General features: G+C 66.2%; 65 protein-coding genes and 1 tRNA gene (1 of these 66 running past the window's edge). 22 read left to right on the top strand and 44 right to left on the bottom strand.

The window, feature by feature from the left end; genetic code table 11:
- Positions 1-502, top strand: the final stretch of a protein-coding gene (locus ACOMG5_RS12290) for a linear amide C-N hydrolase (protein WP_420344094.1). Its footprint begins 548 nt before the window's first position; only the last 502 of its 1050 coding nucleotides appear in the window; its start codon lies beyond the left edge, outside the window; its stop codon occupies positions 500-502.
- A 114-nt stretch (positions 503-616) separates the two neighbouring features.
- Here the strand turns inward: ACOMG5_RS12290 and ACOMG5_RS12285 are convergent, their stop codons facing one another.
- The 4 genes from ACOMG5_RS12285 to ACOMG5_RS12270 are packed head-to-tail and all read right to left on the bottom strand — an operon-like array spanning position 617 to position 4807.
- On the bottom strand, positions 617-1342 hold the full coding sequence (locus ACOMG5_RS12285; RefSeq protein ID WP_420344093.1) for a FadR/GntR family transcriptional regulator: 726 nt from the start codon (positions 1340-1342) through the stop codon (positions 617-619).
- Complete coding sequence (yjfF, locus tag ACOMG5_RS12280) at positions 1339-2331, bottom strand: galactofuranose ABC transporter, permease protein YjfF (protein ID WP_420344092.1); 993 nt, start codon at positions 2329-2331, stop codon at positions 1339-1341. The genes ACOMG5_RS12285 and yjfF overlap by 4 nt, the downstream gene beginning before the upstream one ends.
- The gene (locus ACOMG5_RS12275) at positions 2328-3386 is read right to left on the bottom strand and encodes an ABC transporter permease (protein WP_420344091.1); all 1059 of its coding nucleotides are present in this window, start codon (positions 3384-3386) and stop codon (positions 2328-2330) included. The genes yjfF and ACOMG5_RS12275 overlap by 4 nt, the downstream gene beginning before the upstream one ends.
- Positions 3383-4807: a sugar ABC transporter ATP-binding protein gene (locus ACOMG5_RS12270; protein ID WP_420344090.1), complete on the bottom strand. Its 1425-nt coding sequence runs from the start codon at positions 4805-4807 to the stop codon at positions 3383-3385. The genes ACOMG5_RS12275 and ACOMG5_RS12270 overlap by 4 nt, the downstream gene beginning before the upstream one ends.
- Between ACOMG5_RS12270 and ACOMG5_RS12265 the strand changes: the two genes are divergently transcribed.
- Positions 4787-5170 (top strand): hypothetical protein, encoded by a 384-nt coding sequence (locus tag ACOMG5_RS12265; protein ID WP_420344089.1) that lies wholly within the window; start codon positions 4787-4789, stop codon positions 5168-5170. The genes ACOMG5_RS12270 and ACOMG5_RS12265 overlap by 21 nt on opposite strands.
- Positions 5171-5234: 64 nt before the next feature.
- Here ACOMG5_RS12265 and ACOMG5_RS12260 read toward each other — a convergent pair whose 3' ends face one another.
- From ACOMG5_RS12260 to ACOMG5_RS12140, 25 genes are all read right to left on the bottom strand, one after another.
- Complete coding sequence (locus ACOMG5_RS12260; protein ID WP_420344088.1) at positions 5235-5492, bottom strand: DUF6525 family protein; 258 nt, start codon at positions 5490-5492, stop codon at positions 5235-5237.
- On the bottom strand, positions 5489-6559 hold the full coding sequence (locus ACOMG5_RS12255; protein ID WP_420344087.1) for a head-tail adaptor protein: 1071 nt from the start codon (positions 6557-6559) through the stop codon (positions 5489-5491). Before ACOMG5_RS12255 ends, ACOMG5_RS12260 begins: the two co-directional genes overlap by 4 nt.
- Positions 6556-6972 carry a DUF3168 domain-containing protein gene (locus ACOMG5_RS12250; RefSeq protein WP_420344086.1) on the bottom strand — a complete coding sequence of 139 codons (417 nt, stop codon included), beginning with the start codon at positions 6970-6972 and terminating at the stop codon, positions 6556-6558. The genes ACOMG5_RS12255 and ACOMG5_RS12250 overlap by 4 nt, the downstream gene beginning before the upstream one ends.
- Complete coding sequence (locus ACOMG5_RS12245) at positions 6969-7454, bottom strand: HK97-gp10 family putative phage morphogenesis protein (protein ID WP_420344085.1); 486 nt, start codon at positions 7452-7454, stop codon at positions 6969-6971. The genes ACOMG5_RS12250 and ACOMG5_RS12245 overlap by 4 nt, the downstream gene beginning before the upstream one ends.
- Complete coding sequence (locus ACOMG5_RS12240) at positions 7454-7765, bottom strand: head-tail connector protein (protein WP_420344084.1); 312 nt, start codon at positions 7763-7765, stop codon at positions 7454-7456. The genes ACOMG5_RS12245 and ACOMG5_RS12240 overlap by 1 nt, the downstream gene beginning before the upstream one ends.
- Positions 7766-7767: 2 nt before the next feature.
- Positions 7768-8220: a hypothetical protein gene (locus ACOMG5_RS12235; RefSeq protein ID WP_420344083.1), complete on the bottom strand. Its 453-nt coding sequence runs from the start codon at positions 8218-8220 to the stop codon at positions 7768-7770.
- Positions 8221-8229: 9 nt separating this feature from the next.
- Positions 8230-8709, bottom strand: a complete 480-nt coding sequence (locus ACOMG5_RS12230) for a hypothetical protein (protein WP_420344082.1) — start codon at positions 8707-8709, stop codon at positions 8230-8232.
- Positions 8706-9065, bottom strand: a complete 360-nt coding sequence (locus ACOMG5_RS12225; protein WP_420344081.1) for an HNH endonuclease signature motif containing protein — start codon at positions 9063-9065, stop codon at positions 8706-8708. The genes ACOMG5_RS12230 and ACOMG5_RS12225 overlap by 4 nt, the downstream gene beginning before the upstream one ends.
- A gap of 103 nt (positions 9066-9168) precedes the next feature.
- Positions 9169-10095, bottom strand: a complete 927-nt coding sequence (locus ACOMG5_RS12220; protein WP_420344080.1) for a phage portal protein — start codon at positions 10093-10095, stop codon at positions 9169-9171.
- Positions 10096-10190: 95 nt separating this feature from the next.
- Entirely contained in the window at positions 10191-10427 is a 237-nt protein-coding gene (locus tag ACOMG5_RS12215; RefSeq protein ID WP_420344079.1) for a helix-turn-helix domain-containing protein, read from the bottom strand.
- 256 nt (positions 10428-10683) lie between these two features.
- A complete protein-coding gene (locus ACOMG5_RS12210) occupies positions 10684-11691 on the bottom strand; it encodes a phage/plasmid primase, P4 family (RefSeq protein ID WP_420344078.1) in 1008 nt (335 codons plus the stop codon).
- Positions 11692-11738: 47 nt separating this feature from the next.
- Positions 11739-12131, bottom strand: coding sequence for a hypothetical protein (locus ACOMG5_RS12205; RefSeq protein ID WP_420344077.1), 393 nt, complete (start codon positions 12129-12131; stop codon positions 11739-11741).
- Positions 12124-12471, bottom strand: coding sequence for a hypothetical protein (locus ACOMG5_RS12200; RefSeq protein WP_420344076.1), 348 nt, complete (start codon positions 12469-12471; stop codon positions 12124-12126). The genes ACOMG5_RS12205 and ACOMG5_RS12200 overlap by 8 nt, the downstream gene beginning before the upstream one ends.
- A gap of 98 nt (positions 12472-12569) precedes the next feature.
- A tRNA-Arg gene (locus tag ACOMG5_RS12195) sits at positions 12570-12646 on the bottom strand.
- 53 nt (positions 12647-12699) lie between these two features.
- Complete coding sequence (locus tag ACOMG5_RS12190) at positions 12700-13920, bottom strand: cysteine desulfurase (RefSeq protein WP_420344075.1); 1221 nt, start codon at positions 13918-13920, stop codon at positions 12700-12702.
- A gap of 12 nt (positions 13921-13932) precedes the next feature.
- Positions 13933-14520: a YIP1 family protein gene (locus ACOMG5_RS12185; protein ID WP_420344074.1), complete on the bottom strand. Its 588-nt coding sequence runs from the start codon at positions 14518-14520 to the stop codon at positions 13933-13935.
- Entirely contained in the window at positions 14520-15002 is a 483-nt protein-coding gene (locus ACOMG5_RS12180) for a YIP1 family protein (RefSeq protein WP_420344073.1), read from the bottom strand. The genes ACOMG5_RS12185 and ACOMG5_RS12180 overlap by 1 nt, the downstream gene beginning before the upstream one ends.
- A 6-nt stretch (positions 15003-15008) precedes the next feature.
- Positions 15009-16277 carry a SufB/SufD family protein gene (locus ACOMG5_RS12175; RefSeq protein ID WP_420344072.1) on the bottom strand — a complete coding sequence of 423 codons (1269 nt, stop codon included), beginning with the start codon at positions 16275-16277 and terminating at the stop codon, positions 15009-15011.
- Positions 16277-17047, bottom strand: a complete 771-nt coding sequence (gene sufC / locus ACOMG5_RS12170) for a Fe-S cluster assembly ATPase SufC (protein WP_420344071.1) — start codon at positions 17045-17047, stop codon at positions 16277-16279. The genes ACOMG5_RS12175 and sufC overlap by 1 nt, the downstream gene beginning before the upstream one ends.
- A gap of 20 nt (positions 17048-17067) precedes the next feature.
- Positions 17068-17658 carry a hypothetical protein gene (locus tag ACOMG5_RS12165; RefSeq protein ID WP_420344070.1) on the bottom strand — a complete coding sequence of 197 codons (591 nt, stop codon included), beginning with the start codon at positions 17656-17658 and terminating at the stop codon, positions 17068-17070.
- Positions 17658-17978: a heavy metal-binding domain-containing protein gene (locus ACOMG5_RS12160; protein WP_420344069.1), complete on the bottom strand. Its 321-nt coding sequence runs from the start codon at positions 17976-17978 to the stop codon at positions 17658-17660. The genes ACOMG5_RS12165 and ACOMG5_RS12160 overlap by 1 nt, the downstream gene beginning before the upstream one ends.
- Position 17979: 1 nt before the next feature.
- Positions 17980-18207, bottom strand: a complete 228-nt coding sequence (locus ACOMG5_RS12155) for an HTH-like domain-containing protein (protein WP_420344097.1) — start codon at positions 18205-18207, stop codon at positions 17980-17982.
- Entirely contained in the window at positions 18207-19715 is a 1509-nt protein-coding gene (gene sufB, locus ACOMG5_RS12150; RefSeq protein WP_420344068.1) for a Fe-S cluster assembly protein SufB, read from the bottom strand. The genes ACOMG5_RS12155 and sufB overlap by 1 nt, the downstream gene beginning before the upstream one ends.
- Positions 19716-19727: 12 nt before the next feature.
- On the bottom strand, positions 19728-20801 hold the full coding sequence (locus ACOMG5_RS12145; RefSeq protein WP_420344067.1) for a cysteine desulfurase family protein: 1074 nt from the start codon (positions 20799-20801) through the stop codon (positions 19728-19730).
- Positions 20802-20888: 87 nt separating this feature from the next.
- The gene (locus ACOMG5_RS12140; RefSeq protein ID WP_420344066.1) at positions 20889-21347 is read right to left on the bottom strand and encodes an Rrf2 family transcriptional regulator; all 459 of its coding nucleotides are present in this window, start codon (positions 21345-21347) and stop codon (positions 20889-20891) included.
- Positions 21348-21568: 221 nt separating this feature from the next.
- Here ACOMG5_RS12140 and ACOMG5_RS12135 point away from each other — a divergent pair, with 221 nt between their 5' ends.
- The 10 genes from ACOMG5_RS12135 (at position 21569) to ACOMG5_RS12090 (ending at position 30914) form a co-directional block, all read left to right on the top strand.
- Positions 21569-22228 (top strand): alpha/beta hydrolase, encoded by a 660-nt coding sequence (locus ACOMG5_RS12135; protein ID WP_420344065.1) that lies wholly within the window; start codon positions 21569-21571, stop codon positions 22226-22228.
- A 67-nt stretch (positions 22229-22295) separates the two neighbouring features.
- Positions 22296-22898, top strand: a complete 603-nt coding sequence (locus ACOMG5_RS12130) for an HD domain-containing protein (protein ID WP_420344064.1) — start codon at positions 22296-22298, stop codon at positions 22896-22898.
- Between the two features lie 105 nt (positions 22899-23003).
- A complete protein-coding gene (locus tag ACOMG5_RS12125; RefSeq protein ID WP_420344063.1) occupies positions 23004-24215 on the top strand; it encodes an NADP-dependent isocitrate dehydrogenase in 1212 nt (403 codons plus the stop codon).
- A gap of 163 nt (positions 24216-24378) precedes the next feature.
- Positions 24379-25242: a hypothetical protein gene (locus tag ACOMG5_RS12120; protein WP_420344062.1), complete on the top strand. Its 864-nt coding sequence runs from the start codon at positions 24379-24381 to the stop codon at positions 25240-25242.
- Positions 25243-25667: 425 nt separating this feature from the next.
- Positions 25668-26270, top strand: a complete 603-nt coding sequence (locus tag ACOMG5_RS12115) for a YitT family protein (RefSeq protein WP_420344061.1) — start codon at positions 25668-25670, stop codon at positions 26268-26270.
- Positions 26271-26332: 62 nt separating this feature from the next.
- Entirely contained in the window at positions 26333-26947 is a 615-nt protein-coding gene (locus tag ACOMG5_RS12110; protein WP_420344060.1) for a YitT family protein, read from the top strand.
- Positions 26947-27279 carry a DMT family transporter gene (locus ACOMG5_RS12105; protein WP_420344059.1) on the top strand — a complete coding sequence of 111 codons (333 nt, stop codon included), beginning with the start codon at positions 26947-26949 and terminating at the stop codon, positions 27277-27279. The genes ACOMG5_RS12110 and ACOMG5_RS12105 overlap by 1 nt, the downstream gene beginning before the upstream one ends.
- Positions 27280-27339: 60 nt before the next feature.
- Entirely contained in the window at positions 27340-29160 is a 1821-nt protein-coding gene (gene typA, locus ACOMG5_RS12100) for a translational GTPase TypA (RefSeq protein WP_420344058.1), read from the top strand.
- A 67-nt stretch (positions 29161-29227) separates the two neighbouring features.
- On the top strand, positions 29228-29869 hold the full coding sequence (locus ACOMG5_RS12095) for a LysE family translocator (protein ID WP_420344057.1): 642 nt from the start codon (positions 29228-29230) through the stop codon (positions 29867-29869).
- Between the two features lie 121 nt (positions 29870-29990).
- Positions 29991-30914: an MYG1 family protein gene (locus tag ACOMG5_RS12090; protein WP_420344056.1), complete on the top strand. Its 924-nt coding sequence runs from the start codon at positions 29991-29993 to the stop codon at positions 30912-30914.
- Positions 30915-30971: 57 nt separating this feature from the next.
- Here the strand turns inward: ACOMG5_RS12090 and ACOMG5_RS12085 are convergent, their stop codons facing one another.
- Both ACOMG5_RS12085 and ACOMG5_RS12080 read right to left on the bottom strand, forming a co-directional pair.
- The gene (locus ACOMG5_RS12085) at positions 30972-31181 is read right to left on the bottom strand and encodes a hypothetical protein (protein WP_420344055.1); all 210 of its coding nucleotides are present in this window, start codon (positions 31179-31181) and stop codon (positions 30972-30974) included.
- A gap of 4 nt (positions 31182-31185) precedes the next feature.
- Positions 31186-31704, bottom strand: a complete 519-nt coding sequence (locus ACOMG5_RS12080; protein WP_420344054.1) for a glycoside hydrolase family 108 protein — start codon at positions 31702-31704, stop codon at positions 31186-31188.
- 137 nt (positions 31705-31841) lie between these two features.
- Between ACOMG5_RS12080 and ACOMG5_RS12075 the strand changes: the two genes are divergently transcribed.
- Positions 31842-32243 carry an NUDIX hydrolase gene (locus ACOMG5_RS12075; protein WP_420344053.1) on the top strand — a complete coding sequence of 134 codons (402 nt, stop codon included), beginning with the start codon at positions 31842-31844 and terminating at the stop codon, positions 32241-32243.
- 52 nt (positions 32244-32295) lie between these two features.
- Entirely contained in the window at positions 32296-33132 is an 837-nt protein-coding gene (gene pdxY, locus ACOMG5_RS12070) for a pyridoxal kinase (RefSeq protein WP_420344096.1), read from the top strand.
- Here pdxY and lipA read toward each other — a convergent pair.
- On the bottom strand, positions 33129-34079 hold the full coding sequence (lipA, locus tag ACOMG5_RS12065; RefSeq protein WP_420344052.1) for a lipoyl synthase: 951 nt from the start codon (positions 34077-34079) through the stop codon (positions 33129-33131). The genes pdxY and lipA overlap by 4 nt on opposite strands.
- 145 nt (positions 34080-34224) lie before the next feature.
- On the opposite strand from lipA, the gene ACOMG5_RS12060 reads away from it, so the two are divergent.
- Positions 34225-34905, top strand: coding sequence for an aquaporin (locus tag ACOMG5_RS12060; RefSeq protein ID WP_420344051.1), 681 nt, complete (start codon positions 34225-34227; stop codon positions 34903-34905).
- A 66-nt stretch (positions 34906-34971) separates the two neighbouring features.
- On the opposite strand, the gene ACOMG5_RS12055 is transcribed toward ACOMG5_RS12060, so the two are convergent.
- A complete protein-coding gene (locus ACOMG5_RS12055; protein WP_420344050.1) occupies positions 34972-36075 on the bottom strand; it encodes a DUF6456 domain-containing protein in 1104 nt (367 codons plus the stop codon).
- 215 nt (positions 36076-36290) lie between these two features.
- On the opposite strand from ACOMG5_RS12055, the gene ACOMG5_RS12050 reads away from it, so the two are divergent.
- The gene (locus ACOMG5_RS12050; protein ID WP_420344049.1) at positions 36291-36593 is read left to right on the top strand and encodes a DUF6477 family protein; all 303 of its coding nucleotides are present in this window, start codon (positions 36291-36293) and stop codon (positions 36591-36593) included.
- Here the strand turns inward: ACOMG5_RS12050 and ACOMG5_RS12045 are convergent.
- Both ACOMG5_RS12045 and ACOMG5_RS12040 read right to left on the bottom strand, forming a co-directional pair.
- Positions 36590-38131: a helicase HerA-like domain-containing protein gene (locus ACOMG5_RS12045; RefSeq protein ID WP_420344048.1), complete on the bottom strand. Its 1542-nt coding sequence runs from the start codon at positions 38129-38131 to the stop codon at positions 36590-36592. The genes ACOMG5_RS12050 and ACOMG5_RS12045 overlap by 4 nt on opposite strands.
- Positions 38132-38431: 300 nt before the next feature.
- On the bottom strand, positions 38432-39136 hold the full coding sequence (locus ACOMG5_RS12040; protein WP_420344047.1) for a DUF1698 domain-containing protein: 705 nt from the start codon (positions 39134-39136) through the stop codon (positions 38432-38434).
- A 70-nt stretch (positions 39137-39206) separates the two neighbouring features.
- On the opposite strand from ACOMG5_RS12040, the gene aat reads away from it, so the two are divergent.
- A complete protein-coding gene (gene aat, locus ACOMG5_RS12035; protein WP_420344046.1) occupies positions 39207-39845 on the top strand; it encodes a leucyl/phenylalanyl-tRNA--protein transferase in 639 nt (212 codons plus the stop codon).
- On the opposite strand, the gene ACOMG5_RS12030 is transcribed toward aat, so the two are convergent.
- The 7 genes from ACOMG5_RS12030 to uraH all read right to left on the bottom strand — a co-directional run bounded on the left by ACOMG5_RS12030 (position 39809) and on the right by uraH (position 45103).
- Positions 39809-40165, bottom strand: a complete 357-nt coding sequence (locus ACOMG5_RS12030; protein WP_420344045.1) for a DUF2155 domain-containing protein — start codon at positions 40163-40165, stop codon at positions 39809-39811. The two genes, aat and ACOMG5_RS12030, sit on opposite strands and share 37 nt — an antisense overlap.
- Positions 40162-40647 (bottom strand): outer membrane lipid asymmetry maintenance protein MlaD, encoded by a 486-nt coding sequence (gene mlaD / locus ACOMG5_RS12025; protein ID WP_420344044.1) that lies wholly within the window; start codon positions 40645-40647, stop codon positions 40162-40164. Before mlaD ends, ACOMG5_RS12030 begins: the two co-directional genes overlap by 4 nt.
- Positions 40648-40701: 54 nt before the next feature.
- Positions 40702-41079, bottom strand: coding sequence for an NADH:ubiquinone oxidoreductase subunit NDUFA12 (locus ACOMG5_RS12020; RefSeq protein ID WP_420344043.1), 378 nt, complete (start codon positions 41077-41079; stop codon positions 40702-40704).
- 98 nt (positions 41080-41177) lie between these two features.
- Positions 41178-42443: an ATP-dependent Clp protease ATP-binding subunit ClpX gene (gene clpX, locus ACOMG5_RS12015; protein WP_420344042.1), complete on the bottom strand. Its 1266-nt coding sequence runs from the start codon at positions 42441-42443 to the stop codon at positions 41178-41180.
- Between the two features lie 106 nt (positions 42444-42549).
- Positions 42550-43179, bottom strand: coding sequence for an ATP-dependent Clp protease proteolytic subunit (locus ACOMG5_RS12010; RefSeq protein ID WP_420344041.1), 630 nt, complete (start codon positions 43177-43179; stop codon positions 42550-42552).
- 195 nt (positions 43180-43374) lie between these two features.
- On the bottom strand, positions 43375-44610 hold the full coding sequence (locus ACOMG5_RS12005) for a urate hydroxylase PuuD (RefSeq protein WP_420344040.1): 1236 nt from the start codon (positions 44608-44610) through the stop codon (positions 43375-43377).
- A gap of 136 nt (positions 44611-44746) precedes the next feature.
- Positions 44747-45103, bottom strand: coding sequence for a hydroxyisourate hydrolase (uraH, locus tag ACOMG5_RS12000; protein ID WP_420344039.1), 357 nt, complete (start codon positions 45101-45103; stop codon positions 44747-44749).
- 114 nt (positions 45104-45217) lie between these two features.
- Here uraH and puuE point away from each other — a divergent pair, with 114 nt between their 5' ends.
- Genes puuE through ACOMG5_RS11985 form a run of 3 tightly spaced genes read left to right on the top strand, consistent with a single transcriptional unit; the run spans position 45218 to position 47939 of the window.
- Positions 45218-46630 carry an allantoinase PuuE gene (gene puuE, locus ACOMG5_RS11995; RefSeq protein WP_420344038.1) on the top strand — a complete coding sequence of 471 codons (1413 nt, stop codon included), beginning with the start codon at positions 45218-45220 and terminating at the stop codon, positions 46628-46630.
- Positions 46630-47460 (top strand): bifunctional allantoicase/(S)-ureidoglycine aminohydrolase, encoded by an 831-nt coding sequence (locus ACOMG5_RS11990; RefSeq protein ID WP_420344037.1) that lies wholly within the window; start codon positions 46630-46632, stop codon positions 47458-47460. Before puuE ends, ACOMG5_RS11990 begins: the two co-directional genes overlap by 1 nt.
- On the top strand, positions 47457-47939 hold the full coding sequence (locus tag ACOMG5_RS11985) for an ureidoglycolate lyase (protein ID WP_420344036.1): 483 nt from the start codon (positions 47457-47459) through the stop codon (positions 47937-47939). The genes ACOMG5_RS11990 and ACOMG5_RS11985 overlap by 4 nt, the downstream gene beginning before the upstream one ends.
- Before the next feature lie 65 nt (positions 47940-48004).
- Here the strand turns inward: ACOMG5_RS11985 and ACOMG5_RS11980 are convergent, their stop codons facing one another.
- The gene (locus tag ACOMG5_RS11980; RefSeq protein WP_420344035.1) at positions 48005-49579 is read right to left on the bottom strand and encodes a bifunctional metallophosphatase/5'-nucleotidase; all 1575 of its coding nucleotides are present in this window, start codon (positions 49577-49579) and stop codon (positions 48005-48007) included.
- 117 nt (positions 49580-49696) lie between these two features.
- Between ACOMG5_RS11980 and ACOMG5_RS11975 the strand changes: the two genes are divergently transcribed.
- Together ACOMG5_RS11975 and ACOMG5_RS11970 are read left to right on the top strand one after the other, a co-directional pair.
- Positions 49697-50035 carry a DUF952 domain-containing protein gene (locus ACOMG5_RS11975; protein WP_420344034.1) on the top strand — a complete coding sequence of 113 codons (339 nt, stop codon included), beginning with the start codon at positions 49697-49699 and terminating at the stop codon, positions 50033-50035.
- The gene (locus tag ACOMG5_RS11970) at positions 50032-51090 is read left to right on the top strand and encodes a quinone-dependent dihydroorotate dehydrogenase (RefSeq protein WP_420344033.1); all 1059 of its coding nucleotides are present in this window, start codon (positions 50032-50034) and stop codon (positions 51088-51090) included. The genes ACOMG5_RS11975 and ACOMG5_RS11970 overlap by 4 nt, the downstream gene beginning before the upstream one ends.
- 286 nt (positions 51091-51376) lie before the next feature.
- Here the strand turns inward: ACOMG5_RS11970 and ACOMG5_RS11965 are convergent, their stop codons facing one another.
- Complete coding sequence (locus tag ACOMG5_RS11965; RefSeq protein WP_420344032.1) at positions 51377-53164, bottom strand: MFS transporter; 1788 nt, start codon at positions 53162-53164, stop codon at positions 51377-51379.
- Positions 53165-53267 lie beyond the last annotated feature (103 nt).

Below are 53267 nucleotides of genomic sequence, written 5' to 3'. Positions count from 1 at the left end.
GCTGCAGATCCATCACGGGCCGGAATTTAAGGTGATGACCAACGACCCGCCCTATGACGAACAGCTGGCGCTCACCGCCTACTGGCAGGGCATCAACCCGCGCGAAATGCTGCCCGGCACCACCCGCGCTGCGGACCGCTTCGTGCGGGCGCGCACCTATGTGGATATGGTGGTGCAATCCGACGATCCGCGCGAGGCCGCCGCCGCGGCCTTCAGCGTGATCCGCAATGCCTCCGTGCCCTATGGCATCAGCACGGCGGATGCGCCGAACCTCTCCACCACGCGCTGGCGGGTGGTGGCGGATCAGAAGGACCGGCTGTTCTATGTGGAATCCGCGATTTCCCCGAACGTGTTCTGGGTGGATCTGAAGAAGCTCGATTTCGCCGCGGGCGGCGGGGCGCGCATGCTCGATCTCGGTGTGGATATGCAGAGCATCCGCTCAGGCGAAGTTTCCGCCGAGTTCGTCCCGGCTCCGCCGTTCCAGTTCGAACCCGGCGAGTGAGGCGCTGGCCCCGGCTGCGCGTTTGAAGGCCGCCGGCGCCGCTCCCGCCCTTTGGGCGCAGGGGGCCGCCGGATCCGCGCCGCCCGCGCGGCGGCGGCAAACCGCCCCGGTGCGCTAGCGGCGGCTGAAGAGCGCGCCGCGGGCGGTTTCGATCACGGCGCGCATCGTATCGGCCGCGGCCTCGGGGTCGGCTGCGGCAATGGCCGCGACGATGGCGCGGTGGCTGTCCACCACATTGCGCAGCTCTTCGGGGCTGCGGGGCGCATCGGAGGCCTCCGCCATCAGCATCGAATAGAGCGCCGTCTGCGCCAGATTGCCGAGAGAGCCGAGGAAGCGATTCCCCGACAGCGCCAGGATCCGGTGATGGAGCGCCAGATCGGCCACCGCGAAATCGCTGCGCGATCCGGCCGCGGCCAGATCGTCGCACAGAAGGCCCAGGGCCGCGGCATCCTCCGGCCGCGCCCGCGCCGCCACCCGCGCCGCCGCCGCGGGCTCGACGATCAGCCGGATCTCGAACAGCTCGCGCAGGAAGGCCTCGGGCACCTGCCCCATCATGTGCCAGCGCAGCACATCCGGATCGAACATGTTCCAGTCCGCAGGCGGCAGCACCCGGGTTCCGACCTTCGCCTTCGAGGTGAGCATCCCCTTCGCGATCAGCATCTTCTTCGCCTCGCGGATGACCGTGCGCGAAACGCCGAACATTTCCTCGAGATCGGGATCGAGCGGGATCATCGTATTGGCCGGATATTCCCCGACCACGATCGCCCGCCCGATCTCGTCGACGACATGGGCGGTATGGTTGAAGGCACGTTCGGCCAGACCGCCCGGGGCAAGGCTCACGACCGCCCGGCGGAGAAGCTCGCCAGCCGTATCTTTGCGTTCGTCGCCCACCCCAATCCCTTCTGAAGCATGATGAAGGCGAACAGCAGCGCCCCGATCACGATCTTCGTCCACCAGCTCGACAACGTGCCGTCGAACACGATGTATGTCTGTATCAAGCCCATGATCAGAATGCCAAAGAATGTTCCGGCGACGAAACCCGCGCCGCCCGACAGCAGCGTGCCGCCAATGACCACCGCGGCAATCGCATCGAGTTCGGCGCCCACGGTAGCCAGCGAATAGCCCGCCGAGGTGTAGAGCGAATAGACGATGCCCGCGAGGCCCGCGAGCCCGCCCGAGACCGCATAGATACCGATGGTCGTGCGCGCGCGCGGCACCCCCATCAGCTGCGCGGTCTGCAGGCTGCCGCCCATCGCATAGATGTTCTGCCCGAAGCGGGTACGGTGCAGCACCAGCATCGCCACCGCAAAGGTGCCCAGCATGAGAAAGCCCGTGACCCGGAACATCCCCCCGCCCGGCGCCTTCCAGGACAGCGCCTGCAGCCAGTCGTAGAACGGCGCCTCGATCGGCACGGATTCGGTGGTAATCACATAGGCCATGCCCCGCATCAGGAACATGCCCGCCAGCGTCACGATGAAGGGCGGCATCTCCAGATAATGGATGATCGCCCCCATGGCCGCGCCGAAAGCCGTGGTGATCAGCAGCGCCAGCGCGAAGGCCAGCAGCGGATGGATCTGCGTATCGCGCAGGATCACGGCGAGAAACACCCCGGTGAAGGCGATGACGGAGCCCACCGAGAGATCGATCCCGCCCGACAGGATCACGAAGGTCATGCCCACCGCAACGATGCCAAGGAAGGCGTTGTCCGTCAGCAGGTTCGCGATCACGCGGGTGGAGAGCATATTGGGGTATTGCGCCACACAGAGCCCGAAGGCGATCAGGAAGGTCGCGATGGTGATATAGAGCGGCAGGCGCGCCGAATGTCTCATGGCCGGCTCTCCCCGGAGCTGTGGCGCACGGCGCTCCCGGCGCCGGGCGGGATCTGTGCGGCCGCGTCGCGAGGGGCGCCGGCGCGCAGCAGGTACAGGCTGTGCTTCACCTTGGGCGACTGGATCATCAGGATCATGATGATGAGCAGCGCCTTGATCACCAGGTTGAACTCGACCGGCATGCCCGAGAGCAGGATGGCGGAATTGATCGACTGGATGATCAGCGCCCCGATCACCGAAGCGGTGATGGAGAAGCGCCCGCCGAGGAGCGAATTGCCGCCCAGGACCACCGCGAGGATCACGTCGAGCTCCATCCACAGCCCGGCATTATTGGCATCGGCGCCCTTGATATCGCCGGCGACGATGACGCCTGCAAGCGCCGCGCAGAGCCCGGTGACCAGATAGGCCGCGACGATCAGCACCCGCGCATTGATCCCCGCAAGCCGCGCAGAGCGTTCATTGACCCCAACGGCCTCGATCAGGAGCCCAAGCGCGGTGCGCCGCGCGGTGATGCCCACCGCCAGTGCCGCCGCGCCCCAGATCCAGACCGGGGTCGGCACCGTGAGGAACGTGCCCGAGCCGATGCGCGAGAGGCCCGGATCGTTGAAGGTGAGGATCGCGCCTTCGGTCAGGAGCTGCGCGACCCCGCGCCCCGCCACCATGAGCACCAGCGTCGCCACGATCGGCTGCACGCGCAGCACCGCGACGAGAACCCCATTCCACAGCCCGCACAGGAGTCCGACGGCCAGCGCCGCGCCGAGGGCCGCGTACCACGGCAGGCCCGAGGTGACGCACAGCGCCGCCACCGCCCCCGCGATCGCCATCACCGCACCGACCGAGAGATCGATGCCGCGCGTGGCGATCACCAGTGTCATGCCGGTGGCCAGAAGGGCGGCCGGTGCGCCACGGTTCAGGATATCGATCACGCCACCGTAAAGGCGCCCGTTCTTCAGGCTCAGCTCGAAGAAGCCGGGGAACACCAGAACGTTCAGCGCGAGCAAAAGCGCAAGGATGATCAGCTGCGGGCGCACCCGCCGGAGCGTCGCCCGGATCATGGCGCGGCCCCCCCTGCGATCGCATGCACGATGGCGGCGGCATTGACCTCGGGCCCGGCCAGCTCCCGGACCTGCTGGCGGTCGCGCAGCACGATGACGCGCGAGGCATAGGCCACCAGCTCCTCCATTTCCGATGACGCGACCAGCAGCGCCATGCCGCCCGCGCGCAGGCGCTCGATCAGCGCGATGATTTCCGCATGCGCGCCGACGTCGATCCCGCGTGTGGGCTCGTCGAGGATGAGCAGGTCGGGCTGCATCGCCAGCCAGCGCGCCAGCAGCGCCTTTTGCTGATTGCCCCCGGAAAGCAGCCGGATTGGCATATCGAGATGGGCGAGCCGGATATCCAGCGCCTTGACATAGCTCTCCGCGATCTCCGCGATCCGCGCGCGCGAGAGCGGCCTGGCCCAGCCCTGCCGCGCCTGCAGCGCGAGGATGATGTTCTCGCGCACCGACAGATCGCCGACGATGCCGCAGGTCTTGCGGTCCTCGGGGCAGAAGCCGAATTTGAGCGCAATCGCCTCGCGCGGCCCGGAGAGGCGCACGGCCCGCCCCGCCATGAGTGCCTGGCCGCGGTCGGCCGGGGTTTCGCCGAAGATGGTGTTGCAGGTCTCACTGCGCCCCGAGCCCAGAAGCCCGGCCAGCCCGACCACCTCGCCCCGGTGCAGCGTCAGATCGAACGGCGCAATCACGCCGCGCCGGCCATATCCGCGCAGCTCGAGCAGCGGCGCGCCGGGCACGGGCGCCTCCTGCCGCGCGCTCGCCGCCTCCAAAGCGCGCCCGAGCATCAGCGTGACCACCTCATGCCGGCTCACCTCGCGCAAAAGCCGCGTCGCGACCACACGCCCGTTGCGCAGGATCGTGGCGCGGTCGCACAGGGCAAAGACCTGATCGAAGAAATGGGTGATGAACACGACCGCAAGGCCGCGCCGGGTCAGCCCGCGCACGACCGAGAACATCAGCGCGACCTCATCGCGGTCGAGGCTGGCGGTCGGCTCATCCAGGATCAGCACCTTGCCCGACATTTCCACCGCGCGGGCGATGGCGACGATCTGCTGGATCGCAATGGAATAGTCCGACAGGCTGCACGCCGGATCGATCTCCAGCCCATAGCCGCGCAGCACCTGCCCGGCTTCGCGGTTCATCCGCCGCCGGTCAATCATCCCCCACCGCATAGGCTGCCGCCCGAGATAGAGGTTCTCCGCCACGGTCAGGTTCGGCAGCAGATTGACCTCCTGATACACCGTGCCGATGCCGGCGCGCTGGCTGTCGAGCGGGTCGCGCGGGTCGATCTCGGCGCCATCGAGCATGATCTTGCCGCCGTCGCGCTGATAGGCGCCGGTCAGGCATTTGATCAGCGTGGATTTGCCCGCGCCATTCTCGCCCAGAAGCGCGTGAACCTCATGCGCTTCACGCCCGCGCAATGCAGCGCGCTGAAGGAGATCGAGGGCGGCGTCGCCACCCGTTCGGCGGCCGATATCGAGAAGATCGGGGCCGCGATGGAGGCCAACAAGAACGCGGATCCGGCAGAGGTTGCGCGGATCTCGGGCCTCTCGGTCCCGACGGTCTCGACGCTGGGCTCCCTGAACCAGCAAGACGGCATGGCCTTCTCGCTGGTCTTCGGCTCCATGCTGCGGCACTATCATCCGGATCTGTTGATGAAGGTGCTGCGCGAGCGCGGCCCGCTCGGTCAGGTGCCCGATGTTGCCGGCAATCCGCTGGGAATGGGCCTGCTGGATGGCATGCTGAACACCGCACAACAGCGCTACCTGACGCAATGCTCCTGACGCGCTGGCCGGCCTGCGGCAGGCGCATCCAGCAGAGCCGGGGTGCCAGGCCCCCTGCCCGCCGCTAGACCGCGACCGGCCCGAAGCCCGCGCGATCGCGCGCGAGCGCCCGCGCCTCGGCCGCATCCAGCCGCGCCAGCGCCACCTTTTCGCAGCCGGTTTCACGCAGCGCCCGCGCCCAGATCCGCGCCACGGACGCGGCCGACCAGGGCAGCGCCGCCTGCGCGACCCAGGCGCGGGCACGCGGCGGCAGCCGGTCATGCGCCGCCATCGGGTTGCTCCGGCCGCGGGTGCGCAGCCTGGTCGCGAGGTTGCGCCTCATGCCGCGCGCCCCCAGCGGGGGAAGGGATCGGCGAGCCCGGCCCAGGCTTCGGGGGCGAACCGGGCCTCCGGCACGAGGCAGCGCTCCGGCATGGCCTCGATCCGGGCGCGGTTCATCTGCCCCAGCATCCCGATGAAGACCAGCTCCTGCCGCCGGTCGCCGAACTCCTGCGCGACCTTCTCGGCCATGCGCGCGCGCTCGGTCTCGGGCCAGCGGTCCTGCGGCACCGCAGACCACCACAGCCCGAGCCCCCGCACCTCCAGCATCGGCCCGGCCAGCGAGAATTCCCCGACCCAGTCCGGCCGCGTGGCCAGCCAGAAATGCCCCTTGGCGCGGATCACCCCCGGCAGCGGCGTTTCGAAGAACTCCGCCAGCTTCGCAGGCTCGAACGGGCGCTCAGCGCGGAACACGAAGGAGGTGATCCCGTATTCCGCATCTTCGGGCCGGTGCTCGGCATAGCCATAGAGCTCCTGCGCCCAGGTCGGGTGGCGATGCGCCGCCTCGAAGGAAAACAGGCCGGTCCCGAGGATCTCCTGCGGGGCGACCCTGCCATAATCGGTCTCGACGATCCTTGCATCGGCATTGAGTGCACGGATGATCGCGCGCGCCGTCGCACGCGCCTCTGAGCTGGCCGAGCCGATCTTGTTGAGCACCACGACATCGGCAAATTCGATCTGCTCGGTCAGGAGCTGCACCAGGCTGCGCTCATCCTCCGGCCCGAGCTCGACGCCGCGATCCGCGAGGAAATCCTGCGCCGAGAAATCCCGCGTGAGGTTCACCGCATCGACCACGGTCACCATCGTGTCGAACCGGGCGATATCGTCGAGCGCGGCGCCCGCCTCATCGCGAAACTCGAAGCTCGCGGCGACGGGGAACCGCGCTCGCAGGGTGACGGTTGCGGTGTCGCTCGCGCCGTAGCCCTCGATCGTCTCGGCCGTGCTCGGATCGACCCGCTCGGCACGGAGCGTGGCGAGCGCGGCCCAGGTCTGTTCCGGCGTGCCTGCATCGTTCACCGTACTGGTGGCGCGCTGGATCTCGATCACCTCGGTGAGCCGCCCGGCCTTCATGCCGCCACCTCCACCGCCAGAACCTCGACCACGACGACGCCATGCGCGTGCTCGCCATCCGGATCGCGCAGGAACCGCATCGAGGACACCAGCACATCGGCGCAGGCGAGCCCGGCCGGGAAGCTGAGCCGCCCCGAGTGCAGCGCCGTGCGGATCTCGCCGCAGATCTGCTTCGAGGTTTCGAGCGAGGGTTCCCGGGTCCAGACATGCAGCGTGTGATAGACCCGCGTATGCGCCCGGCGCAGGCTGGTGCCCTCATCCGTCGCCTGGCTGTCGCCGAGGATGATCGAGGGCACCGGGTTTGGCCGCTGGTTCGTGTCGAGCATGTTCTCCGCGGGGACAAGCGCCAGCACCTCCCAAGTGCTCACCAGCCGCGCCCGGATCGCCTTTTGCACTTCGAGATCGACGTTCATCGCTTCTCCTTCACAGCTTTGCCGATCGCCCGCTTGATACGGTTCATGGCGCGCTTCTTCCCGAGGCGATAAGCTGGGAAGAAGAATGGTTGCGCCGCCGCGCCAGGGTGCATTGTGCCATGCTGGCGCCGCCGCCTGCCGCCGGTGCCATGAAGATCGGACCCCTTGCCAAGCGCATGCGCGGCGGTGCCAAACTCGACCCACCGGGCATAGAATGCCGCATCGTTTCCGGCGTAGACCGTGATGATCTCTGCTGCGCCGTCACCCACAGCGCCGAGCGAAATGCTCCCCGCCGGCGGCGCGCCCCACGTCCAGCCGATCGAGGCCTTCAGGGCCCCGTCATCGACAGGGCACAGGCCCCGGGCAATATCGCATATCTCCTCGGCCGAGCGTTCCATGGCCGGGCGCACGGCATCCCGCACCGCCTGCGGTATCGCCCGCATGCGCCGCTGAAAGCTGGACAGGCCCCCGTCATCCGCCATCAGAACGACCACTCCCGATATTCGTTGACGATATCGTCGACGCCGAAGGGCAAGGCCCGGCTGATGTCGGTCGCGGCCTCGCGGTTTTCGAACCACCAGGACGCGAGCTGCATCACTGCTTCCTTGAGGGCGGGCGGAACCGGGTCCTGTTCCGCGCCACCGAAGGCCGATTCGATCCGGTAACCTAGCAGGCGCTCGATATAGTTCTGCGCCGCCGCGACTTTGCGCTCGACGAGGGCAAGATCATCGAGAGGCGCATTAGCGGTCAGGCCCAGTTGAGCGAGCATGTCTTCAGGCGGGACAATCGGCATGATCACATTTCCTCACTACGCCAGACCTTCGAATTCTGGACAATATTTACCTGAAGTTTCATGATGTTATTGGCTGTGTCGAAAACCTCTGCCAGAGATGTGACCAAGCCGAGCCAGTTTCGACACGGATCTCCACCAGGGAAAACCAATTGAAACGGGTAGGCCCTCAAAGAACGGAACGCTGTCCACAAGAGTGCCGGCCCGGGATCGTTCGGGTCGTTTCCCAAAACGATCTGAAGGGGAGAACGGCGAAGGGTATCCTTCAGAAAGCTGGTGACCGGGATACCATCTTGGTCGGTTTGTCCGATCAGGCTCCGCTCTTCGGTGGCCCATTCTCCGCCGATCGTGCCGAGGGCCTCGACTTCCCCGATTTCAATCCACGCGTGCGTGTGAAACTCGATGTCGTCAGGCGCACTGGCAATAAGCAGGTGTGATCCGGAGACGGGATACAGCATGCGACGGCCTTATCCCGCGTTAACCTTGACCACGTTACTGTTGACCCAGAGCGTGGCGTTCAGCTTCATGACGTTGTTTGCGGTGTCGAGCGCCTCCGAGGCGCTGCCGACAGCCGCCACGAAATACCGTTCGGACGGGCTTCCAGCCGGAGGGGCATCGTTCAGCACGAGCTTGAACGCATAATCGAAGATGGTCTTCTCGGCCGCAAGAAGCGCGACCTGACCTGCATCCGCGTAATCGACGCCGCATACCACTTCCATGGTCCCGGCGTTGCGCGTGCCCTTCAGGCGGCGCGTGCGATTGGAGCCAATGCCGTCGAAGCTGATTTCGGCGGCCGTGTCCCCGATCGAACCGAGCCCTTCGGTCTCTCCTATCTCCACCCAGTTCGATGACTGACTGGCAAAGTCGCTGACATCGAAGTCCGTCGATTTCGCGGAAAGCACGCCGCCGATGAACAGCTTGGCGCCATTGGTTGCATAGATGGTCATTTCTGATCCTCATGAAGATTGCGGCGCTCCTGACGTTGCTTCGCGCCGGAATGGCAGGGGGTGCAAAGGGGTTGCCAATTGTTCTTGTCCCAGAACAGTTCGCGGTTCCCTTTGTGCGGGGCCTTGTGGTCAACGAGAACCGCACGGCCCCCGCAGATCGCACAACGCGGGTGACGCTTGAGGAAGGCCGCTTTGGCCTTGTCCCAAGCGCCAGTGTATCCGCGTTGGCTGCTGTTAGGTCTGGTCTGGTCGAACCGGGCCTTGCGCTCGGAATCTTGCTTTTGCTCGCAGCGGCATCGGACTCCGAAAGGAACCCGATGACCACAATTGCAGATGCGGGGTGCGCGAACCGGCATGCGTCACCTCCCCGAAATCGTGCCCTGGCGCTGACGCCCGTGCAGGTAGCCCCGCACCGTCACATCAGAGACATGAAGGGTTCTGGCGATCTCCGCGACGGTTTTACCCTCGTGATGCAAACATCCAGCGATCCAACTCGCGCCCCTTCTGTTCGCTGTTGCTCCAGGTGGCGCGGTCCAGATCGCCGACCATCGGGCCCGGAATGTTGAAGGCCCGCGCGATCTCGCGGATCTGGTGCAGGCGGTTCTCCAGGAACTGACTGTCGGTCGAGGTGAAGGTGAAGGGCTGGAAGGTCGTGCCGTCATAAAGGATCGCGGTTCGGCCGCCGGTATCCTCGCCTTCATGGGTCGCCCGCCAGGCGGCGCGCGCCTTCTTCACAGCCTCCTCGCCCATGCCCTTCGGGAACATCAGCGCGCCGGAGGGGCGCGCCCCGCGGGTGAACAGACGCCCGGCATGGCGGTCGAGCGCAACCGCGATGCCGATCGCCTCCATGGCCAGGGTGAGCGGCGCACGGCCGAGGGGCGGCAGCAGGTGAATGACGTCGCGCGGATTGATCGGCCGGTTATGGAGCCGGTAGCGGCGCTCGCCGGTATCGGTGTCCAGGTCGAAAGTGATCGCTCCGGTGCGGTAGCGGATCAGCTCCCGCGGATCGCCACCAACCCGGTTGACCCAGACCATGCCGCCAGCATCTGAGGTGAGGGCATCGACCACGATCTGGCGGATCAGCTCGAAGCCCGTGGTCCAGTCGTTTGCCTCATCGCGCAGCAGGCCGATGACAGGGTGATCGGAAACGTCGATCTCCGCGGTGCCCTCGCGGCGCTTCACCGTGACGTCGAGCGAGGCCACCGCTTCGCTGATCAGCTGGACCGCGTTCGCAACCACCGGCACGCGCAGCGCCTCCGCGGTGCTGACGGCGATCCCGGTCGCCGTGGGCGTCAGCCCGAAGATCGCCTCAATCGCCGCATCGGGTGAGACGAGGGACTTTTGTTCCGGCGCAGAGGCCGTGCGGGAGAAGGGCCAGAGTTTCATATCCCAGTTTATGCGGGACGCAGGCCCTTGCCCGTAAGGGTTCAAAACGGCTCAAAACGGCTCAAAACGGCTCACCCCCCCATGGCCGCACCCGGTTATCGTCGCTGCCAGGCGAGCAACTCGCCCCTGTCGGCGAACCAGCGCCCCATCGGTTTACTGATCGGGATCCCGCTTTTCGGATTGTTCACCCAGCGTTTGACGGTCGGGACAGAGACGCCCAGGCATCGCGCGATCGCTTTCATGCCAAAAATGCCGTTCTCCGGCTCAAGCAGGTCGTCGGCTCGCCAGCGATCAAGGGGTGGGCGGTCGTCAATTCTATGCTTCATTTCCATTCCACCCCCGTAAGACATTCTGTTAAGCCATTGAAAATCCCTATTTCCGGCAAATCTCGCGCTTTCCTCCCCGCGCCGGTCCCCATGATCACCCCAAAGTTCAGGACCACCCCCGGGCCTGTTTTCCGGAACGGGCCGAGGAGTCTGGTAACCGATGTAACCGATGGTTTGCGGACTTTCCCATGTGCGCGCGCATGCATCCGCGCGTGGAAACTTACACAAACCATCGGTTACATCGGTTACCTCCGATATTTCGTCAGCCATAGAGACCGCCTTCAGAGCGCAGCATGATGCCCTGCCAGATGCGCACAGCCTTGCCGCTGATCTTCTTCAAGGAACGTTCATGGCCGCGCTCTCTCAACAGATCCCCGAAGGCTTTCATGGTCCCGGCGTTGTCGGCGCGCGCTTCGGCATAGGCCTTCCAACTGTGGAAGAGATCGACCGCGACCGACCAGCAATTCTTATTCCGGGGATCGAGGATGCAGCATTCGTCGATCCATTGGCTGAACGTGTCCTGCACCTCGAAGTATTCCTCGGTTGATGCCCGCACTACCTGAGGCCGCACAAGTCCGGCGCTTTGCCAGTCGAGGCATCCCCGGATCATCCATTGCAGGATCGCGGGCCATTCTGCCTTCAGCTTCTCGGCAAGCTGAAGATCGGGCGTTTCGGGCTTGCGGGAGAAAGGAACGAAGTTCATCCGCGTTCGCATGGCGTCGTTCACGTTGCGCAGCTCCGGTTTGTGGTTGCCGACGATGATGATCTTGAACTCGGGCCGGTATTCGAACTCATCCTGACGCATGAACCGCGCGCGCAGAACGTCACCGCCGGTCATCTGGGCGAGGCGCGTCTCATTCCAACCCACCCCTTGCGGCACTTCGGAGACGGCCACGAGGCGCGCACCACGCATAGCGGCGAGGTCTGTGGAGTGCCGTTCGAACTTCGAGGCCGCAAAGGTATCCATGCTCGCGAACTGGGCATAATCGCCCATGATGCCCGCAATCGTATTCAGAAACAGGGACTTGCCGTTTCCTCCCGGGCCGAAGAAGAAGAGGAGCTGATGTTCGTTGGTCAGGCCCGTCAGCGTGTAGCCGCAGAAGGCCTGTAAAAAACGTTCCAGATCTTCATCGCCTTGCGTGACAAAGCTGATGAACGATCGCCATATAGGGCAATCAGCACTCGGATCCGGGGCAACCGCTGTCCGTCGCGTGATCATGTCCTCGGGCCGCGGCTCGCATCGCTCGCCCGTCCTCAGGTCGATCGTCACACCCGGGCACCCCAGAAGCATTCGATCAGGGTCCCACACATCATGGGTTACCGCATGGAGGGGTCCATCCGGCAAAAGACCTCAACACCAGAGACAAACCCCTTCCGCTGCACCCGTTCCAGAACCTTCGCTGCACGCCCTTCACTGGCCGCCCGAGCGAGGGCGCGGCACCAGTAACCGGCCAACTGGCGCTTGTCCCATTGCCAGAACCTCTCCTCGGCGTCCCAGATCGCCCACCGCCCGATTTCATGGTCATACCGGGCGCTTGCGCCATATTCGCGCGTGAACGTCAGGGCGATTGCGTCTTCGGTGATGACATCGACCGCCATGACGCGAGACGGACCACGGGGCTTGCGCTTTCGCTTTTCGACGGAAGGAGCGGCGCCATTATCGGCCACAACAGCAAGGCGAGGGGCCTTGTCGAACGGATCGTCAGCCATGTTGCCTCCGGATCACCATGCCCTCTGGGTCGATCCGCCGCGCGAATCGGAGCCGGTCATCTTCGGACATACTTTCGAACAGGGTGACCAGAAGCTTCTTGCGCGTGTTCAGCCCGAGGGGCGTTTGCCCCAATCTCGCCAGCGCCGCCGTACCGTAGGCCACCAGCCCGTGCGGCGGCGCGACGTCCGCCCAGAACTGAGCGGTCGAAGCCGTCGCCTCGAAAAGAGGGGCCAATTCTGGTCCCCCGGTCGATTGATCTTCCAGAAACGCGGTGCAGATCGCCAGGGCGTCTTCCCGGTCACAAGCGAACAGCGCATCGCAAAGAAACTGCGTCCGCATCGCTCGAATCGAACCACAGAAATCGCCATTCTGTGGTTCACCACAGATACATAGGGTATCCGCGGGCTTGGAACTTAGCTCGAAGTCATTGATGTTATTGGTGCACCCGACAGGATTCGAACCTGTGACCTCTGCCTTCGGAGGGCAGCGCTCTATCCAGCTGAGCTACGGGTGCAGCGCTTCTGCTGCATAGCCGATAGGGATCGGCACTGCAACGGGCAATCGACCTCAGGCGAGCAACTCGTGGCAGAGCTCCAGCGCATCGACCAGAGCATCCACCTCGGCCTCGGTATTGTAGAGCCCGAAGGAGGCCCGCGCCGTTGCGCCGAGGCCGTAATGGGCCAGAAGCGGCATTGCGCAATGGGTGCCCGCGCGCACCGCGACCCCGCGCCGATCGAGGATCGTCGAGATGTCGTGGGCGTGGCCCGGGCCAGTGATCGTCATCGAGAAGATCGCCCCCTTGTCCGGCGCATTGCCCTGAATATTCAGCCAGTTGAGCCCCGAAAACCGCGCCTGGGCATAGTCGCGCAGCCGTGCCTCATGCGCCGCGACCGCCTCCATCCCGAGCCCCATCAGGTAGTCGAGCGCGACGCCCAGGCCCACCTGCTGCACGATCCCGGGCGTACCCGCCTCGAACCGCATCGGGGGCTTGGCATAAGTGACGGCATCGCGGGTCACGGTGTCGATCATGTCGCCGCCCCCCAGGAACGGGCGCATCTCCGCCATCCGTTCACGCCGGATCCAGATCGCACCGGAGCCCGATGGCCCATAGAGCTTGTGCCCGGTGATCGCGTAGAAATCCACATCCAGATCGCGCAGATCGACCGGCGCATGCACCGCGCCCTGCGAGCCATCCACCAGCACCGGCACGCCCAGGGCATGCGCCCCGGCCGCAATCGCCTTCACATCCACCCGCGTGCCCAGCACGTTCGACATATGGGTGACGGCCACCAGCTTCGTGCGCGGCCCGATGGCAGCAATGACCCGCTCCGGGTCCAGGCTGCCGTCCGCCTCGGGCTCGACCCATTTCAGCACCACGCCCTGCCGCTCGCGCAGGAAATGCCAGGGCACGATATTGGCGTGATGCTCCATCACGCTGAGCACGATCTCGTCGCCCGCCTGCAGCCGCGGCGCGGCCCAGGCATAGCTGACCAGGTTGATCCCCTCGGTCGAGCCGGTGGTGAAGACGATCTCCTCCGGATCGGGCGCATTCAGGAACCGCGCGACGATCTCGCGCACGCCCTCATAGCGCGCCGTCGCCACCGTGGAGAGGTGGTGCAGGCCGCGGTGAACGTTGGCGTACTCCTCCTCGTAGAAGCGCGTCATCGCGTCGATCACCACGCGCGGCTTCTGCGCCGAGGCGCCATTGTCCAGATAAACGAGCGGCCGGCCGTTCACCTTCTGGCTCAGGATCGGGAAATCCGCGCGGATGCGCTCCACGTCATACATCGTTCTGTCCTCTCACATCTGGGCCGGCACGACGACCACGCCCAGCGACATCAGCAGCGTTCCGGCCAGGATCCCGCTGCCGAGGAAAATCACGATCACCGCCGCGCCGACCTTGGCGATATTGCTGAAGCCATGCAGCGCCGCGGTGAAATTGATCAGGAGCCAGAACAGCAGCAGCACCAGCCCCAGCGTGCCCACCACCGAGATCAGCGGGAAAAACACCATGATCAGCAGCTGCACGCATTGCCCGAGGATCAGCATGAACTCGAGCCAGACGATCAGCACCAGCGCATCGGCGAAGCGGCCCGCGCCGCCCATCTTGCGCCCGAAGAACCCGACCGCCCAGGCGCCATAGAGGATCAGCCCGGCCTGCATCAGCGCCATCGGCAAGGGCGGCGTGGGCGTGCCCAGGTCCTGCTTGGTGATGAAGGCGAACAGGATCTCCGCCCCGGTGCCGAGCGCGGCCGACAGGCAGATGACCGCGCCGAAGGCGATCCAGCGGGCGGAGGCGGGCAGATCGAGCGCCAGGATCGCCCGCGCCGCGCCCTGCGGATCGCGCAGGGAGCCAAAGATCAATGCGCGCAGGAAGGCGAAATCCATCAGCGGTCCTCGAATGCGGAAACCCGGAGCCCCGCGCCCCAGATCAGAATGAAGGCAAGGAACACCAGAGCGGAGACGAGCGCAAGCTGCGCGCCCTGCCCGATGAAGCCCGCCACCAGCCCCTGCAGCAGCATCAGCGGCGCGACCGCCAGCAGCGCCCAGAACAGCGCAAGGCGCGCTCCATACCAGCTGCCGCGCCCACCGAAGCCCCGCGCGATGAGCTGCGACAGCGCCGCCAGCCCATAGAAGAGCGGCACCGTCGCCCCGAGCGCCAGCGCCGTTCCGAGCGCGAGGCCCGCCATCGGCTGCCCGCCCTCAAAGGCCCGACGCGCGAGCCCCGGCCACTGGCCGACGAAGATCACCACCAGCGCCGCGACCAGAATCGACAGCGCGCGCGGCTCCGAGCGTTCGCGCGCCAGAAGCCCGCGCACCACCGCACGCGGCGCGCGGTAGCTGCGCAGGATATCGTCCACCGCCGCCATGGAGGCTCAGCCGCGGTGCTGCGCGAGCCAGCCTTCGAGGCGGGCGACGATCTCGTCCTTCAGGCCCGCATCCTCGATCTCCTCGATCGCATCGGCGACGAACGAGAGCACCAGCAGCGCCTGCGCCTCCTGCACCGGCACTCCGCGCGAGCGCAGGTAGAACAGCGCCGTTTCGTCGATCGCGCCGGTGGTGGAGCCATGCGAGCATTTCACATCGTCGGCATAGATCTCCAGCTCGGGCTTGCCGAGGAACTGGCTGTCGTCATCGAGGAGCAGCGACTGGCTGATCTGATAGCCATCGGTTTTCTGCGCGCCGGGCTTCACCAGGATCTTGCCCTGGAACACGCCCACAGCACCATGCTTCAGCACCTTCTTGAACACCTGCCGGCTCTCGCCGCGCAGCGCGTCATGGGTGACGAAGACGGTATCGTCGTGGTGGAAATCGCCGTCGCCCAGAGCCGCGCCCGCGATATGCGCGACCGCATCATCGCCCTGCAGCCACAGCACGGCCTCGTTGCGGGTCAGGCGGCCGTTCACGGTCAGGGTGAAGCTCTTCAGAAGCGCGCCTTCCGCCACCCGCGCGAACAGATGGGTCACGGCGAGCCGCTCCGGATCCGGGCCCTGCGTGCGCAGATGGTGGAACCGCGCGCCCTCGGCCACATCGACCTCCAGCACACCGTTGAACCGGCCGCCCGCCGCGCCGCTTTCCAGAAGGGTCAGCTCGGCACCCTTTTCCAGCTTCACGCAGTGATGCAGGATTGGATCGGAAGCATCTGATTTATGAACATAAATCAGATTGACGGGCCGCTCCACCTTGCCGGTAACCCGGATCAGAATGCCATCCGTCGCGGCCGCGGTATTCAGCGCGGCGAAGGGCCGGCGGACCGGCTCCTGCCCCGCAGCCTCCAGCGTGCCGTAGAAGCCCGAGGCCCAGCTCAGCTCCGGCGCGGCGGCCAGGCGGGTGATCTCCAGCCCGCTGCCCTCCAGCGGATCCGAGGCCGTGGCATCGAACACACCATCGACGAACACCAGGCGGATTCGGTCCAGCCCGTCGAACATCGGCGCCTCGCCGTCCTGCGGTGCTGCCGCAGGGGCATCGGCCGCGTTCAGCGCGGTCGGGTTCGTCCAGCGCCAGTATTCATCGCGCCGCCCCGGCAGGCCCATCACCGTCAGCCGCTCCAGCGCCTCGCGCCGGGCCCGCGCCGCGAAGCCATCTGGCAGGCGCAGCGCCGCCAGCCGCGCGTCCAGCGGCGCGGCCTTTTCGAGCACCGCCATCACGCCACCTCCGCGATGCCGTTCGCCTTCAGGATCTCGGCATAGCCGTTCTGCTCGACCTCCAGCGCCAGCTCCGGCCCGCCGCTCTGGATGATGCGGCCATCGGCCATGATGTGGACGACATCCGGTTTGATATGGTCCAGCAGGCGCTGGTAGTGGGTGATCACCAGGAACGACCGGTTCGCATCGCGCAGCGCGTTCACGCCCTCGGCCACCAGCCGCATCGCATCCACGTCGAGGCCGGAATCGGTCTCGTCCAGGATGCACATCTTCGGCTCCAGCATCGCCATCTGCAGGATCTCGTTGCGCTTCTTCTCGCCGCCCGAGAAGCCCACGTTCACCGGCCGCTTCAGCATGTCGGCGTCGATCTTCAGCGTCTTGGCCTTGGCCCGCACCACCTTCAGGAAATCGCCCGCCGAAAGCTCCTCCTCGCCGCGCGCCTTGCGCTGCGCGTTTACCGCGGTGCGCAGGAAGGTCATGTTGCCCACGCCCGGAATTTCCACCGGGTACTGGAACGCCAGGAACAGCCCCGCCGCGGCGCGCTCCTCGGGCTCCATCTCCAGCAGCTCCTCGCCCAGCAGCGTGGCGGAGCCATCCGTCACCTCATAGCCGTCGCGCCCCGAGAGCACATAGGACAGAGTGGATTTGCCCGAGCCGTTCGGCCCCATGATCGCGTGCACCTCGCCCGCGCCGATCTTCAGATTGACGCCCTTGAGGATGACCTTGTCCTCTTCCTCAAGTTTGACGTGCAGATTGTTGATTTCAAGCATGTTTCGATCCTTCGGGAAGGTCACTGCGGACGCAGGAATGTGGATATGATCAGGCCGAGCTGATCGGCCGGGACGGCCATTGGCTGGGCGGTGAAGATTGCCATCCGGCCGACACTGTCGGTCTTCGGGCAGAAATCCTCGACGAAATGATAGAGCGCGCGGTCGGTGTAATCGTCCCACAGGACGGTCACCGGGCGCACGATGCGGAACAGCGTGGTCAGGAAGCAGGCCGGGCGGAAGCGCCCGTCGATCAGCACCACATCGGGGTGGCGGAAATCCGGCCGGTCCCAGATCGAGAGCGCATATCCGGGCCAGGAGGCCATCCGCCCGGGCTGCGCCGGGTAGCCCCAGGCGCGCGTGGGCCCGATATCGGCGTGATGGAGTACCACCTGCGCCGCGCAGCCCTCCAGCTCCTGCGCGACATGCTGGATCCAGTCCGGGTCGCTTTCCACGGAATAGACCACCTTGCCCGGCATCGCCGCAGCCATGCGCGTGGAGCCGCCCGCGCCGTATTCCAGGATCACCTCCGCCCCTGCGAAAGCCGCGGACACGGCCGCAGCTTCTGCCGGGAGGAAGGCTGCGGTTTCCCGCACCGGAAACGGCGCCGTCATCAGAGAGCCTCCACCGTGACGGCGGTTCCGGAGGCGGAAACCATCAGCATGGAATCGCCCACGACCTCGTAATCGAGATCCACCCCCACCACCGCATTGGCCCCGAGCCGCGCCGCGCGCTGCTCGAGCTCGCCCAGGGCCACGTCGCGCGCGTCCTGAAGCTTGGCCTCATAGGCGCCGGAGCGGCCGCCGACGATATCGGTCACGCGCGCGAACAGGTCGCGCACGATATTGGCCCCCATGATCGCCTCGCCAACCACGATGCCGTGATAGGCGGTGATCCGGCGGCCCTCGACCGACGGGGTGGTGGTCAGGATCATGTCATCTCTCCCGCACATACTCAGAGAGGCGAACCATCTTGCGCAGCTCGGTACCGTACTGAGGAGAAAGGCCGGCTTGCTCAGCAATGAGCTTAAGTTCTGACGTGGTGCACTCACTCAGGTCAGCAGCGTGGCGAATCCCGAAGAGGTGAATTGCCGTTACCTTCTTCCGGTCTGGGGCAGCGCTGTGCATGTCTCTCAATTGCGTGGACAACTGATCCGCCAGCATCATCCGACCGACCCTTCGAGCGAGATCGCCACCAGCGACTGCGCCTCCATGGCGAATTCCATCGGCAGCGCCTGCAGCACCTCGCGGCAGAAGCCGTTCACCACCAGCGCCACCGCCTCCTCTTCGTCCATGCCCCGCGCGCGGCAATAGAACAGCTGGTCGTCATCGACCTTCGAGGTGGTGGCTTCGTGCTCCACCCGGCTCGAATTGTTCTTCACCTCGATATAGGGCACGGTATGGGCGCCGCATTTGTCGCCGATCAGCAGGCTGTCGCACTGGGTGTAGTTGCGCGCATTGCTGGCCTTCGGGTGGATCGCCACCTGGCCGCGATAGGTGTTCTGCGCCTTCCCGGCCGAAATCCCCTTGGAGACGATCCGCGAGCGGGTGTTCTTGCCCAGGTGGATCATCTTGGTGCCGGTATCGGCCTGCTGGTAGTTGTTGGCGATGGCGATCGAATAGAACTCGCCCTGCGCCTCGTTGCCGCGCAGGATGCACGAGGGGTATTTCCAGGTGATCGCCGATCCGGTCTCCACCTGGGTCCACATCACCTTCGCGCGGTCGCCGCGGCAATCGGCGCGCTTGGTGACGAAGTTATAGATGCCGCCCTTGCCGTTCTCGTCGCCCGGGAACCAGTTCTGCACCGTGGAATATTTCACCTCGGCGTCTTCCTCGATGACGATCTCCACCACCGCGGCATGCAGCTGCGCGGTATCGCGCTTGGGCGCCGTGCAGCCCTCCAGATAGCTCACATAGGCGCCCTTGTCGGCGATGATCAGCGTGCGCTCGAACTGCCCGGTGTTTTCGGCGTTGATGCGGAAATAGGTGCTCAGCTCCATTGGGCAGCGCGTGCCCGGCGGGATGTAGACGAAGGAGCCATCGGAGAACACGGCGCAGTTCAGCGTGGCATAGAAATTGTCGGACTGCGGCACGACCGAGCCCAGGTATTTCTTCACCAGCTCCGGGTGCTCCTTGATCGCCTCGGAGATCGAGCAGAAAATCACCCCCGCCTCGGCCAGCTTCTCGCGGAAGGTGGTGCCGACGGAGACCGAATCGAACACGGCGTCCACCGCGACCTGGCGCTCGCCCTCGGGCATTTCCACACCCGCGAGCAGGGCCTGTTCCTTCAGCGGAATCCCGAGCTTCTCATAGGTCGCGAGCAGCTTCGGATCCACCTCGGCCAGCGACGTGGGTTTCTTCTCCATGCTCTTCGGGCGGGCGTAGTAATAGATGTCCTGGAAGTCGATCTCCGGCACATCCAGCAGCGCCCAGGTCGGCGGCGTCATCGTCACCCAGCGGCGATAGGCCTTCAGGCGCCAGTCCAGCATCCATTCCGGCTCTTCGTTCTTCGCCGAGATCAGCCGGACGATATCTTCCGAGATGCCCTTCGGGGCATAGTCCATCTCGATCTCGGTATCCCATCCGTATTTGTAGGACCCCATGTTCTGGACCGTCTCGATGGTCTCGCGGTCCACACCCTCACGGATTTCGATCTGTTGTTCCAAAGCCATCGCTCCTTGCGGTCAGCGCCGCGTGCGGTGTTTCCGTAGCGCTGCGACAAACCCGTCGGCGAAGCGCAAGACATCCTCTCTCGTCACCCCCGGCCCGATCGAGATCCGCAGCGCGCATCCCGCATCCTCCTCTGGCCAGCCCATGGCGCGCAGCACCTGGCTCGCGCGGACCTTGCCGGAGGAACAGGCCGACCCCGCGGAAACCGCGAAGCCCAGAAGATCGAGCCGCATCACCTGCGTCTCGCCCTTCCAGCCGGGGCTGATCACCGAAAGCGTGTTGGGTAGGATCTGCGGTGCGCCCGCGATGCCTGCCTGATCTCCCGATGTCTCCCAGCCCGGAAAATAGAGCGTCTCGCCGCAATCTTCCAGAGCGGATTTTAGAATATTTCTAATTTCGGCCACCTCGTCCCAGAGGCCGTCGGCCAGATCGCGGGCGGCGGCCTCGGCGGCGGCGCCGAATCCGGCGATGCCGATCAGGTTCTCGGTGCCGGCGCGCCGGCCCATTTCCTGCCCGCCGCCGCGCAGGCGCGCCGCGATTTCGGTGCCGCGGCGCAGGATCAGCGCGCCCACCCCCTTCGGCCCGCCGAGCTTGTGCGCCGAGACGATCCCCGCCGTGAGGCCCATCCAGTTGTACGCGAGCGGCAGCTTGCCGAAAGCCTGGGTCAGATCCGAAGCCCAGAGCCCCTCGGGCAGCGGCTGGATCACGCCGGTCTCGGAATTGGCCAGCTGCAGCGTGGCGCGGGCGGGCTCGGGCACCTGAACCCTGCCGAGGCCATCCACCGGCAGCACCGGATCGCACCAGACCTTGACCGCATCATGCTCGATCGGCGCGCAGGCGATGCCCCGCCCCTCGAGCGCGAGCGAGGCGGCCTCCGTCGCCCCGGAGGTGAACACGATATCCTGCCCATCGGCCCCGATCGCCGCGGCGATCTGCGCGCGCGCTTTCTCCATCAGCGCCTTGGCCGCGCGCCCTTCGCTATGAACGGAGGACGGATTGCCCAGCAGATCCATCGCCGCCAGCATCGCGGCGCGGGCCTCGGCGCGGATCGGCGCCGTCGCGTTCCAGTCGAGATAAAGTCGCTGCATGTCCTGCGCCTTCCGCTGGCGGGGCGTTCCCCGCCCGGGGGCGACGGGCATGATCCCCGCCTGACGGCGGCGGGGATAGCGCAAAGATCACTCGTCGACCACGGAAAACAGCGAGGGCACCGCCGGGCAGGGCTTCAGCCGGTTCTTCACCACATCCTCGAGCGAGGTCTGGTGCAGGAACACGAAGACCTGCGCCGAGAGGCTCTCCCACAGCCGATTCGTGAGCGACTGCGCCCGGCTGCCCGAAATGCCGCCCGAGGCCCCCGCGCCCACATGCAGCGCCGAGACGGTTTCGTCCACCGCCTCGAAAATATCCGATATCTTGATGTCGGCGGGCTCCTTGGCGAGCTTGTAGCCGCCCCCCGGCCCCCGCACCGACGCCACCAGCCCCGACCGCCGGAGCCGCACGAACAGCTGCTCCAGATAGGGCAGCGAAATGTCCTGCCGCTTGGAGATTTCGGCCAGCGAGGTCATCTGCCCCGCGCCCACCGTCGCCAGGTCGACCAGCGCGACCATGGCATAGCGGCCCTTCGTCGATAGTTTCATCGCGTCCTCCCGCTCGCATCCGGTCCTGGATGCCGATCCCTGGGCCCCTATTTGCCCCCGCAAGCATTGACGGCGCGCGCTTCGCCGCTTAACTGCACAGCATCCCAACCCCGGCGCATGGCCGGGCGGTTCGTAGGTAGGCTGCAACGCCCCCACCCGTCAAGCGACACGGGGAGAGGGCGCACCCTGCCGTGATCCGCTGATTGAGCAGGCGAGAACAGATGCCCGAAGTCATTTTTCCCGGTCCCGAAGGCAGGCTCGAGGGCCGCTACCACCCGCAGCCGATCCCGGATGCGCCGATCGCGATCGTCCTGCACCCCGATCCGCAGTTCGGCGGCACGATGAACAACCGCGTCGTGTATAACCTGCATTACGCCTTCCACAAGATGGGCTTCACCGTGCTGCGGTTCAACTTCCGCGGCGTCGGGCGCAGCCAGGGCGAATACGACCAGGGCATCGGCGAGCTCAGCGATGCCGCCTCCGCGCTGGACTATCTGCAGGCGATGAACCCGAATTCGAAGCATTGCTGGGTGGCGGGCTTCAGCTTCGGCGCCTGGATCGGGATGCAGCTGCTGATGCGCCGGCCGGAAATCACCGGCTTCGTCTCGGTCGCGCCGCCCGCGAACATGTATGATTTCAGCTTCCTCGCGCCCTGCCCCTCCTCGGGCCTGATCATCAACGGCACCGCCGACCGCGTGGCCCCGCCCAAAGACACCCATTCGCTGGTGGGCAAGCTGCGCGAGCAGAAGGGCATCACCATCAGCCACGAGGAAATCGAGGGCGCGGACCACTTCTTCAAGGACGACGAGGCGCATATGAAGCCGCTGATCGACCACGTCCAGACCTATGTGCGCCGCCGCCTGACCGAAGGCTCGCGCTGAGACAGGCCGGGGCGCCTGCAGGGCCGCGCGGCCCGCAGGCGCCCCGTGGCCACCCTGAGGGACCGCCATGACCGACCGCCTGAGCGCACAGTTCGATTTCCTGCTGGAAGCGGAGAAGCTGAAGTCGGTCTATCGCGCGACGCCGCTGGCGGATAATTCGCGCCGCGAGAATTCGGCCGAGCACAGCTGGTCGCTCGCGCTCTATGCGCTGATCCTGGCGGAGCAGGCGCAGCCCGGCGTCGATGTGAACCGCGCGATCCGGATGCTGCTGCTGCATGACCTCGTGGAGATCGACGTGGGCGACGTGCCGATCCATTCGGGCAATGGCGCGGCCCATGACGCCCCGGCGATTCAGGCCGCCGAAGCGGCTGCGGCGGCGCGGCTCTTCGGCCTTCTGCCCGCGGATCAGGGCGCCGGGCTGCGCGCGCTCTGGGAGGAGTTCGAGGCGAACGAGACCCCCACCGCGCGCTATGCCAAATCGCTCGACCGGGTGCAGCCGGTGCTGCTGAACCATGCGGGCGGCGGCGGCTCCTGGATCGAATATGACGTCACCCTGCCCCAGCTCGACGACCGCATCGGCACCAAGATCGCCCGCGGTCTGCCCAGCGTCTGGGAGCGGGTGCGCGCCATCGTGGCGCCCTGGTTCGCGCATCGCGGCGGCAATGCCTGAGGCGGCTGCGGCGCTTTTCCGCATCGGCATACAATTGCATACCTTCCGCTCCGGGGCGTAATCCGCTAGAAGGTGGCCACGAGTCACCCAACCGCGGAGAGGCCTATGTCGAAGATCAAGGTAGCCAACCCCGTCGTCGAGCTCGACGGCGACGAAATGACCCGGATCATCTGGGACTTCATCAAGAAGAAGCTGATCCTGCCCTATCTTGACGTCGACCTGAAATATTACGACCTCGGCATCGAGGAGCGTGACCGCACCGACGACCAGATCACGGTCGATGCGGCCAATGCGATCAAGGAATATGGCGTCGGCGTGAAATGCGCCACCATCACCCCCGACGAGGCCCGCGTCGAGGAATTCGGCCTGAAGCAGATGTGGAAGTCGCCCAACGGCACGATCCGCAACATTCTGGGTGGCGTGATCTTCCGCGAGCCGATCATCTGCAAGAACGTTCCGCGCCTGGTGCCGCACTGGACCCAGCCGGTGATCGTCGGCCGCCATGCCTTCGGCGACCAGTACAAGGCCACCGATTTCCTGTTCCCGGGCAAGGGCAAGCTGACGATCAAATTCGTCGGCGAAGACGGCACGGTGATCGAGAAGGAAATGTTCAACGCGCCCTCCGCCGGTGTCGCGATGGGCATGTACAACCTCGACCAGTCGATCATCGATTTCGCGCGCGCCTCGCTCAACTACGGCCTGCTGCGCAAATACCCGGTCTACCTGTCCACGAAGAACACCATCCTGAAGGCCTATGACGGCCGCTTCAAGGATCTGTTCGCCAAGGTCTATGCCGAGGAGTTCGAAGACAAGTTCAAGGCCGCGGGCATCCATTACGAGCACCGCCTGATCGACGATATGGTGGCCTCGAACCTTAAATGGTCGGGCGGCTACGTCTGGGCCTGCAAGAACTACGACGGCGACGTGCAGTCGGATACCGTTGCGCAGGGCTTCGGCTCGCTCGGGCTGATGACCTCGGTTCTGATGACGCCCGATGGCAAGACCGTGGAAGCCGAGGCCGCGCATGGCACCGTGACCCGCCACTTCCGCGAACACCAGAAGGGCAAGGAGACCTCGACGAACTCGATCGCGTCGATCTTCGCCTGGACCGGCGGCCTGAAGCACCGCGCCACGCTCGACGACAATGCGGCGCTGATGAACTTCGCGCAGACGCTGGAGAAGGTCACCGTGCAGGCCGTGGAAGACGGCTTCATGACCAAGGACCTCGCGCTGCTCGTCGGCCCGGACCAGAAGTGGCTCACCACCATGGGCTATCTGGAAAAGGTGGACGAATACCTGAACAAGGCTCTGGCCTGATCCAGGAGGGCCGGCGGAAACGCCGGCCCTTTTTCTTGGCCCGCCCTGGTGAAAGGCGAAGCCCCGGGCCATTGCAAGGCGTGTGTCGGGTGGCACCAGATTTGTAAAATTGTGACAGGGCTCTGTCCCTTCGTGACAGATCTTTTGTCCATCGGACGATGCCTTGGGGGAGAAAATCGCCAAGGAGCGTTCTCCGGCAGGCGTCTGTTTTCTCGCGTCAGATCCGCGGCTAGGGCTTCGTGTACTTCGTACGAGCCCCAGGACCTTCTGGGACACCCCCGACCTGCATTTCGGGTATCAGAGCGTCATCGCCGATGCCCGGCACCCGTTCCGCAACACCGCGCATATGAGGGCGCTCTGGCAGAAGGTCTGGCCGGAGGACGACTTGCGGAGCATCGGCGATTTCGCCTTCGCCCCGAAGGCCAAGGATCCCTACTGGCGGCTTCTGCTCTTCGATCAGCTGCCGGGCGCACGGCGCCACCGGATCGTCGGCAATCACGACGGCGCGCAGGCACAGGCGCGGCCCTTCACGCCGAGGGGGAGAAGGCCTCTGCTAATCGTTCACGATATGTCCTTGCCAGATGATGACATGGAAAGCCGCCGCAGCGCGATCATAAAGGCGCAAGTCACGGCAGCGGCGCCATTGAGCGCGACGCCGATGGCGACGCGCCTCACCTGCGGCTGTCGCCGAATTGCCGCGATCCTGGACCGGCAGCCGCGATCTGATGGGCAGGTGCCCGACAATCACAAGAGGGTCGGCCAGAGCACGCAGACCCACATCCTGCGAATAGACCGGGCGGCCGGAGCATGTGCGGGACGGCAAGGTCATCGTCATGCGCTCGAACCTGAACTGGCGTCCGGACGGGTTCGATCTCAGCTACAGGAACGGCGAGAGTACCTTCAGCGGTGGACGCCGGTTCGGGATGCTGACTGTCCCGCCGGGCGTGCCTGGCAATGGAGGTCGATAGATCCCGGTCGGGCTTGCGGGGGCACACGCGAACTGACGGCGCGGGTCTCCCGACGTTAGGCTCGCATTCAGGCCAGTCGTGCCGCGCGCAGGTTAGACCGCAGAGGGATTGCGCCGCTCGATCTTGCTGCGCGCCGCCACAAGACCTGCCTATGGCAGAGCTCCAGCCGCCCGAGCATGTGGGGCGGCTCATCAAAAGTCCGTAGGTGCAGCCTGGATCCACACAGTCGTGGACCGCGTCGCGCGCTGGCACTCCCCATCCGCCAAGGGAGGCCGCGCCCCGGGGCAGGTGAAGGTGGCGCTGATCGCCACGGGGGCGCGCGGGTGCCTGGCGCGCCCGATCTGCTGCGGATCAGGCCCACGGCCCGGGTCCATCTTCTTCACAATCGGCGTCTGGCCGTATCCGACCCTCCCGTATTCGCCCGCTGGGGGCTTTTCGCCGCCGCGCCCCGGGCGTACACCCACGGCTTAGCCCCGGAGAGACCATGACCGAAAACACCGCCCGCCACACCCGCCTCGAAGATGCGCAGGGCCTCGCCTATGGCGGGCTGATGGCGGCCTTCGGGATCGTGATCCTGACCCATCTCGGCTTCATCACCGGGCAGATGGCGGGGCTCGCGGTGCTGGTCTCCTATGTCACCGGCTGGAGCTTCGGCCCGGTGTTCTTCGTGATGAACCTGCCGTTCTACTGGTTCGGCTACAAGCGCATGGGCCTGGCCTTCATGGTCAAGACCTTCCTCGCGGTGGCGCTGCTGTCGGGGCTGTCGATGCTGCTGCCGCGGTATATCGGCTTTGCCGAGTTGAACCCGGCGCTCGGCGCGGTGCTCTATGGGTTCATCTCCGGCTCGGCGCTGCTGGCGCTGTTCCGCCATGGCGCGAGCCTCGGCGGCGTCGGCATCATGGCGCTCTATCTGCAGGACCGCACCGGCTTCAAGGCCGGCTGGACCCAGATGATCTTCGATGCCTGCGTCTTCGCGCTGGCGCTGGCGCTGCGCGACTGGCACACGGTCGCCTGGTCCGCGCTCGGGGCGCTGGTGCTGAACATGGTGATCGCGATCAACCACCGGCGGGATCGCTACGTCGCCTGACGCATGGCAGCCATGCATATCCACGCATGGACGCCGCTGCGCCGCGGCATGATAATTGGGTCATGGATGCTGACCTTAAACCCGCCGCACATTACACCCGCTTTGAGGATGTCCAGGGCCTGCTGATCGCTTCGGTGCAATCGGCGCTCGGGCTGCATCTGCTGCGCGCGGCCGGGCTGATCACCGGCGGCACCGCCGGGCTCGCGCTGATCCTGTCCTATGTCAGCGGGATCAGCTTCGGGCTGGTGTTCTTCGTGATCAACATCCCGTTCTACGGCTTCGCCTACAAGGCGCGCGGGGCGATGTTCTGCCTGAAAAGCCTTGGTTCCGTCACCGTGGTCTCGCTGCTGGCGGAGGCGCTGAAACCCCTGATGCATGTCGATCAGATCCACCCGGCGGCGGCGGCGGTTCTGTTCGGCATCTCCACCGGCGTCGGGCTCCTGGGATTGTTCCGGCATTCCGGGAGCCTCGGCGGCGTGTCGATCATGGCCCTGATTCTGCAAGACAAATTCGGCTTCAAGGCGGGCTGGACCCAGACCATCCATGACCTTGTACTGTTTGCCGTGGCGCTGTGGCTCCTGCCGTTCGACAAGGTGATGTGGTCGCTCCTCGGCGCGGTGATCCTCAATCTCGTGATCGCTTTCAACCACCGCCGGGACTGGTATATCGTCACCTGATGAAGACCTATCTGTTCCTCCTGATCGCCGTGGCCTTCGAGACTTTCGGCTCCACCTGCCTGCAGGCCAGCCAGCAGTTCACGCGGCTCTGGCCCTCGCTCGGCGTTCTTGCGGGCTTCGGCGGCGCGTTCTGGTTCTTCGCGCTGGTGCTGAAGGCGCTGCCGCTCGGCATTACCTATGCGCTGTGGTCGGGCATCGGCATGGTACTCATCGCGGGGTCTGGCTGGCTCGTGTTCGGGCAGCGGCTCGATCTGGCCGGAATGCTCGGGATCGGGCTGATCATCGCCGGGATCGTCGTCATCAACCTGTTTTCATCGGCCGCTACGCACTAGACGCTGGCGCCCCCGCCGGTTTTGCCGTATGGCCGCACCAAATCTGACAAGGCTGAAATCATGGACATTCGCAACATTGCGATCATCGCACACGTTGACCACGGCAAAACGACGCTGGTCGACAAGCTCCTGCAACAGTCGGGCGCCTTCCGGGAAAACCAGGCCGTGGCCGAGCGCGCGATGGACAGCAACGACATCGAACGCGAACGCGGCATCACCATTCTGGCCAAGGCCACCTCGGTCGAATGGAAAGGCACCCGGATCAACATCGTCGACACCCCCGGCCACGCCGATTTCGGCGGCGAGGTGGAACGGATCCTGTCGATGGTGGATGGCGTGTGCCTGCTGGTCGATGCGGCCGAAGGCCCGATGCCGCAGACCAAATTCGTGACCTCGAAGGCGCTCGCGCTCGGGCTGCGCCCGATCGTCGTGCTCAACAAGGTCGACAAGCCCGCCGCAGACCCGGAGAACGCGCTGAACGAGGTGTTCGACCTGTTCGCGAACCTCGGCGCCTCGGATGAGCAGCTCGATTTCCCGCATGTCTATGCCTCGGGCATCGGCGGCTGGGCCGATCTGGAGCTCGATGGCCCGCGCCAGGATCTCTCGGCGCTGTTCGACCTGATCGTGAAGCATGTGGAGCCGCCGAAGCAGATCGCGCGTCAGGGCGAATCCTTCCAGATGCTGGCGACCACGCTTTCGGCCGACCCGTTCCTCGGGCGTCTGCTCACCGGCCGCGTCGAGGCAGGTACGCTCAAGGTCGGCGATCCGCTGAAGGCGCTCGCGCGCGATGGCGAACGGCTGGAGCAGTTCCGCTGCACCAAGATCCTCGCCTTCCGCGGCCTGAGCCAACAGCCGATCGACGAGGCCGTCGCCGGTGATATCGTCACCGTCGCGGGCATGGCGAAGGCGACCGTGGCCGATACGCTCTGCGCGCTGGATGTCGATACCGCGATCCCGGCGCAGCCGATCGACCCGCCGACGATTTCGGTGACCTTCGGCATCAACGACAGCCCGCTCGCGGGCAAGGACGGCACCAAGGTGCAGTCGCGCGTGATCCGCGACCGGCTGCTGAAGGAAGCCGAAGTCAACGTCGCGATCAAGGTCGAAGACACCCCCGGCGGCGAGGCCTTCGTCGTCTCGGGCCGCGGCGAATTGCAGATGGGCGTGCTGATCGAGAACATGCGCCGCGAGGGCTTCGAGCTCAGCATCTCGCGCCCGCGGGTGATCTTCCGCGAGGAAGACGGCCAGCGGATGGAGCCGATCGAGGAAGTCATCGTCGATGTCGATGACGAATATTCCGGCGTGGTGATCGAGAAACTGACCGGCAACCGCAAGGGCGACCTGGTGGAAATGCGCCCGGCCGGCCATGGCAAGACCCGCATCGTCGCCCATGTGCCCTCGCGCGGCCTGATCGGCTATCAGGGCGAGTTCATGACCGACACCCGCGGCAACGGCGTGCTGAACCGGATCTTCCACAGCTGGGCGCCCTACAAGGGCTCCATCACCGGGCGCCGCCAGGGCGTGCTGATCTCGATGGAATCGGGCGTGTCGGTGGCCTTCGGCCTCTGGGGTCTCGAAGACCGCGGCAAGCTGTTCATCGGCGCGCAGGAGCAGGTCTATATCGGGATGATCATCGGCGAGCATTCGCGCGAGAACGATCTCGAAGTGAACCCGATGAAATCGAAGAAGCTCACCAACATGCGCGCCTCGGGCTCGGACGAAGCCGTGCGCCTGACGCCGCCGGTGCGGATGAGCCTCGAAGAGGCGATCGCCTATATCAACGACGACGAGCTGGTGGAAGTGACGCCGAAGATCGTGCGTCTGCGCAAGCGCTACCTCGACCCGAACGAGCGCAAGCGCCAGTCCCGCGCCGCGGACTGATCCCTGCCCGCCCCCGCCGCATCCCGGCGGGGGCTTCTCTTTCCTGCCGCCCTTCCCAGGAGCCGCCATGACCGCCAGTCTTCTCCTCGCCGCGGCGCTGGCCGGGTTCATCTATGGCATCACGCCCGGCCCCGGCGTCCTCGCGGTGCTGGGCATCGGCGCCGACCGCGGCCGGGGCGCGGCCACCTCCTTCCTGATCGGCCATCTGGCCGGCGATGTGCTCTGGAACGCGCTGGCGCTCGTCGCCATCGTCGGCGTAACCGAAATCGGCTCCACCGTCTTCGATGTGCTGGGCGTGCTCAGCGGGGGCTATCTGTTCTGGCTCGGCTGGCGCGCGGTGCGGGTCCGGCGCGGCAGCGAGGGCGCCAGCACGGCGGGCATCCGCCGCCCGCTGATGCATGGGCTGACCTTCGGCCTCACCAACCCGAAGGCCTATCCCGTCGCGGTCGCGACGCTGACGGCGCTGCTCTCGGCCAAGGCGGGGATGCTCACCTGGGGCATGCTGCCCGCGCTCGTGCTCGCGAGCTGCCTGGGCGGCTTTGCGGCCTATCTGATCCTGGTGGCGCTTGTGGGCGTGCCCGGCGTGCGCCGCGCCTACCGCCGCCACGAGATCCTCGTGACCCGGGCGAGCGGGGTGCTGTTCATCGGCTTCGCACTCCATGCGCTGACGCAGTCGCTGCCGGGCCTCCTGGGCCTGCGCCGCGCCTGACGCCCCGCTTGCGGCTGGCGCCGCGTCCTGAAATCGGCCAGATTGCGCCCATTCCACCAATCCCGCGTCGTGAGAACCCAGCCTTCCCCACCTCGCACCCGCCTTTCCGGAGCCGCCTCAGATGACCGTCACCCATCTCGTCACACATTCCGGCGGCTTCCATGCCGATGAGCTGCTGTCGTCGGTGATTCTCACCCGGCTGTTCCCCGAGGCCCGGATCCTGCGCAGCCGCGACGAGGCCTGGATCACCCCGGCGCCGGGCCGGATCATCTATGATGTCGGCCGCGCCTATGATGCCGATGCCCGCATTTTCGATCACCATCAGCGCCCGGTCCCCGGCCGCGAGGATGGCACGCCCTACAGCTCCTTCGGGCTGATCTGGCGCCATTTCGGCGCGGACTACCTGCGCGCGCTCGGCCTGCCCGAAACCGATATCGCGCCGATCCATGCGGCCTTCGAGGCGGATTTCGTCCTGCCGGTCGATCTGATGGACAATGGCGCGCTCAATCCTTCGGTGGCGGGCCCGCTTGCCGATCTGACGCTCCCGGTCCTTCTGGAAAGCCTGAAGCCGGTGTTCGACGACGACAGGACCGATGCCGACGATCTGGCCTTCGCTGCGGCGCTGCCCGTCGCGCGGACCTTCGTGGAGGCGGCGCTGCGCCGCAAGGCCGCGAAAGCGCGGGCGCTCTCGGTGGTCATGCAAGCGATTGCTGATGCCGGGGAGAACCGCGTGCTGGAGCTCCCCCGCGGGATGCCGTTCCGCTCCGCCATCGAAAAGGCCGGGGCCGACCACCTCCTTTTCGTCATCCACCCGCGCGACAGCGACTGGGCCCTGACCGGGATCCGCCTGCGCGAGGACAGCTTCGCACAGCGCGCCGATCTGCCCGCCGCCTGGGCCGGGCTGACCGATGCGGCGCTGGAGGCGGCCTCGGGCGTGCCCGGCGCGCGGTTCTGCCACAACGGGCGCTTCATCGCAGTCGCGAGCAGCCGCGATGCGATTTTGCGGATGGCCGAGCTCGCTGTTGCGGAGGCCACGGCCTCCTGATGGCAAAACGCCCGGAGGTCTCCCTCCGGGCGCCAGGCAACAGCCGTGCCGATGTGCTCAGGTGGGCCAGCCCATACGCTTCGCGAGCGCATAGACGGCTTCGGTGACCGAGCCGAGCATCAGGCCCGCCGCCACGGTGATCGCCTCGATCACCACTGGATCGGCGGCGAGCGCTGTGCCGGTCTCGGCGCCGATCAGGCCCTTGGCCACCAGCGCGCCCGAGAGGTAGCGCAGCATATTGCGGATGATTGCGGGATTGAGGGTCATCGCGTCAGGCTCCTTTTGCCATGGTCAGTGCCACCTTCTCGACCCGGCTCAGCCGCGCGGACCAGCCGCGCCCGAAGGTCTTCCAGGTGGAGAGGGAAATGAGAAACGACTTGCGCGCCTGCAGCGCCCGGCGGATCGCATCGGGCAGGCGCGCGGCATGGGCGGCGGCGGCCGTGCCCGCGCCGATCCGGCCATCCGCCACCGCGCCCACCGCCGATTGCAGCCATTTCGCCGCGCGCCCGGTGCCCGAATTCACCGCGGCATCAAAGGCCACCAGATCGAGCCCCGCGGGCAGATCATCGCCCCGGACCGCATTCCAGTAGCCCTCGCGGTAAATCTGCGCGACCTCCGCGTCAGCAATGGCGCGCAGGTCTGCCTTCGTCGCACCGGGCCGGTACTTGCGATAGGTCGCAAGCGTGATCCCTTTCATCGTCGCACCGCCCGGATCGGCGGGATGGTCGGACCATCCCCCCTCGCTCAGCAGGACCTGAGCGAGGCAGGCGGCGAAATTCTCCTTCGCCATGCGGATCTCCTTGAAAACTCCCGCGAGTATGGCGCGCAGCGGTTTATACAATCCCACGCCAGCGCACGTTCCCGCTTTGCCCCCGGCTTCCGTTCGCCCGCGAAACCGCCTAGCCTGCGCGCCAAAGGAGCCCGCCCATGATCCGTCCCGTCCCTGCCGTGATTGCCGTCGCCCTGCGCGGGGCGGAGGTGCTGCTGGTGCAGCGCGCACATGCGCCCGATGCGGGCCTCTGGGGCTTTCCCGGCGGCCGGATCGAGCCCGGTGAGGCGCTGCAGGCGGCGGCGCTGCGCGAGCTGGCGGAGGAAACCGGCCTTCGCGGCGAGGCGGCGGGGGTGATCGCGGCGCTCGATGCGCTCGACCATGCCCCGGACGGCGCACTCCGGCACCATTATGTGCTGATTGCCGTTCGCATAACCGGCGTGCAGGGCGAGCCGGTGGCTGCGGATGATGCGCTCGATGCCCGATGGGTCGCGCTCGACCGGCTCGAAGAGCTGCCGCTCAGCCGCGATGTCGCCCGGCTCGCGCGGAGCGCCGCCTGACCCTTGCACATGGCGCCGATCCGCGCCACAGCTTGCGCGGGACAGTAAGGAGATCGCCATGCCACCCCTTGTCATCTCGATCCAGAGCCAGGTCGTCCATGGCCATGTCGGCAATTCGGCGGCGGTCTTCCCGATGCTGGCGGCGGGGATGGAAGTCGCGCCAATCCCGACGGTGATCTTCTCAAATACCCCCGTCTATCCCACCCGCCGCGGCCAGGCGCTGGACCCGGATTTCTTCGCCGATCTGCTGCGGGGCGCCGAGGAACGCGGCCTGCCCGCCCGCGCGGCCTTCATCGTCACCGGCTATATCGGCTCGCTGGAAGTGGCCCGGCTGACGGCGGATTTCGTGCGCCGCGCCCGTGCCCTGAACCCGGGGCTGACCTATCTCTGCGATCCGGTGATGGGCGACGTTTACCCCGGCCTCTACGTCCCCGAGGAAATTGCCGCCGTGATCCGCGAAGAGCTGCTGCCCATGGCCGATATCGCGACGCCGAACCCGTTCGAGCTGCATTACCTGACCGGAACCGCCGTCGAGACCCTGGCGGACCTGCCCCGCGCGGCCGAGCAGCTCGGCCTCGCCAAGGGCGCCCATCTCATCGCCACCGGCTGCCGCCTCGCCGAAACCGCGCCCGGGCATATCGAAACGCTGGTCTATGGCCCGAGCGGCCTGAGCCGCCACCCCGTGGCGCATATCCCGGTATCGCTCGGAGGCACCGGCGATCTGTTCGCAGGGCTCATCACCGCGGGCCTCGGCGCCGGGCGGGCCCTTGCGGAGGCCGTGGATCTCGCCCAGGTGCAGATGACCCGCGCCATCACCGAGGCACAACGCCTCGGCCGCAGCGAAGTCGCGCTCAGCGCCGCAGAGTTCCGCGCCGCCCTGCTCTGTTAGGCCATCCCGAGCTTTTTCAGCCGCGCTTCACGCAGCCGGGCGAAATCCTCGCCCGCATGGTAGCTCGATCGCGTCAGCGGCGTGGCCGAGACCATCAGGAAGCCCTTGCCATAGGCCGCGCGCTCGTATTCCGCGAATTCGTCGGGATGCACGAAACGGTCCACGCGGTGATGCTTCGGCGAAGGCTGCAGATACTGGCCGATGGTCAGAAAATCCACATCGGCGGCGCGCATGTCGTCCATCACCTGCTTCACCTGCATCGCCGCCTCGCCGAGGCCCACCATGATGCCGGATTTGGTGAAGATCGTCGGGTCCAGCTCCTTCACCCGCTGCAGAAGCCGCAGCGAATGGAAATAGCGCGCGCCCGGGCGCACCTCCGGATAGAGCCCCGGCACGGTCTCCAGATTGTGGTTGAACACATCGGGCTTGGCCGCGACCACCGCCTCCAGCGCGCCCGGATCGCATTTCAGGAAATCCGGGGTCAGGATCTCGATCGTGGTGTCGGGCGCGCGGTGGCGCACGGCCCGGATCGTCTGGGCGAAATGCTCGGCGCCGCCGTCCTTCAGATCGTCGCGGTCGACCGAAGTGATCACCACATGCTTCAGCCCCAGCGTCTGCACCGCATGCGCCACGCGCCCCGGCTCGAACACATCGAGCGCATCTGGCCGCCCCGTCGCCACATTGCAGAACGAACAGCCCCGGGTGCAGATCTCGCCCATGATCATCATTGTCGCATGGCCCTGAGACCAGCACTCGCCGACATTGGGGCAGCCCGCTTCCTCGCAAACCGTCACCAGCTTGTTCGACTTCAGGATCTCGCGGGTGTCCTTGTAGCCCTGCGACGTCGGCGCCTTCACGCGGATCCAGGCCGGCTTCTTCGGCTGGGCCTGGTCCGGGCGGTGCGCCTTCTCCGGATGGCGCTGATCGGGGATCTTGAGTTCGCGCAAGGAAAATTCCCCCTTTTCTGGGTTTCAACTCCCAGATACGCCTGTTCCTGCCCATTAGCAATTGCGGGCAACAGACGTTCAGCCGCGTTGCGGTGCGGATATTTCCTCCAGAAAGGGGTCGCCGGGGTCCTGCGATGTGTGTTTCATGAAAAAAATGCTCGCCGAAGGCCTTGGGACCTTCTTCCTCGTGTTCTTTGGGGTCGGTACTGCGGTGCTGATGGGCGCACAGGTCGGCATGCTGGGGATCGCCATCGCCTTCGGCCTGTCGATCGTCGCCGCGACCTATGGGCTCGGCGCGATTTCCGGAGCGCATCTCAATCCGGCGGTCTCGCTGGGCGTGCTCCTTGCCGGGCGCATGAGCGCGGCCGAATTCGTGCAATATGTGATCGCCCAGGTGATCGGCGCCATTCTGGCCGCGCTGGTGATCTATGTCATCGCCACCGGCAAGGCCGATTATGCCATCGCCACCAACGGCCTCGGCCAGAACGGCTACGGCCCGGGCTACAGCGGCGGCTATGGCCTCGGCGCGGCGCTGGTCTATGAGGTCGTGGCGACCTTCATCTTCGTCACGGTCATCCTGGGCGTGACCGGCCCGGGCGGCCCGGCAGGCTTTGCAGGCCTCGCCATCGGCCTCACGCTCACGGCGGTGCACCTCGTCGGTATCGACGTCACCGGCACCTCGGTCAACCCGGCGCGCTCCATCGGCCCGGCGCTGATCGTGGGCGGTCAGGCGCTGTCGCAGCTGTGGCTCTTCATCGTGGCGCCCCTCGTCGGCGGCGCGCTCGCGGGCATCGTCAATGCGGTGGGCCTGACCCGCGCCGAATGATCTGTAACGGCAGGGCCTGCCGGCGCATCGCCGGCAGGCCCTGTCTGGCTCATCCTTCGGGCGTATTCAGCCGATCAGCGGCGAGGCCCCGCCATAAACTTCCTCGTAATGCCGCTTCAGCCGCATCAGCGCGATGCGCAACACGATCTTGCCCGAGCGCGCAGACCAGCCCAGCCGCCGCTCGGCCGTCTCCAGCCCCTCGAGGAAGCAGCAGCACCGCAGCACCATGTCGCCGAGCCCCGGCCCGAGGTCACGCAGCGCCGCCGCAACGCGTTCCCGCGCCCGCTCGGAGCCACCGCCTGGGCCCGTGTCGGGGCGGTACTGGCCGCGCTCGCCGCCGGTGAGGAACCGCTCCCAGTTCTGCGCCACCCGCGGCCCCATCCGCGCCAGCTCGAAATCCTCGCGCAGCCGCTCGCCCGCCGCAACCAGCTCATGCGACAGGAACGGCTTGCCGTTCACGTCGCGCCGCCGCGCCAGCACCGCCAGCGGGCTTTCGGCGAGGTTCGCCCGGATCCGGCGGCGCGCGCCGCCTTCGGAGACCTCACGCTCGCCCCATTCCCGGTGCTGGTCGCCATAGACATCGGCCTCGGGCTCGGCCTCGCCGCGCGCCGCCTTGTCCTCCTCCAGCATCCGCTTCAACGCGGCCCGCCCCGCCATTGTGATCTCATAGCTGGTGACCCGGCCCGAATGCCGCACCTGCATCCAGTCCTTCAGCGCGAAGGCCTGCGCCACGTCGCGCTCACAAACGGCGGTGCGCACGGTGCCGCGCAGGACCACCCCCTTGTCCATGCCGGGCGCGACGACCAGTACCGCCCCCGGCTCCGCCAGGCGGCGCAGCACCCGGCGCGCCTCAACGGCAAGATGTTCCTCATCTGCGGGCAGCATTTGCGAGCGGATCGGGGCGGTCATCTGCATTTCTCCAGTGTCAGTATCGGTCGACCGTTCCGGGCCAGTGCCGGACCCCAGGCGGGAAAGAACTTCATCGACCAGCGGATCCTCGCGGCGCTGCTCGATACGCCGGACCCGGCGCAACACCGTGGAGGCGTGGCACCCTTCGGCACGAGCGAGCTGCCGGATCGGAACCCCGTCCTCGACATGACGCAGGTAGAGCCTTGCGTAGTCGGGCAGCCAGGCAGGCAATTCAGACCCGCCTGTTATGGTCGTCATCATTCTTTCCCCCAGAGTGGCGTGGCTCGGCAGGGAGATGGCCTCCTGACCGGTCAACCGTGGGTTGCTTTGGTTACCCGTTCCTTAAGAACTTGGGCGTGGTTGAGAATTTCTTAAAAAATCTAAAGATCTCGGAATGTTGCGTGCGCATGTTGACGAAAAGACGCAACAGGCCACAATCCGGGGCATCTTGGCGTCATCCACTCAAGGAGACTGCCATGTTCGACCAACCCGCCTTCAACCAGCTCAAGGAAGCCATCGCCACGCTGCGCCGCCCGCGCCTGCTGATCCGCGCCGCCCGCTGTGGGCAGGAAGGCTATCAGCGCAGCCGCGACCTGAAGCGCATCGTCGATCCGCGGCTGGGTGCGGGCAGCGAAGCAACGCTCCGCGCGCTTCTGGCGATCGAGGCGCGCCTCGATCACGAGCGCTGCGAAGGCGTCGTGGGCTACAGTTTCGCCCGCCATGTCGAAGTCCTGATCGCGCTGATGGCGGAATCGCGCACGGCCCGTGCCTATGCCTAACGGGCGCGGAACAGCGACCCCAGAACCCCGCGCACGATCTGCTGGCCGGCCTTGCTGCCGAGCTGCCGTGCGAGGCTCTTGCCGAATGTTTCGAGTATCGTGTCCGAGCGCGAAGACGACCCCGCCGTGCGCGTCGTCTTTGCCGGGCGCTCGGCCTTGATCGGTTCGAACCGACGGGCCTTGTTGAAGCCCTCTTGCTGCACCGCGGCGGCCTCGCTGGCCGCCGCAGCGGCCCGGGCGGCCAGGATCTCATAGGCCGACTCGCGGTCCACGGCGGCCGCGTATTTCGCGCCGAACGGGGACTGCGCCATCAGCGCGCTCCGCTCCTCGGGCGCGAGCGGCCCGAGCCGCGATTGCGGCGGCCGCACCAAAGTGCGCTCCACCATTCCCGGCACCCCCTTGGCCTCCAGGAAGGAGGTCACGGCCTCCCCCGTCCCCACTTCCTTGATTGCGGCTTCCGTGTCGAACCGCGGATTGGGCCGGTAATTCTCCGCCGCGCGCTTCAGATCCTTCTGGTCCTTCGCGGTGAAGGCGCGCAGCGCATGCTGCACCCGGTTGCCCAGCTGCCCCAGGATCGCCTCCGGCACATCGGCCGGGTTCTGGGTAATGAAATAGACCCCGACGCCCTTGGAGCGGATCAGCCGCGCCACCTGCTCCACCTTGTCCACCAGCGCCTTCGGCGCATCGTCGAACAGAAGGTGCGCCTCGTCGAAGAAGAACACGAATTTGGGCCGCTCCGCGTCGCCGACCTCCGGCATCACCTCAAAGAGCTCGGACAGCAGCCACAGCAGGAAAGTGGCATAGAGCCGCGGCGACTGCATCAGCCTGTCGGCCGCCAGCACATTGATCCGGCCGCGCCCGTCCGGCGCCGGCACCATCATGTCCTGCAGCTCCAGCGCCGGCTCGCCGAAAAATTCCGTCGCGCCCTGGTTCTCCAGCACCAGCAACTGCCGCTGGATCGCGCCCACCGTCTGCGGAGCCACATTGCCATAGCGCGCAGAGAGCTCCGCCGCCCGCTCCGCCACATGGGTCAGCATCGCGCGCAGGTCTTTCAGATCAAGGAGCGCCAGCCCCTCGCTGTCCGCGAGGTGGAACGCGATGTTCAGCACCCCCTCCTGCGCGTCGCTCAGCCCCAGCAGCCGCGACAGCAGCACCGGCCCCATCTCGGAAATCGTGGTCCGCACCGGGTGGCCCTGGGCGCCGAACACGTCCCAGAATGTCACCGGATAGGCGCGATAGGCCAGATCATAGCCGATGGTCTGCGCGCGGGAGGCGAACCCCTCATGCATCTTCGCGGCCTCGCTGCCCGCCGCGCCGATACCCGAAAGATCGCCCTTCACATCGGCCATGAACACCGGCACGCCCGCCGCCGAAAACGCCTCCGCCAGCACCTGCAGCGTGACGGTCTTGCCCGTGCCCGTCGCGCCCGCGATCAGCCCATGGCGGTTGCCGTATTTCAGAAGCAGCTCCTGCGCGGCACCATGATCCGCGCCGCCGCCGCCCACGAACAACCCCGTCTCGGTCAGAACTCCGGTCATGCGTCGATCCCCTGCGCTGATGCGTTTGCCGCCACAATACTCGATTAACCACTGTGTGCCAGTATGAGCCTGTCCAGCCCGCTGCCGTCCGTTTCGGGCCGGACGCTTCCTCCCTGTCAGACTGACCGCACCCCGATGGGTGCGGTTTTTTTCTGTCTGGTCAAGCCTTGGGGGATCTTTTCATTTGCCAGTTGACCTGTTTGGGGATCCGCAATAGCGTCACATCAATGACAAAGTCGGCCGGTCCGACAGGGGGTAATGGAAAGGGTTCCGGCAACGGAACCCTTTTCTTATGGGGCCTCAGCGCGGGCTCAAAAGGCAGGTGCCGCGCCGCTTGCCCTCCGCGCGGTAATAGTCCGCCACCGGGCCGCGCTGGCCTTCCGGCACGAGGCCCCAGTCGATCCAGCGCAGGTCATAGTCCAGCACATCGGCGATTGCCTCCATCGCCGGGCCGGAGGGAATTCCGATCAGGGCCTTCTCCTGCCCCGCAATCTGCGGCAGCGCGTTCAGCTCGTTATCCGTGCGTTCGCGCGTGAGCACGATCACCGGCCCGGGGCGCAGTGCGAATTCGCTGTCCACGATCACCAGCTCCGGCCCGAGCTGCCGTACCAGCCGGAAAAGCCGCATGTGATCCATCACATGATACAGAATGCCCAGCACCCCGATCACGTCGAATCTCTCCCCCGCATCCGCGAGCCGCTGCATGCCATCGAAGATATCGTCGCAGATCAGCCGCACCCTGCGCCGCAGATGCGCGCGCGGGAAGCTGTCGAAGCGCGCGACCAGCTCCCGGCGCCCCTCGATTCCTACTACCTCGGCCGCCCCCGCCGCCGCGAAAGCATAGGCCCAGCGGCCGTCATGCGCGGCCAGATCCAGCACCCGCTTGCCCGCGATGCGCGTCTCGATCGGCTTCAGAATCATCTGATGGCGCAGGTTCATCCGCTGCACCGTGCCCGGGTCTTCGGCGTAGCGGTCGATCTCCGGGAGGAAGTCGAAAAAACCCATGTTTGCCCTTGCCCGCGGTTTGGTCCATGTTGGGGCAAACCTATGGTTTTCGGAGGGTCCGGGCAAGGGAATGACCATGCAGCTCACGCCGCAGATGCTGCTCTCGGGCTATGCGCAGGGCATCTTCCCGATGGCGCAAAGCCGCGAAGACCCGACATTGCACTGGTTCGAACCCCGCATGCGCGGCATCATCCCGCTCGACGGATTCCACATTTCGGCCTCGCTTGCGCGCGTGATCCGGCGGCAGAGCTTCACGATTACGGTCAATACCGCCTTTCGCGCCGTGGTCGAAGGCTGCGCCGACCGGCCTGAAACCTGGATCAACGCGCCGCTTCTGGGGCTCTATGCCGCGCTCCATACCCATGGCTATGCCCATTCGCTGGAGGTCTGGAGCGGCGATGCGCTGGCTGGCGGGGTATTCGGGGTGACGCTGGGCGGCGCCTTCTTCGGCGAGAGCATGTTCTCACGCCAGAGCAACGCGTCGAAAGTGGCGCTGGCCTATACGGTCGACCGGCTCCGCCGCAGCGGCTTTCGCCTGTTCGATACGCAATACCTGACGCCGCATCTGAAAAGCCTCGGCGGGGTCGAAGTGCCGCGCGCCGAATACCGCAAGCGGCTCGGCGAAGCCCTGCCGGTCCAGGCGGATTTTGCGAAAGGGCCGGTCTCCCCGGCTCAGTTGGTGCTGCAGCGCACGACCCAGATATCGTAGCGCGCGTGGTCCAGCGCCGAAAGCGCCGGGCTGGAGGCAATCATCCAGCCGTCGAAAGCCACTTTTCCGTCGGCTTCGGAAATCACGACATAGGCATAGGCATTGGACGACGGGTCATCGGACGGATAGCGGCAGGCCTTCAGCGTGACCTTGAGCGCGCCGAAGGCCGCGGTCTGTCCCACGGAGACCGGAATATCCGTCGAGACACCGGCAATCTTGTCCAGGCCGCGCAATTCGGCTGCCCGGGCATCGACCAGCCCCTCGGCCTGCTGCGCGGCCGCTGGGAAGGCGAGCAGCGCGAGCAGCGCCGCGCTTTTCACTGCGCCGCCCCCTCAGGCGCATCCTCGCCGGAGCCGGATTTCGCGCTGCCGCCCACGAATTTCATCAGCAGCGTCAGCAGCGACACCGCGCCCTGGGTATCGGTGACCTCTTCGCCCGGCGCAAGATTGGTCAGGCTCCCGCCCGGCTGCACATCCAGATAGGTGCCCCCCATCAGGCCCTCGCTCGCCACGATGAGCTGCGAATCATCGGGCAATTCCACGCCGTCGCGCACCGCGAAGGTGGTGTCGGCGAAGAAGGTCTTCGGATCCAGCTTGATATCGGTGACAGAACCGATCTTCACGCCCGCCATGCGCACATCGGTCCCGACCTGAACGCCTTCGACGGAGCGGAACGAGGCATGCAGCGGGTAGCTGCCCATCGAAGACCCGAGCCCCCGTCCCTGCCCGGCCCAGACCAGAAAGCCCGCAGCCAAAGCCAGCACCACGGCACCGGTCAGCACTTCAACGCGATTTTCGCTCATTCCATTCCCCAGTCGAGAGGCCGCACCCGCAGGGCAGCCCCGAACAGGCCCGCCTTATTCCGGCTGCCAGGCCTCATAATCGCTGCGCGCGACCGGCGCCGCACGGCGGGTCGAGCCCGGCGGCACATAGGCGGCCGCGGTGCCGGTCAGGTTTTCCTGGTGCGGCAGTTCCCAGGCCTTGTGCTTCAGCGGCTCCTGAGTCGGCGGCTGATCCCAGGTGAAGTGAATCCAGCCGTGCCATTCCGGCGGAATGCGGCTGGCCTGGATCTCGCCATTGTAGATCACCCAGCGGCGCTTGCCGTCCTTGGTCTGGTAATAGACGTTGCCTTCCGCGTCTTCTCCGACCTTGACGCCCTTGCGCGCGGTGAGCAGGCGCACCCCCGTGGTCTGGCTCTTGTTCCACCAGGTGAAGATGCGAAGCAGCAGTTCCATGTAGATCCTCCGCGGGACTTTTGCCCACTTATACAAACTCGGACGCCAAGGTCCAGAGCCGCATGGACGAAGGGCGGGCTTTCGCCCGCCCCCTTGTCTCAGCCGACGCTCTTCGGCTCTTTCTTCGCATTCTCGGCATAGATCAGCAGAGGCTTCGCGCCGGCATTCACCGCATCCTCGTTGACCACAACCTCCTGCACCCCATCCATGCCCGGCAGTTCGAACATGGTGTCGAGCAGAATATCCTCCATGATCGAGCGCAGGCCGCGCGCGCCGGTCTTGCGCTTGATCGCGCGCCGGGCAATGGCGCTCAGTGCATCCGGGGTGAAGGTCAGCTTCACGCCCTCGATGTCGAACAGGCGCTGATACTGCTTCACCAAGGCGTTCTTCGGCTCGGTCAGGATGCTGACAAGCGCCTTCTCGTCCAGGTCTTCCAGCGTCGCGATCACCGGCAGACGGCCGACGAATTCCGGAATCAGCCCGAATTTCAGCAAATCCTCCGGCTCCAGCTCCTGGAACAGCTCGCCCGCGCCGCGCGCATCCGGGTCCTTCACATCGGCGCCGAAGCCCATGGCCGTGCCCTTGCCGCGGTGCGCGATGATCCGGTCGAGGCCCGCAAAGGCACCGCCACAGATGAACAGGATGTTCGTCGTGTCCACCTGCAGGAACTCCTGCTGCGGATGCTTGCGCCCGCCCTGCGGCGGCACGGAGGCCACGGTGCCCTCCATGATCTTCAGCAGCGCCTGCTGCACCCCCTCGCCCGACACGTCGCGCGTGATCGAAGGGTTGTCGGACTTGCGGGTGATCTTGTCGACTTCGTCGATATAGACGATGCCGCGCTGCGCCCGCTCCACGTTGTATTCCGAAGCCTGCAGCAGCTTCAGAATGATGTTCTCCACATCCTCGCCCACATAGCCCGCTTCGGTCAGCGTGGTCGCATCGGCCATGGTGAAGGGCACATCCAGGATCCGCGCCAGCGTCTGCGCCAGCAGCGTCTTGCCGGTGCCGGTCGGGCCGATCAGCAGGATGTTGGACTTCGCCAGCTCGATATCGGTCTTCGAGCTGTTGTTGAGCCGCTTGTAGTGGTTGTGCACCGCGACCGACAGCACGCGCTTCGCCTTCTGCTGGCCGATCACATAATCGTCCAGCACCTTGGCGATCTCGCGCGGCGTCGGCACGCCATCCGTGGATTTGAGACCCGTGCTCTTGGTCTCCTCGCGGATGATGTCCATGCACAGCTCGACGCATTCGTCGCAGATGAACACGGTCGGACCCGCGATCAGCTTGCGCACCTCGTGCTGGCTCTTGCCGCAGAACGAGCAATACAGCGTGTTCTTGCTGTCGGAGCCGGGATTGTTCGCCATCGTCTTCCTCTGCGCTCGCCCCGATAGGCCGGGGCCAATGAAAGGCTGCCCTGAAACCTTAGGACAGCCCCATCTTCATCACAACGTCAAATTTCCGTCGTGGCGATCACTTGTCCGCTTCGATCTTGCCGCGGCTTTGCAGGATCTCGTCGATCAGGCCCCAGTCCTTGGCAGCCTCGGCCGACATGAAATTGTCACGCTCCAGCGCGGCCACAACAGTCTCGTAATCGTTGCCGGTGTGCTTGACGTAGATCTCGTTGAGCCGCTTCTTCAGGTTTTCGGTCTCGCGGGCATGGATCAGGATGTCGGTGGCCTGGCCCTGATAGCCGCCGGAGGGCTGGTGCACCATGACGCGGCTGTTGGGCAGCGAGAACCGCATGCCCTTCTCGCCCGCGGTCAGCAGCAGCGAGCCCATCGAGGCCGCCTGCCCGATCACCAGGGTCGAGACCTTCGGCCGGATATACTGCATCGTGTCATAGATCGACAGGCCCGCCGTCACCACGCCGCCGGGGCTGTTGATATACATGGAGATTTCCTTCGACGGGTTCTCCGCCTCCAGAAACAGCAGCTGCGCGCAGATCAGCGTCGACATGCCGTCATGCACCGGGCCCGACAGGAAGATGATCCGCTCCTTCAGCAGGCGCGAGTAGATGTCATAGGCACGTTCCCCGCGCGAGGTCTGCTCGACCACCATCGGAACGAGCGTATTCATGTAATGATCGATCGGGTCTTTCATTCGTCAGCCTTCCCTGCAGTCCTGCCTGAATCCATAAATGCGGAACTTTACGAGAGTCTTAGTGGCGCGCACCGGCCCCTGCAAGGGCACCCGTCCGAACTTGATGCCAAGGTCGAAACAAAACGCCCTGTATGAAGAAGAAAGCCCCCGCAGGGGGGGAGGCTATTGGAAGATCGCTCCTGCGGCCCCCGGACGCTATCCGTTGTCGGCCGCGCCCGTCGCCAGCCGGTACCAGCTGCGGATCGCGGCCCGCTCCGCAGGCTCCATGAAGCTCAGATTCGCCGGCGGCATGGCATGCGTAAGCCCCGCCTGCACATAGATCTGATGCGCCGCCCGCGCCACTTCGTCGGGTGTCTCCAGATGGATGCTCTTCGGCGCGCGGGTGATTCCGTCCATCGCCGGCTCCTGCGCATGGCACATGGAGCAACGTGAAATGACGATATCCGTCACCTCCTCGAACCCCGCAGCAGAGGCAAAGCGGCTCTCCATCGGGCTCAGCGCCGCCTCCTCCTCCGCAGGCTCCGAATGCAGCGACGACAGCCAGACGCACAGCCCGAACAGCACCGCGGTCACCCCCCAGGTCCACCAGGGCGTGCCCTTGTGCGCGTGCTGGCTGTTGAAGAAATGCCGGATCGACACCCCCATCAGGAACACGAGGCTCGCGATCACCCAGTTGTAATCGCTCGCAAACGCCAGCGGATAGTGGTTCGACAGCATCATGAACAGCACCGGCAGCGTCAGGTAGTTGTTGTGGGTGGAGCGCTGCTTGGCAATCTTGCCGTATTTCGGGTCGGGCGTGCGCCCGGCCTTCAGATCCGCCACCACGATCTTCTGGTTCGGGATGATGATGAAGAACACATTCGCAGACATCACCGTGGCGGTGAAGGCGCCCAGATGCAGCAGCGCCGCCCGCCCCGAGAACACCTGCGTATAGCCCCAGGCCATCACCACCAGGATCACATAGAGCAGCACCATCAGCGTCGTGCTGTTGTCGCCGAGCTTCGATTTGCAGATCGCGTCATAGAGGATCCAGCCGATGGTCAGCGACCCGGCCGAGACCAGGATCGCGCCCCAGACCGGCAGCTCCAGCACCGCAGGGTCGATCAGGTAGAACTGCGCCTGAGACCAGTACAGCAGCACCAGCATGGCAAAGCCCGACATCCAGGTCGCATAGCTCTCCCATTTGAACCAGGTGAGCTCGTCCGGCATCTTCGCGGGCGCCACCAGGTATTTCTGGATGTGGTAGAAGCCGCCGCCATGCACCTGCCAGGCCGCGCCATGCACGCCCGCGGGCTGGTCCTTCTCCGGCCGCAGGCCAAGATCGAGCGCGATGAAATAGAATGAAGATCCGATCCAGGCAATCGCCGTGATCACATGCAGCCAGCGCACTGCGAACTGCGCCCATTCGAGCAGAAACGTATAGTCGAGCATTGTGTCCCCGTGGTCCTTTGCAGCAGCATCGGCCCGCGCCCCCACCCGCGCAAGCCCCGGCGGGCCCAGGCCCGCCCCCCTCGAACGCACGCCGCGGTTTCGGGCGCCTGCGCCGGAAAATCAGGCAGAAGCCGGATCAGCTGCCGCGATATGTCGAATAGCCATAGGGCGAGAGCAGCAGGGGCACATGGTAATGCGCCCCCGGATCGGAAATGCCGAACCGGATCGGCACCGCATCGAGAAAGAGCGGCGACGCCCCCGCCTGACCGCTCGCGCGCAGGTAGTCCCCGGCATGGAACACCAGCTCATAGCTGCCCGCAGTGAAGGCCGAAGCGGGCAGGATCGGCGCATCGGTGCGCCCGTCGTCATTGGTCACCGCCTCGGCGATCAGCTCCGGCGCGCCCCCGTCCAGCCGGTACAAAGCGATGCGGATCCCCTGCGCGGGCACCCCCCGCGCGGTATCGAGAACATGGGTCGTCAGATATCCGGTCATGGCTGCCCCCTGGCATTTTCCCAGACTATGGCGCGCCCCTCCGCCCCGGACAAGCACCCCCTTGCGCCCCGGCGCCATTCGTCCTTTGATCGGGCCAAACTCCCGGAGGCAGAAATGACCCGTTATCCCCGTGACATGCGCGGCTATGGCCCCAATCCCCCCGATGCGGCCTGGCCCGGCGGGGCCAAGGTCGCGGTCTCGATCGTGCTGAACTACGAAGAGGGCGGCGAAAACAACATCCTGCATGGCGATGCCGCCTCCGAGGCCTTCCTGTCCGATATCAACGGTGCCGGGATGTGGCCCGGCCAGCGGCACTGGAACATGGAATCGATCTATGAATACGGCGCGCGCGCCGGGTTCTGGCGGCTGCACCGGCTGTTCACCGAAATGGGCATCCCGCTCACCATCTATGGCGTCGCCACCGCGCTCGCGCGCAACCCGGAGCAGGTGGCGGGCATGCAGGCCGCGGGCTGGGAGATCGCCTCCCACGGGCTGAAATGGGTCGAGCACAAAGACATGCCCGAGGCCGAGGAGCGCGCCCAGATCGCCGAGGCGTTCCGGCTGCATACCGAAGTCGTGGGCACGCCGCCGAAGGGCTGGTACACCGGGCGCTGCTCGGCCAATACCGTGCGCCTCACCGCCGAGACCGCACAGCTCGACTGGATCTCGGACACCTACGACGACGACCTGCCCTACTGGCTGGAGATGGACGGCCGCGACCAGCTGGTGATCCCCTATACGCTCGAGGCGAACGACATGCGCTTCGCCACCTCGCCGGGCTACATCGAGGGCGAGCAGTTTTTCCAGTATCTGAAGGACAGCCTCGATACGCTTTACCGCGAGGGCGCCGAGGGCCGGGCCAAGATGTTCTCGATCGGGCTGCATAACCGGCTGATCGGGCGGCCGGGCAAGATGGCGGGCCTGAAGCGCTTCCTCGATTATGCCCGCGCCAAGGGCGGCGTGTGGTTTGCCACCCGCGGCGAGATCGCCGCGCATTGGGCCGCCCATCACCCGCACCGCCGCATCGAGCGCCCCTCGCAGATGAGCCAGGCCCGCTTCACCGAACGCTACGGCGCAATCTATGAGCACAGCCCCTGGATCGCGGAGCGCGCCTGGGCGCTGGAGCTCGGCCCCGCGCATGATTGCGCCGAGGGCGTGGCCTCGGTGCTGGCGCGCATCTTCCGCACCGCATCCGAGGCCGAACGGCTGGGCGTGCTCACCGCCCACCCCGACCTTGCGGGCAAGCTCGCGCAGGCCAGACGGCTCACCACGGAGAGCACCGCCGAACAGGCCTCCGCCGGGCTCGACGCGCTGAGCGACCCCGAGCGCGCCACCTTCGAGGCGCTGAACGCCGAATACGTCGGGAAATTCGGTTTCCCCTTCATCATCGCCGTGAAAGACAATACCAAGGCCACCATTCTCGATGCCTTCCGCCGCCGCATCGGGCAGGACCGCGCGCGTGAATTCGCCGAAGCCTGCCGCCAGGTCGAGCGGATCGCATGGCACCGCCTGCAGGACCAGTTCTGATGACCACCTATGCCTCCCCGCGCGCGGGCCTTCCGGCCCAGAGCGAATTGCACACCGGCCGCGCGATCTTCACCGAAGCCTATTGCGTGATCCCGCGCGGGGTCATGAGCGATATCGTCACCTCCTTCCTGCCCGGCTGGCAGGACACCCGGCTGTGGATGATCGCCCGGCCGATGAGCGGGTTTTCCGAGACCTTCGCACAATATATCGTGGAGGTGGCCCCCGGCGGCGGCACCGCGGCGGGCGAGCCGGATCCTGCGGCCGAGGGCGTGCTGTTCGTGGTGGCGGGGAGCCTCACGCTCACGCTGGCCGGGGCCGCGCACCGGCTCTCTGAGGGCGGCTATGCCTATATCCCCCCGGGCACGGACTGGTCCTTGCGTGCCGAAGGCACGGCGCCCGCCCGCTTCCACTGGATCCGCAAGCTCTACGAGCCCGCCCCCGGCATTTCCGTGCCCGAGGCCTTCGTCGCCAACGAGCACGACATCGCCCCGATCTGGATGCCCGGCACCCAGGAAAAATGGGGCACCACCCGCTTCGTCGCCCCCGACGACCTGCGCCACGACATGCATGTCAACGTCGTCACCTTCGAGCCGGGCGGGCTGATCCCGTTCGAGGAGACCCATGTCATGGAGCACGGCCTCTATGTGCTGGAGGGCAAGGCGGTCTACAAGCTCAACCGCGACTGGGTGGAGGTCGAGGCGGGCGATTTCATGTGGCTGCGCGCCTATTGCCCGCAGGCCTGCTATGCCGCCGGTCCGGGCCGGTTCCGCTACCTGCTCTACAAGGACGTGAACCGCCACGCCCGCCTGCGCGGAGTACTCGGGCGGTGAAGATCCAGGCCGAACCCCTGACCCCCGAAGCCTTCGCCCCCTTCGGCGACGTGCTTTCGGCCGATGGCCCGCCGGACCGGATCATCAATGCTGGCATGTGCGGCCGCTACCACAACCGGGCGCGGCTGGATTTCGGGCCGGAGGGCCGCGCGGGGATCTCCGTGTTCAAGGCGATCCCGCGCGCCCTGCCTTATACGTTCGATCTGCTGGAGCGCCATCCGGAGGGCTCGCAAAGCTTCCTCCCGATGACGGCAGATCCGTTTCTGGTGATCGTCGCGCCGGATGAGGCGGGCCAGCCCGGCGCGCCGCGCGCCTTCATCACGCGCGGCGATCAGGGCATCAGCTTCCACCGCGGCACCTGGCACGGGGTGCTCACGCCGCTGGCCGCGCCCGGGCTTTTTGCCGTGGTGGACCGTATCGGGCCCACGCCGAACCTGGAGGAGGTGATCCTGCGGGAGCCGGTGACGGTGACCGGCTGAGCCCGGCCCTACCGGAGCCTCCTCCGCGGCAGGTTCCGTTCCGGTTCTGCCACCCGCCGGGACGGTCACTTCCGCCGGATGCGGCCATCCAGATAGGGCGTATAAGGCGCGGTCTTCGCCAGATAGTCGGCCGTCACATCCGCGAGATCCGGGCCGAAATCATAGGCCTTCATGCCCTCGGCATCGAGGATCTTGTAGCCGTCGCCGCCGGTGCGGACATAGTTGTTGGTGACCACGCCATACACCTTGTCGGCCTCGAGCGGCGCCCAGCTCTCGCCCGCGCCCACCTCGACAGACACGACCCGCTCCCCCGCCGGCTTCGCCGGATCCCAGACGAAGCGCAGCCCCGCCACCTGCGGGAACCGGCCCGCGCCATCTTCGACCTGGCTCAGCCCGTTCTCCAGCGCCTTCACCACGGTGGATCCCTTCGCCTGGAAGGTCGAAAGCGTGTTCTGGAACGGCAGCACGGTGAGCACCTCGCCCATCGTTACCGGCCCCGCATCGATGGAGGCGCGCAGCCCGCCGCCGTTCTCCAGCGCGATGGAAATGCCCTGGCCCTTCACCCGGTCGAGCATCGCATCGGCGACGAGATTGCCCATGGCGCATTCCTCGGCGCGGCATTTTTCGCGCGCGCCCTCGATCGGCGCGGCCGCCTCCCCGACCACCTTCGCCCGCACCGCCGCGATCGGCTGCGCCAGCTCCGCCACCCGCGCCGCAATCGCCGGATCCGGCACCACCGAGGCATCGAGCAGCACCGGATCGCCCGAAGCGGAGATCAGCTTGCCCGCGTCGTCGAAGGTCAGCACCAGATGGCCGAGGTATTTCGAATAGGCATAGGCGCTCACGATCGGCACTGCATTCACCACGCTCGGGTATTTCGCCGCGCCCTCGATGCTGTTGGAAAACAGCGTATGCGAATGCCCGCCCACGATCGCATCGATCCCCGGCACAGATTCGGCGATCTGCCGGTCGCGGCCGAAGCCCACATGGGTCAGCGCGATGATCTTGGTCACGCCCTGCCCCTCCAGCTCCGCCACCTGCGCCTTCAGGCTGTCGATGTCGTCCTTGAAGATCACATTCGGCCCCGGCGAGGCGGTCTCGGGCGTATCGGTCGCGAGCGCCGAGACGATGCCCAGCTTCTCGCCGCCCACCGCCAGGATCAGCGGCCCGCCGATCCGGCCCTTCAGCTCCGCGGAGCGGCTCAGATCGAGGTTTCCCGAGACGATGGGGAAGCCCACCTTTTCCTCGAAGGCCGCGAGCCCCGCCGGGCCATCGTCAAACTCGTGGTTGCCCACCGCCATCACGTCATAGCCGACGGCATTCATGAATTCGGCCGTATCCGCCCCCTTGTAGGTGGTGTAGAAGAGCGAGCCCTGAAACTGATCGCCCGCGTCCATCAGAATCACGTTCTGCCCCTCCAGCTGCTTGCGCAGGGCCGCGACCTCGGTCGCCACCCGGGCGATGCCGCCAAAGCACTCGCCCTTCGCATCGGTCTCTGCGTCGCAGGTGGCATCGTATTTGTTGATCGGCTCGATGCGGCTGTGCAGGTCGTTCGTATGCAGGATATGCAGCGTGTAATCGGCCTGCGCGGCGCCCGTCATCAGCGCAAAAGTGGCAGCGGTCAGCAGCAAGCGGGACATCGGCTTCTCCGTTTTATACACGAAGGCCAGCTTGCCGCCTGCGCCCGGGGCTGTCAAAAGCTCAATCCCATCATCGGCGGGATTGACCGCAAGCGCGGCAAAGGGCATTTCATGCCCATGCTGATCTACAAGATTTTCCGCCGCCCTGAATGGAACGCCTTCCGCGATGCGGGGGATACCGCGGGCGCGCCGGTGGACCTGCTGGATGGCTATATCCATTTCTCGACCGCGGCGCAGGTCACCGAAACGGCGGCGAAGCATTTCGCCACCGAGAGCGATCTCGTGCTGGTCGCGGTCAATGCCGACACGCTCGGCCCCGCCCTCAAATGGGAGCCCTCGCGCGGCGGCGCGCTGTTTCCCCATCTGTACCGGCGCCTGCGCATCGCCGAGGTGGTCTGGGACACCTCGCTGCCGCTCGGCATTTCCGGCCATATCTTCCCCGAGGTGCTTTTGTGAGCCTGATCGAAACTCTGGGCCTTGCCGCCCTGCACCGGCTCGACCCGGAAACCGCGCATGGCCTCTCGATCCGGGCGCTGAAGGCAGGGCTGGTGCCGCTGCCCGGGCCGGTGACCTGCCCGCGGCTGGAGGTCGATCTGGCGGGGCTGAAGCTGCCCAATCCTGTCGGGCTTGCGGCTGGCTATGACAAGAACGCCGAAGCGGTGGCGGAGCTGATGCGGGCGGGCTTCGGCTTCATCGAGGTCGGCGCCGCGACGCCGCGCGCGCAGGTCGGCAACCCGAAGCCGCGGCTGTGGCGGCTTACCGAGGACGAGGCCGCGATCAACCGTTTCGGCTTCAACAATCAGGGCGTCGGCACGATTGCGACCCGGCTTGCCCGGCGGCCTTCCGGCGTGCCGGTCGGGGTGAACCTCGGCGCCAACAAGGACAGCCAGGACCGCGCCGCGGATTTCGCGACGGTGCTGCGCGAAGCGGGCGCCTGGATCGATTTCGCGACGGTGAACGTGAGCTCTCCCAACACCGAAAAGCTGCGCGACCTGCAGGGCAAGGAGGCGCTGGCCGCACTCCTGAAAGGCGTGACCAGCACGCGCGACGGGCTCGCCCGCCGGGTGCCGGTCTTCCTGAAGATCGCCCCGGACCTGAGCCCGGCGGAGCTGGAGGACGTGGCCGAAGTGGCGCTCGGCTCCGGTATCGACGGGATCATCGCCACCAACACAACCCTCTCGCGCGAGGGGCTGCGCAGCGCCCATGCCGGGCAGCAAGGCGGCCTTTCGGGCGCGCCGCTGTTCGAGCGTGCGACGCGGATCCTCGCGCGGCTTTCGATGCTGACCCAGGGCCGCTTGCCGCTGGTCGGCGTGGGCGGGGTCGGCTCGGCCGAACAGGCCTATGAGAAGATCCGCGCCGGCGCCTCGGCGGTCCAGATCTATACGGCGATGGTCTATCAGGGCCTGTCGCTGGCGCCGCGGATCGCGCGCGGGCTGGATGCGCTCCTGGTACGCGACGGGTTCGGCTCGGTGGCGGAAGCGGTCGGGACCGGGCGGGAAAAATGGCTCTGAGGATCTGCGCCTGACACAGGTGGCAGGGCTGCGGCGATGGCCCGGTTTTGGGCGGGCGGGGTGCTGCCTGTGCCCGGCCTCATTGCGCATCTGCGAAGACAGGACCAGTTGACCGCAGGAACCTGCGGCCAGAAAATCGGCCCCATTCCTAAGGATATACACAGCGACTGCACTTCCGGAGCGCGCATCTCCGGCGCGGACCTCGGGTGCACCCGGCACACGCTGTTATCAAGCGGAGCGGCCGCCCCGAGGGGCGGCCGCAAGACTTTTCCAGGACCTCTTCGCCTCAGTCGGCGAAGATGTCTTTCTTGTGGGTCCCGCTCGGCACGAAGATCGCCCCGATGATCACCGTCATCACCGCGACGACGATCGCATACCACAGGCCCGCATAGATATTGCCCGACTGCGCCGAGATCGCGAATGCGGTCGCGGGCAGCAGGCCACCGAACCAGCCGTTGCCGATATGGTAGGGCAGCGAGAGGCCGGAGTAGCGGATCCGGGTCGGGAACAGCTCGACCAGCATCGCCGCGATCGGGCCATAGACCATCGTCACCAGCAGGATCAGGTAGGTCAGGATGACGACGATCGTCAGCTTCTGCGCGGTGAAGATGTCGAAGAAGTGGTTGGCCTTCGCAATGGTGGGGTTCTCGGCCGGGTTCATCGGGTAGCCGGCTGCCGCCAGCGCACCATTGACCTCAGTATCGAACGTCTTCTTCGCCGCCGCCAGCGCATCGCCCGACAGGGCGCTCGCATCATAGGACGGGATTGTCTTGCCTTCGATCGTCACGGTCGCAGGCTGGCCCGCCGGGCCCGGCTTGGTGATCGAGTTGACCGACAGCTTCGACAGCGACGCCTTGGCGATGTCGCAAGAGGAGGTGAACTTCGCGGTCCCGGTCGGGTTGAACTGGAACGAGCAGTCGTTCGGATCCGCCGTCACGATGACCTCGGTCTGCTGCGCGGCATAGAGCGCCGGGTTGGCCGTATGGGTCAGCGCCTTGAACACCGGGAAGTAGGTCAGCGCCGCGATCAGGCAGCCGCCCAGGATGATCGGCTTGCGGCCGATCTTGTCGGACAGCGAACCGAAGAACAGGAAGCCGCCCGTCCCCAGGATCAGCGACCAGGCCACGAGCACGTTCGCGGTGAAGCTGTCCACCTTGATCACGTTCTGGAGGAAGAACAGCGCGTAGAACTGCCCCGAGTACCAGACCACGGCCTGACCGGCGGTGAGGCCCAGCAGCGCGATGAGCGCGATCTTGCCGTTCTTCCAGGTGCCGAAAGCTTCGCGCAGCGGCGCCTTGGATTGCGCGCCTTCCGCCTTCATCTTCTTGAAGGCCGGGCTCTCTTCCATCTGCAGACGGATATAGAGCGAGATGCCGAGCAGGAAGACCGAGCCCAGGAACGGGATCCGCCAGCCCCAGGCGTCGAACGCCTTGATCATCTTCGGCGTGCCATCGGCGTTCATCACCGCATTGCCCGCCAGATCCAGCACCGGTACCGGGTCGTAATGGCCGTTGACGTAGTGCTGCACCAGCAAGATGACGACCAGCGAGAGCAGCAGGCCAAGCGTCGCGGTGGTCTGGATGAAGGCGGTGAAATAGCCGCGGCGGTTCTGCGGCGCGTGTTCGGCCACATAGACCGCGGCGCCACCGTATTCGCCGCCAAGCGCAAGGCCCTGTGCCATGCGCAGCAGGATCAGGATGATCGGCGCAGCGACGCCCCAGCTGGAGTAGCCGGGCAGAAGGCCGACGATGAAGGTCGAGGCGCCCATGATCAGGATCGTGGCGAGGAAGGTATACTTCCGGCCGATCAGGTCCCCGAGCGAGCCGAACACCAGCGCGCCGAACGGGCGCACGATGAAGCCCGCGGCGAAGGCCAGCAGCGCGAAGACGTTGCGGGTGGCCTCGGGGAAGGCGGTGAAGAACTGCGCCCCGATGATCGCCGCCAGCGAACCGTAGAGATAGAAGTCATACCATTCGAAGATGGTGCCCGCGGAGGAAGCAAGGATGACCTTCTTCTCCTCCCGGGTCATCGGGCGGGACCGCTCGGCCGCCACGTTGGTGTTATAAGATGCCATCGGCTCTCCTCCTGATGGCCGGCATCGCCGGCCTCCCTGTGACATGCATCCGCCCTGCCGGAACGGGGGCCTCCCCTCCGGTCACACCGCTCGGACAGCGACA

Origin of the sequence: Paenirhodobacter sp. (genome assembly GCF_041916475.1) — a bacterium.
Classification (GTDB): Bacteria; Pseudomonadota; Alphaproteobacteria; order Rhodobacterales; family Rhodobacteraceae; genus Rhodobacter.
This window is presented reverse-complemented; position numbering and strand designations above follow the sequence as displayed.

Bases quoted from the DNA above. Each gene is read 5' to 3' on its own strand.
- yjfF (WP_420344092.1), bottom strand. From the start codon at position 2,331: ATGAGACATTCGGCGCGCCTGCCGCTCTATATCACCATCGCGACCTTC.
- ACOMG5_RS12275 (WP_420344091.1), bottom strand. From the start codon at position 3,386: ATGATCCGGGCGACGCTCCGGCGGGTGCGCCCGCAGCTGATCATCCTT.
- ACOMG5_RS12265 (WP_420344089.1), top strand. From the start codon at position 4,787: ATGCGCTTCACGCCCGCGCAATGCAGCGCGCTGAAGGAGATCGAGGGC.
- ACOMG5_RS12260 (WP_420344088.1), bottom strand. From the start codon at position 5,492: ATGAGGCGCAACCTCGCGACCAGGCTGCGCACCCGCGGCCGGAGCAAC.
- ACOMG5_RS12255 (WP_420344087.1), bottom strand. From the start codon at position 6,559: ATGAAGGCCGGGCGGCTCACCGAGGTGATCGAGATCCAGCGCGCCACC.
- ACOMG5_RS12250 (WP_420344086.1), bottom strand. From the start codon at position 6,972: ATGAACGTCGATCTCGAAGTGCAAAAGGCGATCCGGGCGCGGCTGGTG.
- ACOMG5_RS12245 (WP_420344085.1), bottom strand. From the start codon at position 7,454: ATGGCGGATGACGGGGGCCTGTCCAGCTTTCAGCGGCGCATGCGGGCG.
- ACOMG5_RS12240 (WP_420344084.1), bottom strand. From the start codon at position 7,765: ATGCCGATTGTCCCGCCTGAAGACATGCTCGCTCAACTGGGCCTGACC.
- ACOMG5_RS12235 (WP_420344083.1), bottom strand. From the start codon at position 8,220: ATGCTGTATCCCGTCTCCGGATCACACCTGCTTATTGCCAGTGCGCCT.
- ACOMG5_RS12230 (WP_420344082.1), bottom strand. From the start codon at position 8,709: ATGACCATCTATGCAACCAATGGCGCCAAGCTGTTCATCGGCGGCGTG.
- ACOMG5_RS12225 (WP_420344081.1), bottom strand. From the start codon at position 9,065: ATGCCGGTTCGCGCACCCCGCATCTGCAATTGTGGTCATCGGGTTCCT.
- ACOMG5_RS12220 (WP_420344080.1), bottom strand. From the start codon at position 10,095: ATGAAACTCTGGCCCTTCTCCCGCACGGCCTCTGCGCCGGAACAAAAG.
- ACOMG5_RS12215 (WP_420344079.1), bottom strand. From the start codon at position 10,427: ATGGAAATGAAGCATAGAATTGACGACCGCCCACCCCTTGATCGCTGG.
- ACOMG5_RS12205 (WP_420344077.1), bottom strand. From the start codon at position 12,131: ATGGCTGACGATCCGTTCGACAAGGCCCCTCGCCTTGCTGTTGTGGCC.
- ACOMG5_RS12200 (WP_420344076.1), bottom strand. From the start codon at position 12,471: ATGCGGACGCAGTTTCTTTGCGATGCGCTGTTCGCTTGTGACCGGGAA.
- ACOMG5_RS12190 (WP_420344075.1), bottom strand. From the start codon at position 13,920: ATGTATGACGTGGAGCGCATCCGCGCGGATTTCCCGATCCTGAGCCAG.
- ACOMG5_RS12185 (WP_420344074.1), bottom strand. From the start codon at position 14,520: ATGGATTTCGCCTTCCTGCGCGCATTGATCTTTGGCTCCCTGCGCGAT.
- ACOMG5_RS12180 (WP_420344073.1), bottom strand. From the start codon at position 15,002: ATGGCGGCGGTGGACGATATCCTGCGCAGCTACCGCGCGCCGCGTGCG.
- ACOMG5_RS12175 (WP_420344072.1), bottom strand. From the start codon at position 16,277: ATGGCGGTGCTCGAAAAGGCCGCGCCGCTGGACGCGCGGCTGGCGGCG.
- sufC (WP_420344071.1), bottom strand. From the start codon at position 17,047: ATGCTTGAAATCAACAATCTGCACGTCAAACTTGAGGAAGAGGACAAG.
- ACOMG5_RS12165 (WP_420344070.1), bottom strand. From the start codon at position 17,658: ATGACGGCGCCGTTTCCGGTGCGGGAAACCGCAGCCTTCCTCCCGGCA.
- ACOMG5_RS12160 (WP_420344069.1), bottom strand. From the start codon at position 17,978: ATGATCCTGACCACCACCCCGTCGGTCGAGGGCCGCCGGATCACCGCC.
- ACOMG5_RS12155 (WP_420344097.1), bottom strand. From the start codon at position 18,207: ATGCTGGCGGATCAGTTGTCCACGCAATTGAGAGACATGCACAGCGCT.
- sufB (WP_420344068.1), bottom strand. From the start codon at position 19,715: ATGGCTTTGGAACAACAGATCGAAATCCGTGAGGGTGTGGACCGCGAG.
- ACOMG5_RS12145 (WP_420344067.1), bottom strand. From the start codon at position 20,801: ATGCAGCGACTTTATCTCGACTGGAACGCGACGGCGCCGATCCGCGCC.
- ACOMG5_RS12140 (WP_420344066.1), bottom strand. From the start codon at position 21,347: ATGAAACTATCGACGAAGGGCCGCTATGCCATGGTCGCGCTGGTCGAC.
- ACOMG5_RS12135 (WP_420344065.1), top strand. From the start codon at position 21,569: ATGCCCGAAGTCATTTTTCCCGGTCCCGAAGGCAGGCTCGAGGGCCGC.
- ACOMG5_RS12130 (WP_420344064.1), top strand. From the start codon at position 22,296: ATGACCGACCGCCTGAGCGCACAGTTCGATTTCCTGCTGGAAGCGGAG.
- ACOMG5_RS12125 (WP_420344063.1), top strand. From the start codon at position 23,004: ATGTCGAAGATCAAGGTAGCCAACCCCGTCGTCGAGCTCGACGGCGAC.
- ACOMG5_RS12115 (WP_420344061.1), top strand. From the start codon at position 25,668: ATGACCGAAAACACCGCCCGCCACACCCGCCTCGAAGATGCGCAGGGC.
- ACOMG5_RS12110 (WP_420344060.1), top strand. From the start codon at position 26,333: ATGGATGCTGACCTTAAACCCGCCGCACATTACACCCGCTTTGAGGAT.
- ACOMG5_RS12105 (WP_420344059.1), top strand. From the start codon at position 26,947: ATGAAGACCTATCTGTTCCTCCTGATCGCCGTGGCCTTCGAGACTTTC.
- typA (WP_420344058.1), top strand. From the start codon at position 27,340: ATGGACATTCGCAACATTGCGATCATCGCACACGTTGACCACGGCAAA.
- ACOMG5_RS12095 (WP_420344057.1), top strand. From the start codon at position 29,228: ATGACCGCCAGTCTTCTCCTCGCCGCGGCGCTGGCCGGGTTCATCTAT.
- ACOMG5_RS12090 (WP_420344056.1), top strand. From the start codon at position 29,991: ATGACCGTCACCCATCTCGTCACACATTCCGGCGGCTTCCATGCCGAT.
- ACOMG5_RS12085 (WP_420344055.1), bottom strand. From the start codon at position 31,181: ATGACCCTCAATCCCGCAATCATCCGCAATATGCTGCGCTACCTCTCG.
- ACOMG5_RS12080 (WP_420344054.1), bottom strand. From the start codon at position 31,704: ATGGCGAAGGAGAATTTCGCCGCCTGCCTCGCTCAGGTCCTGCTGAGC.
- ACOMG5_RS12075 (WP_420344053.1), top strand. From the start codon at position 31,842: ATGATCCGTCCCGTCCCTGCCGTGATTGCCGTCGCCCTGCGCGGGGCG.
- ACOMG5_RS12060 (WP_420344051.1), top strand. From the start codon at position 34,225: ATGAAAAAAATGCTCGCCGAAGGCCTTGGGACCTTCTTCCTCGTGTTC.
- ACOMG5_RS12055 (WP_420344050.1), bottom strand. From the start codon at position 36,075: ATGATGACGACCATAACAGGCGGGTCTGAATTGCCTGCCTGGCTGCCC.
- ACOMG5_RS12050 (WP_420344049.1), top strand. From the start codon at position 36,291: ATGTTCGACCAACCCGCCTTCAACCAGCTCAAGGAAGCCATCGCCACG.
- ACOMG5_RS12045 (WP_420344048.1), bottom strand. From the start codon at position 38,131: ATGACCGGAGTTCTGACCGAGACGGGGTTGTTCGTGGGCGGCGGCGGC.
- ACOMG5_RS12040 (WP_420344047.1), bottom strand. From the start codon at position 39,136: ATGGGTTTTTTCGACTTCCTCCCGGAGATCGACCGCTACGCCGAAGAC.
- aat (WP_420344046.1), top strand. From the start codon at position 39,207: ATGACCATGCAGCTCACGCCGCAGATGCTGCTCTCGGGCTATGCGCAG.
- mlaD (WP_420344044.1), bottom strand. From the start codon at position 40,647: ATGAGCGAAAATCGCGTTGAAGTGCTGACCGGTGCCGTGGTGCTGGCT.
- ACOMG5_RS12020 (WP_420344043.1), bottom strand. From the start codon at position 41,079: ATGGAACTGCTGCTTCGCATCTTCACCTGGTGGAACAAGAGCCAGACC.
- clpX (WP_420344042.1), bottom strand. From the start codon at position 42,443: ATGGCGAACAATCCCGGCTCCGACAGCAAGAACACGCTGTATTGCTCG.
- ACOMG5_RS12010 (WP_420344041.1), bottom strand. From the start codon at position 43,179: ATGAAAGACCCGATCGATCATTACATGAATACGCTCGTTCCGATGGTG.
- ACOMG5_RS12005 (WP_420344040.1), bottom strand. From the start codon at position 44,610: ATGCTCGACTATACGTTTCTGCTCGAATGGGCGCAGTTCGCAGTGCGC.
- uraH (WP_420344039.1), bottom strand. From the start codon at position 45,103: ATGACCGGATATCTGACGACCCATGTTCTCGATACCGCGCGGGGGGTG.
- puuE (WP_420344038.1), top strand. From the start codon at position 45,218: ATGACCCGTTATCCCCGTGACATGCGCGGCTATGGCCCCAATCCCCCC.
- ACOMG5_RS11990 (WP_420344037.1), top strand. From the start codon at position 46,630: ATGACCACCTATGCCTCCCCGCGCGCGGGCCTTCCGGCCCAGAGCGAA.
- ACOMG5_RS11980 (WP_420344035.1), bottom strand. From the start codon at position 49,579: ATGTCCCGCTTGCTGCTGACCGCTGCCACTTTTGCGCTGATGACGGGC.
- ACOMG5_RS11975 (WP_420344034.1), top strand. From the start codon at position 49,697: ATGCTGATCTACAAGATTTTCCGCCGCCCTGAATGGAACGCCTTCCGC.
- ACOMG5_RS11965 (WP_420344032.1), bottom strand. From the start codon at position 53,164: ATGGCATCTTATAACACCAACGTGGCGGCCGAGCGGTCCCGCCCGATG.